We start from the raw sequence: 55,427 nt of genomic DNA, 5'->3' as shown, positions 1-55,427 counted from the left end.
CGAACCGAGGTCCACGGATTTGCAATCCGCTGCATAGCCACTCTGCCAAGGCGCCATTTTTCAACACGTTAGAACCGACTAAACGTTAGCCCCGCTGTGTTCGGGTGCCTACTTTACGGATTGGGTGAAGATAGTCAAACAAAAATGTGAATTTAAATTCTGTTTGCTGACATTTAAATCAAATTGCTGCATGTTCGATCTCTTCAATCAAAAAACACACAGCAAAAACGATTTAAATAAGATGTTCTACCGCTACCACTTCTTCATGAAGCGGCCAACGAGACTTGGATGATACGACCAACAGTGATCAAACATGGTCATAAGTTGAGGGTTACCATACTTAGAAAGACTAACCGCATGGAAACGGTTTTTGTGCTCTTTCAATTTTTCAACCTGAGCAATCATTTCATCAGATTGCTTAGGGGCGATAAAGTCAGAAAGTACGATCAAATCTGCGTTCTTGTATTTATCACCCGTCATCAGGTCAATCGACTTCATGAGTACAGGTTCTAGATCCGTACCGCCGTGGAATGAATAGCTTAAGAAGTCGCTCGCTTCACGCAGGCCATCTTGCCTTGTTAACTCATAGGTAATCTGCTCAGAAGAGAACAGAATCACGTAACAGTCTCTCTCTTCCGCAAGCGCGATTTGCATCAAAGCGTAAGCCATTGCTTTGGCTGACTGCTCTGGGAACCCACTCATAGAACCAGAAGCGTCGACACAGACGATAAACGGGCCCTTTTCAATATCGATATTCTTGCTATCAGGCTTTTGCGCTTTCACTTTACGTAATGTCCGTGATTTACCTTGCGAACGATAGCTCAATAAACGCTTGTCGGCCAAGTGCTTATAAAAGATAACCTCAAGTTCAGGGTAAGCCAAGAACATGGTTTCGTTTGGCAGCATCTTGTTGAGCTCATCACTTTCATGAATCCCAACAATATCATCGACTGCTTCATCGCTTTTCTCTCCAACCATCTGTAGTTCTTCTACAGGGGCTTTGTGTAACGAAGGATCATCTTCCTCACCAGCCATACGGCCTAGTTTTTCTGCGATCTCTTGCAAACCCTTGTGCTTATTCAGAAACTCAGCGTGGCGCTTCATGATGGTTAGGTCTGTTTTGCTTAATTTGGCCGATGCCATGTCCCACAAACGCCCTACACTGCCTTCATCGCCCGACTCTGTCACTTTGTCCATGTTTTTCATGGTTTCCATGCGCTGATAAAGATCAGCTAAGACTTTTTCTTTGCTTGTTTCGAGTTCGATGACTTGAGCTTGTTTGATGGCGTCTGATAGCGATTGGTACCATTGATCACAAAAGTAATGTGGAAACATCGCGTTATAAACACCTTTATTGTTTTCCATCAAACGTCTTGCTTGTAGGTAAAATGCTGAGTGCCACTCCAGCTTCTTGATAACGCTATCAATCTCGTCAAAGAACTGAGATTCATCCCAGTAAATCACTTCTTGGTAAAGTGCGATTTCCTCTTGGAAACGGTCGGTTTCACACACTTTAGTGACGCGTTTTTTTACTTTACCGCGCCATTTAACTAAGTGGTTTTTGACTGATGTTTTCACACCTTTATTCTCAGCAGCCATCATCACTTGAGAACGAGCGATAAGATCATTCATCGCGGTATCAATGATACCTGAGTCAGCCACCATCAAAGCGAGGTTTAAGCCGTCAGCTCCTAACATATGCTCCCCCTCTTACTCAAAGTACTGACTCATGAACTTAATGCGTTGCGCGATCTTGCTACTCTTCACTTTTGTCGTTTCAAGCTCTTGTGTTACCGCCTGTAAGCTTGATTCCATCGCTTTCGGTAAATCAGGGTCAATATAGTTATGCGGTAATGCGTCATGGAATTCAGTGCGTACTCTTTTTAACTTGAATTCAGCTGCAGTTAACTGTTCTAGGGCTTTCTCAGCGCCGTTCAACCACTTGTTATACAGTTCTTGATCTAAACCGTCAGTAGTCACCACACTCACCAATACAGAACGATTAGCAATATCTTTGATCACTAATTGATTCGATGCATCCAAGTCGAGCTTTAAGCGGCATAGATTTTTATTTTCGTTTACGTAACCATAAATGTCGCCATGACCTTCTTTTAGAACACGGTCAAAATCATCTTTGGCTACATACACCCAACGACTATCGCCTTTCTCAGATTCAGACACCGACATATTGCTTTGCAGCATAACCAATTTAATAAGATTGTATGCGCTACCGACGCTGTACATTTTCGCGTTCTTGATATCATGTTGGTAAACGTCTTTACGTCGTAAGCCACTGGTTGACTCCACAGAGAGCGACACCGACAGAGTCGATTCAACATCATCTTGAATCTCTTCTAGCTCTTCACGAGACATTTCGATTTGAGATTTAGACTCTTGCTGATCAAACGCTCGGTTCAACGCAAAATCTTTTACAACGCTACGAACCACATCGCGAGATTCAGGGCTATGCCACAAACAATCTTGAAGAAGCATAATATCGAGCGGGTTAACGCTATCACGGCCACTGAAAAATGCGCTCGCTTTCAATAGTTTAACCGCTTTCTTCCAGCGTCTGTCCGAAACATACAAATCCGACTCTGACGCTGAGCCTTGCTTCTTAACCGTGTCTTCAAGCATGGTTTTTAGCTCAAATAACTTGTTAAACGAATTATCCGTCAACTCCAGATTATCGAGTTCTTTCTGCCATTGATGATATTCAATGTCTGTAATCGCTAACCCTTTGGGAATGACAGCTTCTTGAGAAGTACCTGTCGTTAGCATCGATTTGAAGTTTTGTTTGTTTTGAATACGGTTGACGAACACGCGAACTAACATTCGGTCATAAAGTGCTTCTAGTCCACTGTCTTCGTCAGGAAGTTCATTAGACGCTGAAACCAACAAGCGCATCGGCACACGCTCAATGTCTGCGCCGTTTTTAAATGTCTTTTCGTTAACCACAGTCAGTAACGTATTGAGAATGGCAGGGCCTGCTTTCCAGATCTCATCAAGGAATACAACTTGCGCGGTTGGTAGGTAGCCTTCGGTCAGCCTTACGTAACGACCGTTGTCTTTTAATTCTTGAATGCTTAGTGGGCCGAACACTTCCTCAGGAGTAGAGAAACGTGTCATCAAATATTCGAAGTAGCTACTGTTGTCAAAAGCCTGGATGAGGCGTTTAGCGATAAGGCTTTTTGCGATACCCGGAGGGCCCAATAGGAACACACTTTCGCCAGCCAGAGCCGCCAGTAAACAAAGCTTAATGGTGTCTTCTCTTTCATAAACGCCATCAGAGAGAGCATGCGCTAATTTATTGATTCTTTCAGAGAGTAGCGCCTTGTCAGCATGTGAGGAAATAGAAGGGTTCATGCGTTACTCCGAAAATCTTTGAACAGTTGAGAGTGTAGATACGTTTTTATACATTTGTTAGCACTTTGTTACAAGTATCTTTTATTATTGAGTTGCCTTTATATCAGATGGTTAAGCTGCAATTTTCGCGCAATCATAGATTCCAATTATGAGAGTAGCATCACGAATGGTGTGAAACTAAATCTATTGTTAACCCTAATTTTTCTTTTATTTTCGACACCATAGACGTTATGGTGGTACACGTCTTCAGTTATAAGAAAAATTGGCAAGGAAAGTGGCCAGATTGCATGAGTAAAGTTATCCATCAATGGAAAAGTATTTCTCTTATAGAAGAGAACGTGACGCTCCCTACGAACGTCGTGGTAAAACATACAACAATAAACCACCCCGGCGCGGCCGTTATTCTTCCTATCACTTCGTCTGGAAAAATCATCCTCATTAACCAGTTTCGTCCTTCTCTTAAAAAATGGCTTTTGGAACTCCCTGCTGGCACGATGGAAATTGATGAGACACCTCTTCAATGTGCACAACGCGAACTCGAAGAAGAAACGGGTTACAGTGCAACTTATTTCCAGAGCTTGGGACAAGTTACCCCTTTAGCTGGCTTCTGTGATGAGATCCAACACTTGTTCATCGCAAAAGACTTAAGCCTTACTACCCGCTTTGAATGTGATGAAGATGAAGTAATAGAGGTTATCGAACTTAGCTTGGAAGAACTGCAACATAAAATTCGCAACGATCAAATTACCGATACCAAAACCATCGCTTGTTTAAGCAAAGCCCAACTATGTGGCCATCTATAGCCAATTATATGACTACCTAATAGTACTCTAGGAGATAAACATGGACTTTCGTTCTGACACCGTAACTAAACCTTCGCAAGCTATGCGTGATGTAATGGCAAATGCAGAAGTAGGCGATGATGTATATGGCGATGACCCAACCGTCAACGAACTGGAACAATGGGCTGCAAATGAAACCGGTTTTGAAGCGGCTATGTTCACTTCTTCCGGCACACAGGCCAACCTACTGGGTTTAATGGCGCACTGTGAGCGTGGTGACGAATACCTTTGTGGCCAACAAGCGCACAACTACAAATACGAAGCTGGCGGCGCTGCAGTATTAGGCTCGATTCAACCTCAGCCAATCGAGAACAACCCTGACGGCACGTTAGATTTTAAAAAGCTTGCTGCAGCGATTAAGCCAGACGACAGCCACTTTGCTCGTACTAAGCTTCTTAGTTTAGAAAACACAATCAATGGTAAAGTGCTGCCAGTCTCTTACCTAGCGGAAGCGCGTGAGTTCGTAAACCAACACGGCCTGCAAATGCACTTAGATGGCGCGCGTGTCTATAACGCGGCGGCTGCACTAGATGTTCACATTAAAGAGATCGCACAACACTTCGATTCGATGACAATTTGTTTATCAAAAGGTTTGGGTGCTCCGATTGGCTCTCTACTTCTTGGTAGCAAAGCGTACATCGCTAAAGCTCGTCGATTGCGTAAAATGGTCGGTGGTGGTATGCGTCAGGCTGGTATTCTTGCTGCAGCAGGTAAAATGGCGCTCACGGAGAACGTGGCTCAACTTAAAGTAGACCATGAAAACGCAAAAAAACTAGCGATTGGTCTAAGCAAGTTAGAAGGTTTCTCAGTTAACCCTGATTTCATTCAGACTAATATTGTGTTTGCGAAGTTAGATCAGTCGGTTGATATTAACCGTATCGTACGGGAGTTAGGAGAGCAAGGCATTACAATGTCACCAGGTAACCCTGTACGTTTTGTTACTCATAGAGATATCAGTTCAAAAGACATCGCGACTTTCCTAACTAAGTTGGAAAGTGCGCTTTAACGCTGAACAAGATTCGCATTAAAGCAATTAAGACTAGAGCTTCCCTTACGAAGCTTTAGTCTTTTAAAAAAAATCATTCACCTCTTCCACCGAAAAATAGCCACCTCACCTATACCTATACCGACTAATCTGCCTAATAGACTCAACTAAATTAACTGCAACAGAACGCAATCTTGTTTTGGCCTATGTGAATACCTTCTATGTATTAAATTATCGTTAAATTTCGATTTTCATTTGTGAGATTAAATTTTTCATGCACGATAAAATCAAATAATTTAATCGTAATAATTTAATTTTTATTTTCCATGCGTACGGTATTTAAGAATAAAACACACCAATTCTAAAAAAACATCGTAAGAGGCTAATTTAAATAGAAATTACCAACTAATAAAGATAGCCACTTTTCACTATTACAATTAAAATTTGTCACATTCAAATTATAAACCAGTGAATAAAACTAAAAATAAAATATTCCTGGAAGAATAATCCATCGAAAAATTCACCAAAAATAACGCCGTAGACCATAGTTCTAATTTTATCAATTAATAAAAATCCACTCGTAAATTTAACTGTGGGTCAAAAACTGCCTATCTAATTGAAAACAAAATTATTATCTAAAAATGTACTATTTATACCTTACCTTAAACTCATACTAAAACTCATACTTCGTCTAAATAATAAACTTTTTTTACTACTTCACCATTTTTTAAAGCACTTATAGTTTTGAAAGTTAAGCAACAGGTTACATTCAATCAATGAGAGGTGAAATGATGATTAGAGCATTCGTATTTATTCACAAATTCATCGTCTCAACGTTAATTTTTAGTCTGTCACTTTCATTCTACACCAGTGCTAACACCTTAACGTTAGGAATTAATGGCCAGATCAAAGATCGATGCGAAATAAATTTCTTTTCTGGCAATGTCATGAAGTTTACGGAACACCGTGATGTGCAACTATTGCCTTTTAATATGTATTGTAACCGTCCGCTGGGTATAACGATTAATTCAAAATACGGAGGCTTAAAATATCAACACCAAGGGGTTGATATTATTGAAACTTATAATCTGTCATTACAAATAGACGAGCTTCGTCTTTATGAAAGTAGGCACAGCAGCCAACTTACTTCACCAGTAATGATAAACAGTTCTGGTGTTATTCCTTTCTCTCAACAGGGGAGCCTTAGGGTAGCACTCGAAAATAGCTTGCGTTTCGCGGGTTATTATCAAGACGTTATTGAGATCGAAGTTTACCCTTCGATTCATAGCGTGACCAAGTAAAAGCTCTGCAATGTATCTGCAGAACAACATACGCTCAGCAGTATTCGAGCCAATCATTTAAGATAAAGGAATTTCTAATGAAAAAGCTAACACTCTACGCAGCAACAGTCACAGCTATTTTTGGTGCTCAAGTTCAAGCCGCTCCTGGTGATGTCCAGCTAGTTGGTTTTGTTTCACCTGTATGTGAAGTTACTGGTCTTTCAACACAACTGATGGACTTTGGTAATGTATCTCAAATTCAAAACCTTTCTGTTAGTGGCCTTAACATGAAGTGTAATGACGTCGATGGTGCAACTGTAACACTGACGAGTGCTGAGGGTGGTCTAGAGTCCGATGATAGCGAAGACTACGCTCTTACATACGAAGCAACATTTAACCCTTCAGGCTTAGCTCCTTTCACGCTTAATGCGCCAGGAGGCCCAGGCCTAAATGACGTTTCAATCAGTAACTCTTATGGTGGTTCAGGAGTATTGGCGACTGGTGTTGCCGCGTCCATTGATATTGTGACAACAGAAACCTCCCCATGGGCAGGTGGTTATTCAGATACGTTAACCGTAAATATCACCTCAAATTAGAGGTTGAATAAGTCGGGGGCTATTATTTGGCCTCCGACTTCATCTAAGCCTTTGTTGTATTAAAACTTAACCTCAGTTGTATTACGACTCTAGTTTAATTTGGAGCTCATCGCGATGTATAAATGGATCATGCATAAATGGACTGTTCTCTTATTATTGTCACTCACTTGTTTGTCAGCTCATGCGTTCAAAGTAGAGCCGATGTCTATGGAGATGACGCCACTTGGTAAAAGAGCTCAAATGACAATGAGGGTTGAGAATTCGTCTACCGAACCACTCACAGTCGAACTGTCTCCAGTATTTATGACTATGAATGAATACGGAAAAGAGACCACGACGCCTGCAGATGACGAGCTATTAGTGATTCCAGTAACTGCAATTATAGAGCCTGGACGTTCGCAATCTATTATGGTCCGATATTTAGGCGATCCGTCCATTACAGAGTCAAAAGCTTTTCGTATTGCTGTTAAGCAAGTGAAAGTTCAAAGAGCAAGTAGCAACCAAGGGCAAGTGAGTCTGTTACTTCAGTTTAATACGCTTATCAACGTGCGACCTCAGAACACTGCCTCTCAACTAGAAATTAAAAGTATCGAACCAAATAACAAGAATAACAAATGGGTCCTTGAAGTACTGAACAGCGGTAATAGTTATGGTCGGTTAACCAATACGACATGGAAAATTTCTGACGGCAAAAAATCAACCTATTTAAAAGGCGTAGAAATCGCCAAACGTATTCCAGGAACTTTAGTTCTTCCCTATTCCACTCGTTTTTTCGAAATGCAGCCACTTGAAAATTACAATGTAGAGACGCTATCGATTGAAATCGAGCAGGATCAGTAGCAATGAGACGTTATATTTTGGGTGGGTTCATTTCTTGTTTTCTGTGTGCACAAGCGCTTGGCATAACACTGTTTCCAACCGTCATTGAACTCAATACCGATCACAGGGCAACATCGCAACTGGTTGTGACTAACAACTCAACGCGGGATCTCCCACTTGAAGCTAACGTTCGTCGTTTGAAATTCTTACCTGATGGTACGTTCCAAACATCAGATCTATCGAGTGAGGTGATGTTTGTGTTTCCACCTGCCGCTATGTTGGCACCCGGTGAACGTCAAGTATTCCGTATACAATGGTTGGGAAACCGCCAACTCGAAACTTCCCAAAGTTACTTTGTTCGTTTCAGTACCGTAAATATTGGTCAAAACAACGAAAAAATGGACAGTCCTACCAGTTTAACAACCGGTATCAATTTGCAAGTTCACTACAATGCGTTGTTGCACATTCACTCATCCTCGCTAGAGCCTGACGTGAACTTACATATAGATGAACAAGGAAAACTAACACTCACTAATTCAGGGTCGCGATTTACCTATACATCGTTACTTCATTTTAAGGGGCTCGAATCTCAGAACCAAAAGGTACATGAGGCTTTAGGTGAACAGTTTATTCCACCACGCTCGACTATTACTTTGCCTTCTTCTTTAAATTACTTACCAGTAGGCACTTATCATGGATATGAAAACTGAAACCTCTCACAAGATGTGGCAAGTTTTCTATGTCTTGGGATTAGTACTGTTTTATTGTGCCGCCTTAAGCCCTGTAGCTTGGGGCCAGGATATGGTATTGAACCCGACAGGACGAGACATTCAACTTACCTCTTTACTAAGGATAAGTGACACCATTCTTGGTGAAGCGGACATTATCATTACCGCAAACAACGAAATTCTTTTGCCAAAGGAAAGTACGCTGTCTCTCCTTTCGTCTGTCGTCACTCAAGAAGGTATTGGTAAGCTCCATGACACGACAGACGATGAGATGCTGTCACAGCACCACTTTATGAGCGTAGGGCTGGGACTTAATTTCGACTTTTCTTCGTTGGAATGTATCGTGACGGTTCCACCAGAATTTAGCTTAACCCAACAACTCTCGATGAACGGCGCAGATGATTTTTATAACTATGCTGAGCCAAGTCTGTTAAGCGGATACGTTAACGTCGCCCTTTCCGCCAATGAGAGCCAATATGTCGATCAAAAATCGTCAAGGCAAGATCTTTATCGCAGTCAATTCGACTCTGCACTTAACATTGGTTTTTTCAATTTTGAATATGAATCCTATTTAGAAAATGGTTCATCGAAAAAGTCACAATATGTGAGAGAAGGAACTCGTCTTAATATTGACTTTGCACAGCAAGGTACACGACTTGTGCTCGGCGATATGTACAACAGTGGCCAATCTTTTCAGGACAGTACCGACATACTTGGTATTGGCTTAACTCGAGATTTCACACTGATTCCAACCAGAAATGCACGACCACGAGCCAATCAATCATTCACACTTCAAAGAGCCTCGAATGTCGATGTCTATATAGATGGGATTGCAGTCCAACGATTAACTTTAGGCGCTGGTAGCTACAACCTGAGTGATATACCTCTTGCGCAAGGTAGTAACGATATTGTACTCGTCATTACCGATCGTTCTGGGAATGAAGAGCGTATCGAGTTTTCTATTGCGACGGGTAACGACTTACTCAATAGCGGTGAGTTTGAATATAGCATTATGTACGGAGCACCCTCTGAACTCCAAAATGGACAACTAGAATACCTAACCGATGAGCGTATTTTCCATGGTTATATTGATGTGGGTATTAACCCTTGGTTAACGTTAGGTACCAACTTTCAAACCCGTGAAGAGTTATACCAATATGGTACTACCGCACTCCTCGCTTCTAGATGGGGAGTCACTGAACTCAATGCTTCACGTAGCGAACATCCTGTATTTGGAACTGGCGATGCTTACAAATTTGCATTCGATGCGGAATTTTCCAGCAAGAATACACTGGCTCCACAACTGAGTGTGAGTTATGAGTATCTGAGCAACAATTTTACTGGTGTTGCTGGGTTTGACGCCTCCGACAAAGACATCAACTTAACCACTCATTATGCTTCTGCATTCGGTTCGATTTATCTAAGTCGATCATTACGTGCCGCCATGACAGTCAATTACCGTTCAGGAATAGATAAAGAGAACGACTATTGGCTAATTAGCCCGAGTTTATCGGACGGACTGTTTGATACTCACGCAACTTGGAGTGCCCGTGTTAGCTATCAAGATCACGCAAGTAAAGACGATGACATCAGCACTACGCTCACCATAAGTTGGCCTCTTAGCCGACAAACTCGTGTCGTCGGTCGTTACAGTACAGAGCTAAGAGAAGCCGCCTTAGATTACAGCTATCAGAATAATATAGGTAACACCGGAGGGATATCGGGGTTTGCGAGTGTCATTACGAATGAAGAAACGGACGCCGATATGGACGCTGGTATTAACTATACAGCAAACCGTTACGAATTGAGTGCCACCCATGCCTCGCGACTTGACGACATTAATGGTGACACAAGAAACCACAGTACCGACGTGACCATCAGCAGTGCACTTGCGTTTGCAGGTTCATCGGTAACGATCGGCAGACCAGTCCGAGAAGCATTCGCTATTGTCAGCAAGCATGAAAGCCTCGCAGAGAATGACGTGGCATTAGACCCAACAAAAGATGGAGAGTACGCACGCGTTTACCTTAACGGAGATGCCAGTGCCATGGTCCCTGATCTTGTTGCTTATAATAGCCAAGTCATCGGTTATGAGGTCGATAACTTACCACCGGGATATGATTTGGGGGATGGTGCTTTTTGGGTTAAGCCTGATTACAAGCGGGGCTTCCAACTACAAATTGGTTCCGATGCAGTCTTAACCGTGATTGGTAAGCTATACGACCGTCAAAGTAACAATCCAATTTCACTTGTCGCTGGTGTAGCACATTACCTTGGTGAAGCTAAACAGTTACCGATTGACTTCTTTACCAATCGGAGTGGCATATTTGCGATATCTGGGTTAAAGCCAGGGAAATATCAACTGATTCTTGACACTAAAGGACAAGAGTCAGCCGTCATTACTCTCAGCGAGCGCAGTGACAACTTGATCAGACTAGGAGATGTGTATGTGGATTAAACAACTTCGGTGGGGAGGATGGTTCCTCATCGCCATAAATTCTGTATCCTCTGTATTAGCTTGTGAAGCTAGTGCATTGACGATTCAACCCGTCTCATCCGAGTCGCAATACGACGTGTTCAACACAGGTACTTACGCAACAATTAATACTTATAGGATCGATGCGAATATAATTGGCGAAGACTGTAAATTGAGTTTGGTTCTACAACTTAATGATACTAGTCGGACGTTAAAAGGGGTAAACCAAGACAAACTCAACTTCGAGTGGAGTGGACAAGTGGGTGTGCCAATCGCGAATCAGTGGCATTTATCATTAACCGACAGTCAACCTTCGACAACCATACAAATGCGTTTCCCAAGCAAACAGTGGCTAGCGTCAGGAACCTACCGGGGGCTTTTAGAAGTGTCGCCCTCTTATACCTCAGACAACCAACAAATAGAGATTAGCCCTAGCTCACTCCCAGTATCTGTTACCGTGCCACCAGCTGCAAAAGTTCACTTTTATGGGTTAACTCAACAGCATTATGACCTTGATCTAGGAACATTATATTCAAACAAGATTATTCGTTCTGCACCGAACCTATGGGTGCAAAGTAATACAGCGTATACCATCGTATTGGAATCATCCCATCAAGGGATGCTACGTCATGAATCTGATGAGACAAAATGGGATATTCCATACGAACTTTCCCTAGATAACGATAGAGTAAACCTCGGTCAACTTGATGCAAAAATTCAGCGTATTTCGGCTACGATCGGTCAACCTATTCCTTTGAGTTTTGTAATTGGGGAAACAGAGAACAAACCGGGAGGAATATATGACGATACATTACAAATTTCTATAGAACCCCTCCTTTCACAGCAGCCTTAAATATGTAATTATATAAATCCTGAGATATGCAACGCAATTATATAAAACCCAGTATCATATAATCACAACACGATTTGTCAGTTTCGGAGTAAAGTATGCATAACAGTAAAAATAATTTAAAGCACATGCTCCTAATTGGCGATAACGGTATAAATAACCAGTTTATTCAACGAGAAATAGAGAAATACAGTGACTTTTGTTTTAGTCGCGAATGTATTTCAGGCATTGAACGTTCGAATCATCGCAAGACGTTTGATGTCATTCTCATTAGTTACTTACTCTTAGCTGACATCAAAGATGTTTACATCACCTTATCAAAAGTAGAGTCCAACAAATGGGTAATCTATGACGTTCCCTCTGATATTACCGGACAGAGTATTACCGTAATGCAACTATTCAACATATTTAATATAAAGGGCATAATCTATCAAGATGCTCCTGTAGAACACCTTACACGTTGCTTGAAAACGGTTTGTGATGACGACCTATGGTTACCGAGGAAGTTAATGTCGCATATTTTATCCAATGCGCGCTCCCAAACATTCAAGTCACAGGTAATATTATCTACCCTTACAAAAAGAGAAGCTCAAATATTTAAACGAGTTATCAGAGGAGATACAAATTTAGAGATATCAAGTGAACTATTTATTTCAGAAAGTACAGTAAAAACGCATGTATATAATATATATAAAAAAATAAACGTAACCAACCGAAAAGAAGCAATAAGAAAAGCAAATTTTATCAATAGTTTAGAGACTATTATACAACCAGGCATGTAGTTAATATTTGAGTCACAAATATAGAGACACTGGATTGCAGTTATTTTTACAACAGATCGTATTATAATTTAGGCCCTTGAACAGGTGAGCTTCTATTATCCCCCCTTCCATCATAGAATCACAGTCAGACTGAACAATGAAGTTTAAATCATATCACCAGTGAGTTAATTACATTCTGTCATCTAAGGTACGAATAGAATTTTTGAACTCACAAAACATCACTTCTTAAGCCCTCTACTCGCCTAACAGAACGAAGTCAGTTGTAACTGTCAACACTATTAGCTTCTAAAATATCTAAAGCATAAAGCATCTAAAGCATCTAAAGCATCTAAAGCAATTCGGACTTGAGCTTCCCCTTAGGGTAAGCTTTATTGTTATGTTTTTACCGGAGCAAAAGCATGACTTACCGTTCCTTCACTTTGCTATTACTCACTCTTTCCCCTAGCCTTCATGCCTCTAATTTTGGCGATCCTGAACTGGGTAAAATGAAGTCACCAAGTTGCATTTTCTGTCATAACCCCACGGGTGAAACAAGTAACACTGCTTACCCAAAACTTTCTGGCCAAGATTCAACTTACCTCTATAACACAATGAAAGCTTACCAAAACGGTGATAGACAAGGCGCTTACGCTGAGATGATGCAAACACAACTGAGTAAACTCAATGATCAAGACTTGAAAGATATTGCGGCTTTTTATACTTCACAACAGTAATGGATTTCACCTTCATTAGGTCAGTCTAAGTTAAATAAACATCACTAAGTCGCCTATACTTCAAGCAAACTCACTGAGCTCATTGAAGGTCGGGAGAGATATACCTTTACACGTATCATCCAACCCTTACAATGTGCAGCAAATATATTTATCAAGGTTTATCTCTATGTCTATTCAATGGTTTCCGGGTCACATGCATAAAGCCCGTAAAGAAATCGAAGAAGTTATCCCACAGGTTGATGTGATCATCGAAGTACTGGACGCTCGTATCCCGTTCAGTAGTGAAAACCCAATGATCTCTTCACTGCGCGGCGATAAGCCTTGTGTAAAAGTACTGAACAAGCGCGACCTTGCAGATCCTGAGCTCACTGAGCGTTGGATTGAGCACTTCGAGAAAGAGCAAGGCGTTAAAGCGATTGCGATTACTACTAGCGCTAAAGAAGAAGTGAACCACGTTATGGAGCTAGTACGTAAGTTAGCACCGCACCGTGAACAGATGGGTAAGAACATTCGTACAATGATCATGGGCATCCCGAATGTGGGTAAATCGACCATCATCAACTGTTTAGCGGGACGTACGATCGCGGTTACTGGTAACCAACCTGCGGTAACTCGTCGTCAACAACGTATCAATCTACAAAATGGCGTGATCCTTTCAGATACTCCTGGAATCCTATGGCCTAAAGTAGAAAACCCACACAGTGGCTTCCGCTTGGCTGCAACAGGCGCTGTAAAAGATACGGCAATGGAATACGATGAAGTGGCATTCTACACAGTCGAGTACCTTGCAAAGCAATACCCTAATCTTTTGCAAGAACGCTACCAAATTGAAGAGCTTCCAGAGTCTGACATCGAATTGATGGAAGCGATTGGTCGTAAGCGTGGCGCACTTCGTGCTGGTGGTCATATAGACATTCACAAATGTTCTGAAATCCTACTTCATGAACTGCGTAATGGTACTTTAGGTAAAGTAACGTTAGAGCTACCAGAAATGATCACACAAGAGTTGATCGAAGTTGAAGAAGCGGCTGCGCTGAAAGCCGAACAACAGATTAAGAAAAAAGAAGAGCGTCGTAAACGTTACTTGAAGAACAAGCGTTAATCTCTCTTCGTTTTATGAAAAAAATTACATGGTGCGACTAAACGCCAAATAATTGAAGCGTCTACTCTAATCAAAAAAGCCCCGAACAATTTAATGCTCGGGGCTTTTTAGTTTGTTCTTCTGCTTTAAAGCAACTTCAGTAAGAGGTCGCTGTTGAGCAAGGAACCATTATTCAACTTGAAGTGACTAAGAATACACAATGCTTGCTGTTTTCTGTTCAAGTTCAACGGGAGAGCTCCAAGAGATCACCTTCTCATTCACTTGACTTCCACATGGTGCATTCCAAACTTGCTCTAGCTCTTCTTTACCACCAATCGCTTGATAAAAAGCAATGGCTTGGTGATTTTCAGACATCACCTCTAGGTACAGACCTGAATCCGAATAGTATTGCTGCAACCACTTCGATAATTCAGACAATAAACGCTTACCAACACCACGACCGCGATAGGCATTATCTACATGTAACGCATCGATGAACGTGCCACGCTCAAAGTTGTGATTACCAAACGCGCAGACGAAACCAACCAGTAAACCGCCCTCTTCAAGCAATAAAACATGTTGATTAAAAGGAGGGTTAATCAAACGAGTCTGCCAAATAACAGATCTGTCCTCCAAAACGTCATTTTCTAAGTAATCATCAGCAAGAATGCCACGATAATATAGCTTCCAGCTATCCGCGTGTAATTGGGCAATCCGCTCATAATCTTTATATTCAGCTACCTTAATTTCCATTTATTAGCCCTTAGTACTTCCATTTATGACTTGCTACTACATTTCACACTACCTTTATACAATATTTAAGCAAAACATACTAATACACGTTTACACTTTCAATATTGACTTACACGTGTACGCTGATATTCTAGCGCACAGATGTAAGCTCAATGGAAATTTGCTAATGAATAGTGCCGACAAACAATCTACAAAAAAGCCGCCATTAATCTGGCTCAATATTTTTGTATTCTCTTTTAGTATGCTGCTTGCTGTTGTTGCGGCTCCCGTTTATGGCTACTTTTTTGGCTATGGTATGGAGCACTGGATATGGCTAGCAATCTGCTTTACGTTCTGTAACCTTTCAATCACAACGGGTTATCACCGCTTATGGTCTCATAAAGCGTTTGAAGCGCATTCGATCCTAAGATTTTTATTTGCATTAGGTGGTGCATTTGCCCTGCAGAACAGCGCGTTACACTGGTCTTCTGATCACCGTGTGCATCATAAGCACGTGGATAACAATGACAAAGACCCGTACTCTGCAAAACGCGGCTTTTGGTACTCGCACATTGGTTGGATGATTCGTAACTACAGTACCTCAATGTACGAAAACTATGAAAACTGTCGTGACCTGAAGAAAGATAAGATCGTAATGTGGCAGCACAAGCACTATGTTCTTCTGGCGTTGATCATGAACTTCGGTGTTCCTATTGCATTGGGCGTGATTTACGGTGACGTGATTGGCATGTTGTTAATCGTAGGTGCGGTTCGTTTGGTACTTAACCACCACACAACATTCTTCATTAACTCTCTTGCCCACATCTGGGGTAACCAACCTTTTACCGACAAAAACACGGCCCGTGATAACGGTGTGTTAGCAGTACTCACTTTTGGCGAAGGCTACCACAACTTCCACCACATCTTTGAGAACGATTACCGCAACGGCATCTACTGGTGGCAATACGATCCTACAAAATGGTTGATCAAGAGTGCCTCTTTGATGGGACTGGCAAGCAAGCTTAAGAAAACCCCTCAAGCTCGTATCGAAAAAGCAGAAGCATCAATGTTACTTAAACGCACGCAGCAAAAGATCATGCATCGTGCCGACAAGCAACAAATCGCAGACAAACTTCAACAAGAATTCGATGCTCTAGTATCAAACATGAACGAGTATTACGAAGTCAAAAAGCAGCTACTTGAAAGCAAACGCGAAGATGTTGTGAAGAAGTACGAACACTCTCTACTTAAAGTTCGTTACCAACAAATCAAAATGAATTTTGAGCAACAGAAAAAAAATTGGGCAATGACAGTGGAACAGTATGCTTAAGATAGAACAATATACTTAAGGCAGGATAGTCCGCTTAATGCACCAGTAACGACACTGCTTAACTCTTATTTGAAGCCCTCATATTACTATGAGGGCTTTTTTATGAGCGTAACCTATTTGCCATTAGCCATTAGCCAAGTACTCTCAAGTCTAAATTATGGGCTTCAAGAACCATAGTTATTGGATTCCAGAACTCTTTCTTCAATCTGAATTTATACTTATATTACTTTAACTTACTGAGTTTAGACCTAAGGAATTGAAAATGAGCAAACTGACTATTATTGCAACAATCGTCTCTAAAGAAGATAAGATTGAGTTAGTTAAATCAGAGATGATTAAATTGATCGATAAAACCCGTGTTGAAGACGGCTGTATTAACTACGATCTGCACCAAGATAACAGTAACCCTGCTCACTTCATTTTTCATGAGAACTGGGAATCTGAAGCTCACCTAGAGAAACACTTAGCGAGCCAACACATCGCTGAGTACATGGCTGCGACTGAAGACTGTATCGAAACCTTTGTGCTTAATAAAATGACGCACATTGCCTAACCAGTCACTCAGTACTGATTCAATAAAAGCCCTGCTCTGATCGCAGGGTTTATCTTTTGTACACACTTATATCTGCTCATTCTACTTATAAAAAAACCCGCAAGAGTAGCGGGTATGGTCAATAATTAATGCTGTCAAAAACAGATAAGTAACAACCATCAATCCAATATTGAGTACCACTTTACAGTGGCACTCTGACATTTCTTTTGCTGATCGCTAGCACGGGGGCACTAGTTAAAAGCACGAGCCAAAATGCCATTCCCTTGATATTGGTAAACACTTGAATTACTACTTACAAAGACCGATTCTCCGGGTTTAAGAGAAACTGACCGTCCTTCTGAAGTGACGGTCGCCTCTCCTTCCACACAGAACAAGATCTCCGCGCTACGTAAATACTGTGACTTGCTCTCATCAGTCGCAGACAAGATATCAAATCCAAAGTCATCCACAGGAATCGGATAGCTCATCTTGCCCTCTTTCAATACAGGCTTAAGACGAATATCTTCTGGCTTAATCGGCTCAAAGATCGTGTTATCGATAAGTTCAGGAACGTCTATGTATTTGGGTGTAAGACCGGCGCGCAGCACATTGTCTGAGTTTGCCATGATCTCTAAACCCGTACCTTGCACATAAGCGTGAGGTGTTTCTGCGAACAGGAACATCGCTTCACCGGGCGCCAGTTCAACCGTGTTGAGCATCAATGGGGCAAACAAACCAATATCACCCGGATAGTGCTGTTTGAATTCAATGCTGTATTGCAGAGCTTCACGCCCCATGACCGTTTTAGCTGGTCGCGCATGTGCAGCATAAAGCTCATTAAGCGCAGACGCTTTGCGGTCACCTTCAAGAGACATAATTGCGCTAAAGAAAGACTTCAGAGAATCACTGTCGGCATTGGCTTTAAGTACATTAAGCTCAATCGCTAACGAACGAATATCTGCTTCTTCGAACAAGGCAATAATATCGTCGATTGGACGAAAGCCATTCATCGCTTTGTAGAAGGTCAACGCATAAACCAACTCAGGCTTGTGGTTTGGATCTTTGTAATTACGATTTGACGCATTCAAAGGGATACCAAGTGCATTCTCTCGCTCAAAACCTAATTCAGATTTACGCTTATTCGGATGAACCTGAATCGACAACGGTGTTTCAGCTGCTAATACCTTAAATAAGAAAGGTAGTTCACCGAAACGTGCCGCCGTGTACCCACCTAAGACATCGATTCTATTTTCATCAATCATGTGAGAAAGCGGCTCACCGGTATCGCCTACTTTTGAGCAACCATTAGGATGAGCACCCATCCAAATTTCTGCTTGAGGTTCTTGGTTTGGGTTCACAATACCAAACAGTTGGTTAATGGAGTCTTTGCTTCCCCATGCGTAGTTTTGAATAACGTTGTCGAGTTTAAATAGAGACATAATTACTTCTCATTAAAAATCTGGCTGCCAAGCTTGAGCGTGGCGGCGATATTACGGGCAGTACGAGTCAGGTTTTGATTCGCTTCTAATAAAACTTGGTCTAAAGAGTGAGGTGAACGTACAGTTCCAAATAAGCTAGACATTGAACCGTAAAGCTTTTCAACGTCTTGCCCCAAAGAGCCCGCAATTCCTATCGTTGGAATATTCAGCTTTTGAGCTCGCTGAGCGATACCGAAAGGTGTTTTACCTTGCAGGGTTTGGTTGTCCATCTGCCCCTCTCCAGTCACGACCAGTGAAGCACCGTCAAGAACCTTATCTGCACCCAAGGCATCTAGTACCATCTCAATACCCGCTTTAATTTGGATATTGAATGCAAGACTTAACCCCAGTGGTGTACCACCAGCCGCACCAAAACCAGCTGTGTCTCGATGATTAATACCCGTACGCGCTTGAGCGATATCGGCAAAGTGTCCGATCGCAGTATCAAGTTGTTCAACTTGAGCTTTTGATACTCCCTTCTGCGGACCAAACACAGCACTTGCTCCGCTTTCGCCACACAGTGGATTATTTATATCACACGCGACCACGAACGTGACTTCTTTACATCTCGGGTGCAGCCCATCAAGATCGATGCTTGCTAGCTGGCTTAATTCGGCACCGCCACCAGATAGCTCGTTTCCTTGCTTGTCTAATAACTTGCCTCCCAACGCTTGTAAAATGCCTGCACCTGCATCGTTGGTTGCGCTACCGCCCAAGCCGATAATGATTTGTTCAACGCCTTGATCTAAAGCATCTTTAATCAATAGCCCTGTGCCAAACGAAGATGCAGTTAAAGGTGATCTTTCTTCTACGGTTAATCGGTCTAAACCCGAAGCTTGGGCAAACTCTACCAAGGCAGCGTTTACGCTTTTTCCATCAACCTGTTGTACAAGTGAAGCCCAGTAAGCCGTGCATTCACGTCCGATTGGATCCGTCGTTTGCAGCCCTTGCTTCTTACCATTGAGCGCGTCTAACAACACGTCTACCGTGCCTTCTCCGCCATCGGCGAGTGGCATTTTCACAAACTCTGCATGAGGGAAAACGTCAGCAAATCCACGCTCAATACAAGACGCAACTTGATGAGCGTCGAGTGATTCTTTAAATGAATCGGGGGCAATTACAATTTTCATTGTCGTTCACCATTCCCGCCCATCAAGGTGAGCGGGTGATTGAAATTAGAATTTGATTTGGAATGTTTTTGCTTGGCAAGATGCCAGTTCGCCAAAAGACAAGTCACCAAAGGTTTCTGTCGCTACATCACCTTCACGAACGCGCTCGTCCATGCTTGTCTCTTTCCAACTTGAAACCGCTTGAGTGAACGAGATTGAATCCGATACTGAACCCGTTTCTGCTGGGTTGTAGACACGCATGATCAGCGCATCTTCGTCTTCCGCTTTCTTAAGTACGCTTAGCACCGCACCTGCTTGTTGCTTAGACAGAAGGCTAAAGCTCATTGGAAGGTTCTGCTCACCTACGTTTAGCTTCATCGCGTTGTAAGGGATCTTGTTGTAGCACTCGATTTGAGTGACATTGTCACGTGCTTGCGCCATGATGTTCGCGTCTATGTGATTACCAGAGAAACCGCATAGAGTGAATTCACACACTAACTTGCCGCGTACTTGTGAGTCCGGTGTCGGGATCTTGATACCTGAAGGACGACCCGGACGAAGCAATAGTTCTTCTTTACCCAACACGCCGATACCACGGAACAATGTCAGTGCGAAGGTATCTCTGTTTTCGTCACCTTGCGAAGCAATCACTTCAAATTCACGCAGGCCATTCGACATAATCGCCATACCCGCTTTGCCGTTTTCTAGCGCTGCGAAGTTCATTAACTGATACACAGGAACTGGCGCTTCTTTCCACTTCTCTTCTTCCCAAACCGCCATAGCAGGGTCATTGGTTGGTCGAGTAATACAACCGAACTGGTTATCTGCAACCACAGTTTCAGAAACGAATGGCGTTGGTACTAGCACACGTACACGGTGGTCGTCGGCTTGGTTGTCTAGCTCCATACGAACTTCAATGCGGCGAGAACCTTGCTTCAATACCACTTGGCATTGCGCGTCAACGAATCCGTTTTGACCCGTACGTTCTTCACGCTCTGCAAGGTTTGCAGGCACGTTCATGCGGAAAGCGATGTTCGCTACCGATTGAAAGCCTTGGTGATCAATCGATGTTTCTACCGGGAACTCATCTGAGTACAGCAACCATTCTTGACGAGATGGAGAGTAATCGTACTCATCGCCGTCATCAGAACCGTCTTCTAAACGAAGTACTTGGTCGAATACTTGCTCTGTCTCTTTATCGAAAATAGTCAGAGTACCGTTGTCGTTTACATTGATTCGGTAGTACTCGTTCTCTAGCAAGTAGTCTTTTTGTTCTGCAACTTTTACTGCGCCCTTCTCGTTACCTTGGATGTGTAACGTGGTGAAGCCCATCGCTGGCACAGTACGTTTGATCTGAATATCAAACTCCATGAACGGGTCGTAGTTACCGTAGTGAACGATTTGACGGTCTACTTTACCTGGGTCAATTTGGCGTTTATCTTGGATGAAGTATTCAACAGGGTTTTCGTTTTCATCAAAAATAGAGAACTCTTGAGCACGGATAGTGATAGTCGTGTTAACCACTTCTTCACGCTCGTATGGCGAAAGGTTGAACATCGCCAGTTTGTCGCAACCTTCGCGATCTGGCATATGGTCGACAATCTTACGCTTGTAGAAGTGAATCAGGTTGGTCGCCATGTCGTCCGCAAGGATGTAGCGGTTTAGGATCTCAGCGTGAACCTTGTCAGAACAACAGCAACCAATCGAGTCGTGAGCGTGGTTCTTCATGCTCTCTTTCCACATTTTCTCAATCAAACCGTGGTGGTACTCAAAGCCTAATGTCCAAGCGATAGACGCTAGCGGTTCTAAGATATTTACAATCTTGTTTTCGATTTCTGCGTGGATCAGTTTGATGTCCATACGCGTAGAAGAGATCGTGCGGTGAACACGCATGTATTTACCGTCGTTGAACTCGCCTTTGATTGTGTCGAGTTGGTCGCGCGCCGCTTCTACTTTCTCAAACACTTCTTCGTAACGGCTCATTGAGAATTCACGATCTGGGTAGATTTCGCGAAGCTTGTCCATTACTTCAAAGATGTCTTTTTGAATCGGCATTTGGTCATGACCGTTCGGCAGCAGGATGTCTTTGGTTACCGATGGTTTCTCTAGCACTGGGAAGTACTTATCTAAACGAGCACGCAGGCCTTCTTCATCTTGAGGAAGGTATTTACCAATCGCGTACCCCAGCGGAAGCACTTGTGCCGTTACTTCACTGCCGTCGTTTGACTGCCATAAGAATTCTGTTTTGTTGGTGCCGTGACGCTCTGAACAACCACGCCAGAACATTGCACGCGTGATATCGAAGCCGTTGTAGATCATCGGCAGCTGAGAGCTCATGCTGAATGAATCTGGTAGGTAACCGATCTTCATTGCATCGCCAAATTTCATACAGTCGCGAATGCCATACATCATGTTACGTACAATCGACTCACCAGAAACTTGCATTGTGTCGGTTTGAGAGTACCAAGGGCCAATAATTAGCTTGCCCGCTTCAACCAATGCTTTTACGCGTTCTGTGTTCTCTGGTTTGATCGCGAAGTAATCTTCTAGAACGGCTGTTTGACCATCTAGAACGTAGTATTTGTATTCTGGATCGCTCTCCAGACGGTTCATGATTTCTTCCATGTTGTTCACTAGAAGAATACGAGACTCTTCTGTTGTGAAATACCATTCACGATCCCAGTGCATGTGTGGAGTAATATGTACGCGTGATGTAGTCATAATCATTTACCTAAATGTGTCGCTTCGAGTAAATCTTAAATTCGAGCTCAAATACGACTAAATTAAAGTTTTTCAAGGGGTTAAAATTGGCTGCCACTAAATTTAGGGTGCAGAAAACCACGCCCAGAATCTGTGAGAATAAAACCGTTAGGAGCACAGGTATTTAGGACAGCCAGTTGTTTGTTATTTTTTATATATTGATTTCGCAGTGAGTTAGCAGCTAACTCAAAATTCAGTTAGTTCTGTGTTGCAGTACTTGCTTCAAACTTACCCTTTTTTACAGCGTGACCACGCCACATCAGAAGAGTAATGGTTGAAATCACTGTGCCGACAATGGCAGCACCGAACCAGATTGCAGCAGCAGAGAATGCGCCCAAACCTGAATCGTGTAACAAGAAGATAGAGAAGATACCTGCACCCGGAGTCGATAGACCAATACCTGCCGCACCAACCATCGCACCTGTAACCACTGATCCTAGTAAGAATGAGCCGATTACACGGATTGGATCTTCAATCGCCATTGGGATCGCACCTTCGGTAATACCCGCTAGGCCAAGTAGCCATGTAGATTTACCGGTTTCAATCTCAAAGTCTTTGAATAGGCGTGGAGCGATCATGGTTGAAGCCGTTACGGTGAACGCTGATACCATTTTTACTGAACCAAAGATTGCGTATGGGCCATAAACACCGTTCGCCATTGCACCTAAACAGAATGCGTAAGCGGCTTTGTTTACCGGACCACCTAAGTCGAATGATACAAACAGACCAAGAATCGCACCCAATAACAGCGCATTGGTGCCTGACATACCGTTCAACCAGTCCGTTAGACCTTGGTTTAGGAACGCAACAGGTTTACCGATAACAAATAGCATCAAGCTACCTGCCACTAAAGTACCGATCACCGGATAAAGGTAGAAAGTAAGGAAGCCGTTAAACGCAGGGCCTAAGCGAACATGCTCTTTTACCCAACGCATCACGTAACCAGCAATCAAACCACCAACAACACCGCCTAGGAAACCAGAGCCAATGATGTTTGCTGCAATACCTGCGGCAAAACCAGGACCAAGTGCCGGTTTATCTGCTAATGAGTAAGCTGTGTAAGCTGCCAGTACTGGCACCATCAATGTACCCAGTAGGCCGCCACCTAGTTTGCGATACATCCATAGCCAAGAATCTTTTGTTGCGTAGAGCTCTTGCAGGTCAAAAATTTGCGCGATAAGAACAGCAACCGCAAGAACAGTACCACCAGCAACGATAAGAGGAACCGCGTAAGAAATACCAGAAAGCAGTGCTTGTTTAAGCTCAGTTTTCAACGGAAGTTTCTTTGGTTTGTCATCAGTAGCAACTTTACGTTCTGCTCCGTTACCTTTTTTCGACTCTTCAATCGCTTCATTAAGAATGCGTTCACCGTGTTTAATCGGTTCTGCAACTGGCGTTTCTACACGAGGAATGCCGTTAAAGCGCTCAGATTCTTTAATCGCCACTTCAGCAGCAAAAACACAAGCCACAGCATTGTTTAATTGCTCAGCCGTTAAGCGATCTTCTATACCGTTTGCGCCCTGTTTTTCAACATGCACGTTATAGCCAAGCTTTTTGCCCGCCTTTTCAAGATACTCTGCCGCCATATAGGTATGAGCAATGCCTGCTGGGCAAGCCGTCACACATACAATTGTCGGGGCATTTGTATCTAAGTTGTCTTGTTTCTCATCTTGTTGATTGTCGCCATCAAGAAGCGCGAAGATTTCTTCAGCGGTTGTTGCTTTTAATACTGCTTCGCGAACATCGTCGTCAACCAATGTAGTTGTCAGTGCAGTAAGCAGATGCATGTGGGTAGAACCCGCTTCTGCATTTGGAATCGCAATTAGGAAGATTAGATTTACATCTTCGTCTTCATCCAAGCCTTTCCATTTCATGTCTTCTTTAAGCGTTGCTACAGCGAAACCAGCTTCTTTAACCGCGTCAGTCTTGCCATGCGGTACTGCTAGGCCTTCGCCAAGCGCTGTCGGGCCTTGCTCTTCACGAGCAAATACTGCATCAAGGTACTCTTGCTTGTTATGCAGTTTGCCTTGCTGATCCAGTTGGTCAGCAAGTGCGTAAATCGCTTCTTCTCGACTGCTAAACGTAGTTTGCAGATTTACGAGCGACTTATTCGTTAGAGTAGTAAGTTTCATAACCTTTGTCCCATAGTCACGGATTAGTACGACAGTCGTCCCTGCCGACGAGAAGAATAATACAACTTCAAGACATTTAATCCGTGATCACGATCTCATCAATACATATTTGTATTTAATTTGTATTTGAATCGTATTGGTAAATCCTTTAAGAAAGCTTGTTATGTATCGTTTAATTTGTATTATATGTACTACAAAACGCCGATACGATGCTCACACTAACCTTTAAAGCAAGGCTTATATAGAGCAAATTTACGTATTTAAGGTACAGGTTCTTAATCAAAGTCTAGTTGTCCTAGCGCACAAATGAGGCAAAAATGGCAAGACTCCCTATGTATCGCCAAATCGCCGATGCAATAAGAGAAAAGATCAGTTCTGGAGAATATAAAGTTGGCGAAGCACTCCCAACAGAAGCGCAATTGCGTGAAGTATTCTCGGTAAGCCGTGTAACGGTTAGGCAGGCGCTGAAACTACTGATCGAAAACGATGAGCTTGAAAGTGTTCAAGGCAGCGGTACTTACGTCAAAGAGAACAAGATCAATTACGACATCTACAAACAGTCGAGCTTTCAAGAAAAGTGGGCGCATTTGGATGTGGTTACACACAGTGAAGTCCTGGCCTTTGAAATGAAGCCGTGTTCTTTGGCGATGTCTGAGCATTTAGATATCAAAGAAGGCGAATTGGTTTTCTACGTAAAACGTGTTCGTTTCATAGACAACAATCCAATCACGGTTGAAGAAACTTGGTTACCTGTTGCCCTATTCCCAGATCTCACCTATCAAGTGATGCAGACATCAAAGTACGACTTTATTGAGAACACCAAAGGCATGGTGATTGATAGAAGTGAGCAAGAATTGGTGCCGATTCTTCCGCCTGAAGATGTTGCGAAACAGCTAGGTATTGACCCAGCTCAGCCTATCATTGAAAAACGTACTCGCGGTTACCTTGCCAATAACACGGTGTTTGAATACAGCCGTAACTACTTCACGTCTAACGATTACCGATTCACTTTGGTCGCAAGACGCCAAAGGTAAGCAATACTATAGGCTTTGGTTTACCTAAACGAATGCACCAAAGAAGCTCTTCCACACTTAGAGCTTCTTTTACCTTTAATACCAAATCACACACCAGATACGCGTTGTGTGATTTGATCACCGAGAATTAAATCTCCCTCCAGGCTTCAACGCGAAGTGCTCGATAGCATTAAAACCACTCTAAAACATCATAAGGCTGTAACACTTTGATTGTGCTTCCCACATCAAATCGCCCGTTCGTCTCTTGCCCCACATAACTCTCTTTTTCTCGCTATTATCACCATTTGCAAATCAACGGCTAAAGTTATCCAACCCTTCCTGTCATATGAAACTAAAACAAGCAAAGGTGATCCAAGTTATATTCTAGGGAGTCACAAAATTTGTTTATTAACATCCAAACAACAGTGGTTAATCAATATTTACAACCACAATTAACATCAAAAAAAATGTTTGTCTTAGATCATACCAAACTCAAGTTTGCCTCGTGCCACAGTGTAGTTTTCTGTACATTCATTGTCATATTCTGAAACACTTTCTTATATTTTTTAAACTTTGTGGAGATTTCTATGTTAGAGCTCTTGATCGGATTAGTGATTACCATTGCTGTTGGTTACTTTATTGTAAAAGGCTATAAAGCAGCGGGCGTGTTACTAACTGCTGGCCTTGCCCTACTTCTTATTACCGGCCTTATTGGTCACACAGTCTTACCAGCTAAAGTCGCATCAACAGGTAACATGGTTACCGACTCACTAGAATTTGTTAAGTACATGCTTCAGTACCGTGGGGGCGGCCTGGGCATGCAAATCATGCTTCTTTGTGGTTTTGCTTCTTACATGACGCACATTGGTGCTAACAACGTAGTAGTGAAACAGTTCTCTAAACCGCTTGCTGCTATTAAATCTCCCTATGTACTTCTTGTTGCGGCTTACATCGTAGCGTGTCTAATGTCTCTAGCAGTAAGTTCTGCAACAGGCCTTGGTGTGTTACTGATGGCGACCCTATTCCCAATGATGACGGCGATGGGTATTTCACGCCCAGCAGCGGTTGCCATTTGTGCATCACCTGCAGCAATCATTCTTTCACCAACCTCTGGTGATGTGGTTATCGCAGCTGAAAAATCAGGCATGTCTCTTGATGTGTTTGCTGTTCAAACAGTATTGCCTGTTTCTATCTGTGCAATCATCGTGATGGCTGGCGCGGCTTTCTTCTGGAACAAATACCTAGATAAAAAAGAAAACACGCCAATGGAAAAAGTAGACGTTTCTGAAATCGAAACAACAGCACCGGCTTTCTACGCTGCACTGCCATTCCTACCTATCATCGGCGTTTTCCTATTCAACGGCCGCACGATTCCAGGGCTTTCACTTGATATCTACACCATTGTTGTAGGTTCTATCTTCGTGGGCGCAGTTATCGATTACGTTGTTAAGAAGTTTGACGGCGAGAAAACATTAGAAGACTTAGATTCTTGCTACCAAGGCATGGCTGACGCGTTCAAAGGCGTGGTAATGTTGTTGGTTGCGGCGGGCGTATTTGCTCAAGGTCTAATGTCTATCGGTGCGATTGATAACCTAATCGGTCTTGCTGAATCTGCAGGCGCAGGCGGTATCGCATTGATGCTTATCCTAACAGGTTTAACGGTTGCTGCAGCTATCGCGACAGGTTCTGGTAACGCGCCTTTCTATGCATTCGTAGAACTGGCTCCATCACTAGCGGCGAAAATGGGCTTGAACCCAGCGTTCCTAATCATCCCTATGCTTCAAGCATCTAACCTAGGCCGTACCATTTCTCCAGTATCTGGCGTAATTGTTGCGACATCGGGTATGGGTAAAATCAGCCCGTTTGAAGTTGTAAAACGTACTTCTGTTCCAGTAATCTGTGGTCTTATCACGGTTATCTTTGGTACGCTGGTATTGGTTCCAATGGCAGCTTAACTTAAAGAAACACTCTATCTAGACTGATACAAGCTAAGATAGAGATGCCGATATAAAATGCCCTAACAAAAAGGCGCTGAACTTAATAAGTTCAGCGCCTTTTTTGCGTCATATTAATTAGAGAATTCAAAACTCTATCTATTGGATCTTGATACTAAAAATGTCACAAGGGATTGAAACAGCACGGCTTTAAATAGTATTACTTAAAAAGAACAAGCCCTACTTCATGTCACCATAACGTTCTAAATAAAGAACGGTTGCTGCGGTACGAGAAGGCACTTGCAACTTTTTCAACAAACTCTTCATATGTACCTTAACTGTCGATTCAGAAATAAACAGGTGATCGGCGATCTGCTTGTTACGGTAACCTTTCGCGACTTCTTGAAGAATTTGCATTTCACGTTCAGTCAATTGGTCGAAGATATCATTTCGACTGTCAGCATCATTCAAATAGCGAGCTACCACAGTGCTGTATGCCTTATCGCCGCTATGTGCTTGCTTAAGCAGTTCAATCAGCTCATCGGGTTCAGTATCTTTCAGTAAGTAACCATCAGCGCCCGCTTTAACAATCGCTTCGATATCCGCAGGGCTATCAGAAACCGTTAAAATAACGATGTTAGCGCTTGAACCATCAGTTCGAAGTGCTTTCAAGGTATCTAGCCCAGACATTCCTTTCATATTCAGATCCAATAGGATCAAATCAGGTTCTTCTTCATGGGCAAGTGCGACCGCTTCAGTACCGTTACTTGCTTCTGCAATCACTTCAAATTCATCTTCAAAGCTCAGTAATTGGCTTATACCTCTGCGCATCAATGGATGATCATCAACCAACATTACTTTACAAATCGTCAACTTTAACTTCCTTTAAACTTTTATATTTCAATATGACTGTACAGCCCTCACCTTGAGCCGCTTCAATCGTTAAGTCACCATTCAGTCTTGCCGCACGCTCCTGCATAATACTCATTCCGTAGTGGTTCATCTTCGAACTACTTGGGTCAAAGCCTTCTCCATTATCTTTAATCACGACTAATACTTGTCCGTCCTCATCGATACAGCATACATCTATCAAGTCGGCATTGGCGTGTTTTATTGCGTTTATTGTTGCTTCACGAATCAATTGAAGCAAGTGAACCTGACTGTGTGCATCAAGCTCGAGCGATGAAAGGTTATTAGTTAATTTAATCTTCGCATCGGTTCTTTCACTGAGTTGCTCTAGCATGGTGCTCAAAGCATCTCCAAAGCTACCCTCTTTGATGGATAACCTAAATGTGGTGAGTAGCTCTCTCAATTGAGTATAAGCACCCGCTAATCCATTCCCTAGCTCAGATGCTATCTGCTCTGACTGCTCTCGATGTTTGTGCTCCGGAAGTTTACCAATAACACGCTTTAACAATGTCACTTGGATTTTTAAATACGACAGCGATTGGGCCAATGAATCATGCAGTTCACGCGCAATCGTCGCTCGCTCTTCCATAATAATAAGCTGCTCAGCTTTCTTTTGAGCGCGATTATAATAGATAGCTCTCGATAGTAGTTGGATAAAACTCTCAATTAGCGTCTTAGTTGAATGACCGTGATGATATGAGCAATACAGATAGCCCAAAACAAGTTCGTTATCATCCAGTTTCATTTCAAACTTTTCATAATCGCAAGTCGGGTCGTAACCTTCATCCATAATCAAAGAACGTCCCGAATTATCGACGATTTCTAACCTTAGCGATTCAATCCCTTCTAGACTGACCAAGTGCTGTAAAATAGCTCGGAAATTTTCCGGTGCAACACGCGTTACCGTGAGTTCTTGAGAAGAATAATAGAGTGCTTGTAATGATTGGTTAGCATTTTGTAACTCAACCGTCTTGGCATCGACAACATCTTCAAGGTTTCGATACAGCACGCCTAAATCTTTCGCCATCGAGTTAAATGTTTTGGTCAAAATGCCCAGTTCATTATTGTTGGTAACCTCTAACTTAACCTCGAAATCACTGTTTTTGATTCTCTGGCTAGCTCTAACGAGAGCGTGTAGAGGCTTAACAACTTGTTTACGTACAAAATGAACAACAAAAAGAGATATGACGAGTATTCCACCTAGACCTATACCACCAGCCCATGCCAATTTAATTAATTTGTTTTCTGAAAATTCTTGTAACTTAAAAACAAAGCGGTCGATTTCAATAACAAAATTTTCAACAAGTACCAGGTAGTGTTTTCTATCTTCGCTATTTAAGACCTGCTTCAATTCATGCCAACGGCCAATTATTAAATAATAATCATTTGTAATATCAGTTGGTACTTCCCAACTCACCAAATTAGTCATTGATGTGGAATAAAGGGAACTTTCAAATTCACGAATATGAGAATCGTAATCCACTGATTCTATTTGAATATCATGCGCTAAACGGTAGCTTTGCATGCGCATCGAGCCAGCCACATTAACCGCCTCGGCATCATTAAGGCTGGACGCCAATGTAAAAATAGCAAAACCGGTGGTGGCAACTGAAAGGAGCAATATAAATAGCAATGATTTAGCTATTGTACTCGTCACAGATGAAACAGGTTTAATAAGCAAAGTTAATATCCTGAAGGTATAAAAATGGCTATCGGGAACCTATTGTCACACATCAAAAAACAGAGCTCCATTCAATATGTGACCAAACGCTTCATAATTTATTGATCTAAGACAATATAGGATCCCATTTAGCCCTTAAGGGGTATTTATACAAATATTTCTAAAACTACACTACTTGTGAGGATAAATGACAAGATATTAACGAAACAATGATCTACAATTACAACATCTTAGCAACATTAGTAGGCATTTAGTGGTAGACCTATCGAGACGACGCCTATTTTCTAGGCGAAAAGTAGATTCAAGCCAAATTCGATTGCCTTGGATTAAAAGTCTAGAAAGCTTCGCAGATGATTGTACACGTTGTGGTAAATGCATCGAAAGTTGCGAGACACACATCATCATTGTCGGCGACGGTGGTTTTCCTACTGTCGACTTCTCAAAAGACGAATGTACATTCTGTTATCAATGTGCAAACGTTTGTCCAGAGCCAATTTTTAAACCCGAGGAAGAAACGCCTTGGCTGGCAAAAGCAACTATCTCTGATAAGTGCTTGGCCCAACAAAATGTTGAATGCCGAAGCTGTGGTGACATGTGTGAACCTATGGCGATTCAATTTCAACTTAGAGCAGGCAGTGTTGCTCTACCAAAAATCGAGTTAGATGAGTGTAGCGGTTGTGGAGCCTGCGTAGCAGTTTGCCCTACTTCGGCTATTCTTGTGAGTAATGCATAAAACAAAAATAACGAGAGCAATTTATGGCACTAAATGAAGTGCATATATCAAGTTTAGTCGTGCATGTGAGCCCAGAGCATCTAGACGAGATCAAAGCACAAATCGAGCAATACGATAATGCGGAAATCTACGGCAGTAGCCCTGAAGGCAAAATCATCGTGGTCCTAGAAACCGAGAACCAAGGCTTTGTTACGGACACCATCGAAGAAATTAATAATATTACGAACGTTTTAGGCACAGCTTTGGTTTATCACCAAATCGAAACTGAGCTCGACGAAACGGATTTAGAAACTGGAAGCAACAATTCTCAACTTGAGGGTGAAGTATGAAAATGACAAGACGCGCGTTTGTGAAAGCAAACGCAGCTGCATCAGCGGCAGCCGTTGCAGGTGTAACTCTGCCAGCAACAGCAACCAACCTGATTGCTAGCTCAGATCAAACAAAAATCACGTGGGATAAAGCGCCTTGTCGTTTTTGTGGTACGGGCTGTTCAGTACTAGTTGGTACTCAAAACGGTAAAGTGGTCGCGACTCAAGGCGACCCAGAAGCACCGGTAAACAAAGGCCTTAACTGTATTAAAGGCTACTTCCTTTCAAAAATCATGTACGGTAAAGACCGTCTTGAACAGCCTCTTCTTCGTATGAAAGATGGTGAGTTCCACAAAGATGGTGATTTTGCACCAGTATCTTGGGACAAAGCTTTCGACGTAATGGCTGAGAAATGGAAAGCCGCTCTGAAGAAGAACGGTCCAACAGGCGTTGGTATGTTCGGTTCAGGTCAGTGGACAGTAATGGAAGGCTACGCAGCGGTTAAGCTGATGAAAGCGGGCTTCCGTTCAAACAACATCGATCCAAATGCTCGTCACTGTATGGCATCTGCGGTAGGTGCATTCATGCGTACTTTCGGTATCGATGAGCCAATGGGTTGTTACGATGACTTTGAACACGCAGATGCATTCGTACTGTGGGGTTCAAACATGGCAGAAATGCACCCAGTACTATGGACTCGTATTACAGACCGTCGTCTAAGCCACCCACACGTTAAAGTAAACGTACTGTCTACTTACTACCACCGTTCTTTCGAGCTTGCAGACACAGGTTACATCTTCGAACCTCAATCAGATCTTGCGATTGCTAACTTCATCGCTAACTACATCATTCAAAACGATGCGGTGAACTGGGAATTCGTGAACAAACACACGAACTTCAAGCAAGCAACAACAGACATCGGTTACGGCCTTCGTGACAATGACCCACTACAGAAAGCCGCTGCGAACCCTAACTCAGGTAAAATGACTGATATCAGCTTCGAAGACTACAAAGCTTCTGTTGCTGAATACACCGTTGAAAAAGCATCTGAAATGTCAGGTGTATCTCAAGATGACCTTATCAAGCTGGCTAAGCAATACGCAGATCCAAACATCAAAGTAATGTCACTTTGGACTATGGGTATGAACCAACATACTCGTGGTGTATGGATGAACAGCCTTGTGTACAACATCCACCTTCTTACAGGTAAGATTTCTACTCCAGGTAACAGCCCATTCTCACTTACTGGCCAACCATCTGCATGTGGTACAGCTCGTGAAGTAGGTACGTTCTCTCACCGTCTACCGGCAGATATGGTGGTTGCTAACCCTAAACACCGTAAGATTGCAGAAGACATCTGGAAGCTTCCAGAAGGCACTATCCCACCTAAACCGGGTAAACACGCTGTTGCGCAAGACCGTGCGTTAAAAGATGGTACGATCAACGCGTACTGGGTAATGTGTAACAACAACATGCAAGCTGGTCCAAACATCAACACTGAACGTCTACCAGGTTACCGTAACCCAGACAACTTCATTGTATGTTCTGACCCGTACCCAACAGCAACAGCTCAAGCTTCTGACCTTATCCTTCCAACAGCAATGTGGATTGAAAAAGAAGGTGCTTACGGTAACGCTGAGCGTCGTACACAAGCATGGTACCAACAAGTTAAAACCGTAGGTGAAGCAAAGTCTGACCTATGGCAAATCATGGAGTTCTCTAAACGCTTCACTGTTGAAGAAGTTTGGGGCGAAGAGCTTCTAGCTAAAGCACCTGAGTATCGTGGTAAAACGATGTACGACGTGCTGTACAAAAACGGCAACGTTGATGCATTCCCACTGTCTGAAGCACAAGAGCTTAACGACGATGCTCAAGCTCAAGGTTTCTACGTTCAAAAAGGTCTATTCGAAGAATACGCAGCCTTTGGTCGCGATCACGGTCACGATTTAGCACCTTACGACACTTACCACAAAGTCCGTGGCCTACGTTGGCCTGTTGTTGACGGTAAAGAAACACTGTGGCGCTTTAAAGAAGGTTCAGATCCATACGCTAAGAAAGGTTCTGGTTGGGATTTCTACGGTAAACCAGATGGTAAAGCTCTTATCATCAATGCTCCTTACGAAGCACCACCAGAAGTGCCAAGCGACGAATACGACATGTGGCTATGTACAGGTCGTGTTCTTGAGCACTGGCACACAGGTACTATGACTCGTCGTGTACCAGAACTTTACAAAGCAGTACCGGATGCACTTTGTTACATCCACCCTGCTGACGCTAAAGCTCGTGGCCTTCGCCGTGGTGATGAAGTTCTTATCGAAAACAAACGTGGTGAAGTACGCGTTCGTGTTGAAACTCGTGGTCGTAACCGTCCACCACAAGGCTTGGTATTCGTACCATTCTTTGATGCAAGAATTCTGATCAACAAGTTGATCTTGGATGCAACGGATCCTCTGTCTAAGCAGACGGATTACAAGAAGTGTCCAGTTAAGATCACTAAGGTTTCTTAAGAGCCAAGCGCTTTTCGAACCTAGATACAAGATCTAACGTATTTAATATTGCGACTACTTTTTTCATCACTTTTTGAAGGAAGTAGTCCACTCAAAGAATTAGCCTTTAGGCGGAGAAATTAACCATGAAAAAACTGATTACTGCCCTACTATCAGCTGGTCTTTTGCTAGCTGGTGCAGTTCAAGCTCAAGCTGAGCTGGATAACCCAGGCGGCATTGGTGGCGTAGAATCTCTACGTGGTGCAAGTGAACTTGAAGCAACTCGCGCAGCAGATGACTTCAAAAAGTTTCCTCGTGACCAAGTACTTGAGAGTGACTACGTATACCAACCACCTTTAGTACCTCATACTATTCGTAGCTATGAAGTGTCTCTTAACGCTAACAAGTGTCTTGCTTGTCATAGCTGGAAAAACGCAAAAGAAATGGGTGCAACTAAAGTGAGTGTAACTCACTACATGAACCGCGAAGATGCGGTACTTGCTGATGTTTCACCTCGTCGTTACTTCTGTCTACAGTGTCACGTACCTCAAGCTAATGCTAAACCGCTAGTTGAGAACGAGTTCAAACCTGTAGATTCACTGCGTTAATCGTAGCCGGACTGTAAGAGAGGCTATATATGATAAAATTACTTAAAGCGTTTTGGAAAAGACTCGCGACACCAAGTAAAGCAGCGGTAGGCGTTGTTTTGTTCTTGGGTTTCTCGGGTGGTCTTTTGTTCTGGGGTGCATTCAACACGGGTATGGAAGCAACCAATACGGAAGAGTTCTGTTCTGGTTGTCACGCACCTATCGTTGCTGAAATCCAAGAAACAATTCACTACTCTAACCGTTCTGGTGTTCGTGCTATCTGTTCAGACTGTCACGTACCTCATGAGTGGACAGATAAAATTGTTCGTAAGGTTCAGGCTTCTAAAGAGCTATACGCACACTTTATTGCGAAAACCATCAATACTGAAGAAAAGTTCAAAGCACGTCGTGCTCACTTAGCAGAACGCGAATGGGCTCGATTGAAAAAGAACGATTCACTTGAGTGTCGTAACTGTCACCAGTTCGATTACATGGACTTCTCAGAGCAGAGCCCTCGTAGTGCGAAACAACACTCGACAGCGCTAGCTTCTGGTGAAAAAACGTGTGTAGACTGTCACAAAGGTATCGCACACAAACTACCAGACATGCACGGCGTTGAAGGCTGGCAATAAGGAGCGATTGAATGAGTACTTTAGAGAACGTAATTTGGCACATCCTAGGTTACAGCGCTATGCCAGTTATCATTCTTGGTGGCTTTGCAGGTGTTGCAGCCGTATCTCTTTGGCTTTTATCTATGACTAAAGACAAAGAAATCGATTAGAAATCGAAGAGTACGTCAACTTTTATCAGCTAATTTTAATCCATTCTGATATGGGTTGACTCTAAAAAGCCACTGATTTCAGTGGCTTTTTTAATATCTAACGTTTTATCTTTTTATTAATAGGTGGCAAGCTCCCTACCTCACCTCTTAAGTCACATCCACAATACAAAGTACCTTTCTACAGAGCCCTTTAGATAGACACTTCGATAGAAAAGAACGGTTATTACTACACCACTGCCACTTAACCGTTGTAAACAATATCGCTAAGATCGAAGCATAACTCTGTGACATTTCGGCCTTTTGTTTTTAATTTCATGTGTTTTGCTATTGATTTCACGTGTTTCACGATTAATTTCAGGTGTTTTGAGTAAATAAATCAACAATTTGACTAGATTCGTCGCGAAATTGGATTAGAATCACACTGTTTTTGACAACACTTAATTGAATTTAATGCAGTTCGACCTTAAAGACTCAGTAAAAATTTCCATAAACACATTGGTTGTGGGAATGTTTGTTACATCAATTCAGAAAAGTGAGCGTGTTTATTTATCTAACGCTGGACGCGTTTCTTCAAAAAAAGGAATTGATACATTAGTTAATAAAGGCATTAAGTATGTCTGGGTTGACAAGAAGCTCTCTGCTAAAGGTTGTAAATTTCACCCCGTTCCTGATGACGAAACGAGTGAGGAACAACAAAAGAGCAGTAAAAATTCTCCAAGTAAATTGGTCTCTCGAGAAGTAAGACAAAAAAATGCAGAGCGAATCATCCAAGAAGCGCGCGGTCTTGCTCAGAAAATTATTACGGCAACATTTGATTCGCATACGTTTGTTTCGGATGAACTGGATGGTTGGGCGGATGAGCTGATTGAATCAGCACTGATCAATTCAGATGCCTTGCAATGTGTTTCTGCATTACGTAAGAAAGATGCCTATTTGCTTGAACATTCCGTTAATGTCGCCACACTTTTGGTCACATTTGGCAAGCATTTGGGTTTTGGCAAAGACCGATTAAAGCCATTGGCTATTGGTGGGATTATTCATGATGTCGGTAAAGTGCATATCGATGATAATGTTTTGCACAAGCCTTCTCGTTTAACCGAGGAGGAATTCGCTCACATCAAGCAACACCAAGTATTTGCTAAACCTATCATCAAAAAAATCGAAGGCTTAAGTCAAATTAGCCGTGATGTATGTTTAATGCACCATGAAAAGTTAGATGGTACAGGTTACCCTAATGGATTGAGTGGCGAGCAAATTCCGCAGCACGGCCGAATGGCTTGTATCGTCGATATCTATGACGCATTGACGGCTGACCGTTGCTACAAACGTGGAATGAGCCCAGCGGAAGCGTTTAAAATAATGTTAGGTATGACACCTAATCACTTAGACCGGCAATTGGTGTACAAATTTATTAATTGCATTGGTATTTTCCCTATTGGGGCCATCGTTGAGCTGAGCAATGGCCATCTTGGAATCGTATGGTCATCGAATGATGATGCTCCTGTTGAGCCTGTCGTTAAGTGCTTCTATTCACGAAAGAATAAACGTTTCATTGACGTCAAGTATGTGGATTTAAAACACAGCTGGCATACGATTGTAAAAGCAATTTCTCCTACGAAGGCTGAAATTGATGTCACCCCTTTCTTTTAATAGAGCCTGCTATTCGAGGGGTATGAGGTCAGCACATTCCATGTATGGCCTGATTAGATAAAACGGACAAGTCTAGAAAGCCACTGATTTCAGTGGCTTTTATTTTTTCAGAAGTTCTTTCATAAACCCTTTACTAGCCCATATCCATATCCATATCCATATCCATATCCATATCCATATCCAATTTTAATCAATAACCAAACACTCATTTCACCTCCAATTTACTCGCTGTTAGGTATATCTATAGATAAATACCTTAGAGTAAGACAGCATGAACACACACCACCCCCTATCCGCGTTATTACTACTGGGTAGTCTGACCTATCTCACGGGTTGCGCTTCTCTATCACCAACGCCGCAAGCCAGTTTGAACAATACAACCCAGATTCCCGAGCAATGGGAAAGCTCTCAACGATACGTAAACACTACGATGTCGACACAATTGCTCTCGCTGTTCAACAATCAAGCTCTCGCCGATCTGGTTCAAGAAGCCCTCACCAATAACCACGACCTACATAAAACTGCACTTCGCTTGAAGCAAGCTGAACTATTAGCGGCTCAAAGTGATCAATACCTTCAACCTTCTTTAAATACAGACTTTCAAGCCTCTAGACAAAAAACAAGTCAAATTCAGAACAGTCACAAACTGTCTTTGAATTTAAGTTGGGAGTTTGATGTTTGGGGACGCTTAGCTGACTCAGCAAGCGCAGCTAACGCGAAACAACAGGCAACACAACTCGACTATGCTTACGCACAAAACTCTCTCGCGGCTCGCGTAATAGAGGCGTGGCTTGATGTTGCTTACAGAGCAAGAGTGATCGGGGTTGAACAACGCTGGCTACAAAGCCTTTCAAACACTGAGAATATTGTACTAGAGCAAGTGCTCGATGGGTTTAAAGAACAAGCAGACCTCGACACCGCTCGTGCTGCAACATCCAGAGTAAGAGCGAGTTTAGCGGCTAAAGAACAAGATCAGCTTATCGCAATCAGAGGCCTTAATACCTTACGAGGTAAGAGCGACACCCAGCTTAACCGAATGATTTTCACGATCCCAGAAGTTGAAGCTCCGCCATTACGTCTTCCCGGAGAAATGATTGGATCACGTCCTGACCTCCTTGCCGCTTATCAGCAAGTGCTCGCCGCCGACAAAAGCGCGGCAGTTGCTTACAAAGATCTACTGCCTAAATTCACGCTGTCTGCCTCTGTTTATCGTAGCGGTTCAACACCAAACCAGCTTATCGACAATCCTTCCCTGTGGAATCTCGTTGGGGGGATCAGCGCACCTCTTCTTGACCAATCATCACTACAAACCCAAGCAAAAATAGCTCAGCTTCAAGCAGAAGAGAGCTTTGTTGATTACCAAAAGAAACTATTGGTTGCCATCAATGAAGTAGGAAATGCACTAGACAAAGAGTTCTACCTCAAACAACAAGAACAGCATTATCGAGATGCTTTTACATTCTCCAAGGCTAGTATGAAAAACTATCAAAACCTTTATCAGGAAGGAGCCAGTGACGTTTTGGCACTGCTTATCGCCCAACAATCTATTTACCAATCTAAAATCCAGTTGCTTAATACTCAGCGTACTCGGCTCTCAAACAGAATTACCTTAGGGTTAGCATTAGGAATGGGGGTTTAAAATGAAACAGATACTTGTTACGGCTTTGGGCTTGCTCAGTATCATTGCCACCGCGATGTACATCATGAAGTCAATCCCCGAAGAAACAACGTTAGCGCTGGAAGCTCAGTCTCGACAATATATCAAAGTCACCACAGTCGACATTGCTGCCGGGCAACACCGCTCTACCATTGAAGGTTACGGGCAGGTAATTCCAGAAGAAACTTTAACGCTCACGAGCCAGGTTTCAGGAGTGATTCTTTCAAAAGCAAAAAAATTTCAACTAGGTGAACAAATCTCTAAAGGTGATCTGCTATTTCACATTGACGATTCCAGTTACCAAGTACTACTGGCTAACGCAGAAAAAGAGCTAGCTAACGCACAACTTTCATTTTTCCAAGAACAACGCAAACATCAACGTGCTCAAAAAGAGTGGAAAACTTCAGGTATAGAAGAGGCACCGAGCCCCCTCGCTTTGCGAGAGCCTCAGTTTAAAGCAGAAAAGGCACGATTAAACGCCGCACAACAAGCAGTTGAAGATGCTAAGCAACAACTAAATAACACGAATATCCATGCTCCTTTTGATGCCATTGTCAGCCAAAGCAACGTCACCACAGGCAGTGTTGTTGCATCCGGAACCTCGTTGGGACAGATCAAATCCATAGAAACTGCTGAAGTACATCTTCAGCTCACAGAACGCGACTGGCAACAGCTCCCCTCCGATTTGAGTGCACTGTCGGTGACAATTCAGTCAGCATCAAATTCAGATTCAGGGCAACAATGGGCAGCACGGGCGAGTCACCTTTCACTGCTCGTGGAACAATCAACACGTATGCGTAACCTCATATTAAAAATAGACTCCCCTCTTCAACAGCCAGAGCCTTTACTGATCGGGAGCTTTGTTAAAGTTGTCATTCAAGGTAAGAGCTACTCAGATAGTTTTGTAGTTTCATCCTCTTCCATTACTGCAGACGGCAATATTTGGTACGTCAAAGAAGGTCAACTTCATCGTCACAAGACTCAATCACTGTTTCAAGATATCGATGCGATTGGTTTTAAACAGGGCAACCTAAATCAACACATCACTTTGGTTGTAAAGCCGTTGTCCAGCTACGTGGAGGGAATGCAAGTATTAGCACTTTCGGATAGCTCTCACGCAGACGACACGGACAAACTCGCATTAAATCGGAGCCTCCCGACTCCTGCCTCTGGGGACAAATCACTTAAAGAGGTGAATGATGGACAATAACCTAAAAACTCATGGCGTTATCGCATGGTTTGTTCATAACCCAGTTGCCGCAAATCTTTTAATGGTTTTGATCATAGTCGCGGGCGGTTTTTCGGTTATCCAATCACGGGTAGAAAGCTTCCCCTCACTCCCCCCAACCAATATTACGGTAAGCGTCGAATATCAAAGTGGCTCAGCTCGCTCTGCTGAAGAAAGCATTGCGATAAAAATAGAAGATTCATTGTTAGGTGTAGAAGGCATCAAACAGATACACAGCAGTTCAAATAGTGACGGTGCCACGGTAACCATCACTAAGTCGAGTGGCTATTCACTCGACAAACTGCAACAAGATGTAAAAAGTGCGGTTGATGCTATTGGCGATTTACCTAGTGAAGCAAAAAAACCAGTGATCACGCGTCAAGCCGACCTTGAAGAGGTAGTTTCAATTAACCTGTTTGGTGACGTGCCTATCGGTGCATTACAACGTTATTTAGACGAGTTACGACACAAGCTCCTAGACTCTCCTTTGATACAAAAGGTTGATTACATTGGCCGAAAATCTCAGCAGGTCTCGATTGAAATTGACGAGGCCAAATTGCAAGCTTTCAGTCTCACGATGGAGCAAATTGTCAGCCAAATTAGAGCAGAATCATTAACCCAAACGGCCGGCCAGCTCAAAGGTTCTCAAGGGACGTTAGTTCTTAAAGCGGACCAGCAACACCGAAGCGCGAAAGAGTTCGCTTCGCTGCCCATTAAACGCACAGCAACAGGGCAAACCATACTCTTGTCCGACATTGCACATATTGAATTAGGATTTGACGACGACGGCAGCATTACTCGTTATAACGGCCATCCATCAGTAGGATTAAAGGTGAAAATGTATGGTCAATCAAACATCAACCAGCTAGCCCAAGAGACCAAATCCATCGTTGATGCTTACCAATTGACTCTGCCGAACGGTATCCACCTGACCCAATGGAATGATCAAAGTGAGCCGATTAAAAACCGTTTATCTTTGCTACTGAAGAACAGTGCTCAAGGTATCGCTCTCGTTGTTATTTTACTGGCTCTGCTCTTAAACATACGTGTGGCTTTCTGGGTTGCCGTTGGCCTACCTGTTACGTTTGCCGGTGCAATGGTCCTTATGGGAGATTCTTTCTTTGGACTCACCCTTAATGAACTAACCACCTTTGGCTTCATCATGGCCCTCGGAATTGTCGTTGATGATGCCGTCGTCATTGGTGAAAGCATTTACGAACAAAGAGAGAAACACGGAGCTTCCGTTGAGTCGACCATCGCTGGTGCGCAAAAAGTGGCAACACCAACCACATTTGGTGTGTTGACGACCATCGTCGCTTTTATGTCTCTCAGCTTAATCGAAGGGGAACTCGGTAAGATCTTTGCGCAATTTGCCATAGCTGCAACTTTCTGCCTGATTTTCTCACTCATTGAGTCCAAATTAATTCTCCCAGCTCACCTTGCCCGAGTCAAAATGGAACCGACTTCAGCATGGGGTATTCCTGCCGTATGGCACTATATTCAACAGCGTGTTCTACGTGCTTTCAAATACATCACTTGGCATCTCTACAAACCCTGTTTACAACTGGCTATACGCTACCGTTATGCTGTAATTTGTGGCTTTTTTTCCCTGTGTATTCTAGTTGGCGGCTCGCTAATAACCGGCAAACTTAAGTCGGTATTTTTCCCAGAGATTTCTACTAACTTCATCACGATCGAGCTCGCATTCGAAGATGATACTGGCTACGGATTAGTACAACGTGAAACACTTAAAGTTGAACAAATGGCGGCATCATTGAATGATTCGTTGGTGAAGAAATATGCGCTGTCTGTACCACCAATCCAAAGTGTATTGGTAGAAACCACCAATAACAGTTCGCAAATCATTGTTGGCCTTTCGAGCAACACTCAACGCCCAATCAGCGCGGGTGCTATCGCTAAAGAATGGCAATCCATGGTCCCAACACTTGAAGGCATAGACAGCGCCAATTTCTTAGCCGATATGATCAGCGATAAAGCCATAAGCATAGAATTAAGAAGTCAAAATGAAGCAACGATCAGCAACGCAACTCGTGAATTGACTGATCATCTCAATAATGTACAAGGTGTGCATGGAATAAAAAGTAGCCTCGCGAATACACAAGCCCAAATTGATATTAAAGTTAACGAAATGGGGTTAACGATGGGGCTTACTACATCGAATCTCTTACAACAACTCAACATGGCCTATCAAGGTTATGAAGTGCAGCAATTTCAAGAAGGTTCGCATGAAATAAAGGTCAAAATTCAGTATCCACGGGCAAAAAGACAAACACTGGATAACCTCAAATACGCACAAATTCGCTTGAGCAATGGTAAGTTAGTACCACTCAATGCGGTAGCCAATATATCGACTCGATATGTGTCCAAAAATATTGAACGAATGAATCGTAACAGAGTCAACGTGATAACAGCTGATGTTGATAAAACGATCGCTTCTCCAGAAGAGATCATTGATAAGCTAGATAGCGACCTGTTTAAAAGATTACAGAATAAGTATCGTGACCTAAACATTGTCCTTTCTGGACAGCAACAAGAGCAGGAACAAATATCAAATTCACTGTATAGCGTGTTTGCTATCGCTCTTATCGGCATCTACGCATTGCTTGCAATACCACTCAATTCATATTTCCAGCCACTGCTGATCATGTGCACAATTCCATTTGGTATTGTGGGCGCCTTGATGGGACACTTAATCCAAGGGATACCCATCAGTATACTTTCTCTGTTTGGAATGCTTGCATTAACCGGGGTCGTCGTGAATGATAGCCTCTTACTGATCTCACGCTTTAATACCAAGATAATGAGCGGTGATACCGTATACGAGGCGTTAATTGAATCAGGAACAGGACGCTTAAGGGCTATTGTGCTGACTTCTGCAACCACGTATTTTGGCTTAGTGCCCTTACTGTCAGAAACCTCTCCTCAAGCTCAGTTTTTAATACCAGCAGCTACGTCAATGGGGTATGGAATCTTATTCGCAACGGTAATAACACTTCTTTTGGTACCCGTATTGCTAATGGTTCAACAAGATATCAAGCGGCTGTATCACAACATAATTACCCAAAGATCCGCTTCTTTAACTGGGGTTAAGAAAAATGAAATCTAACTTATCTATCAACGTGTTATTAGTTGAAGATGACAAGGAGCTCGCCGCTTCTGTTGCAGAGTTTCTCGAATTTGAAAACATCAAATGCGATCATGCTTACAACGGGTTAAGCGGTTTTACACTCGCAAAACAAAACTACTATGACGTTATTCTTCTTGACCTAATGTTACCTAAAATAGATGGTTTTACTGTCTGTGAAAGACTTCGAGACGACGGTGACGATACGCCTATTTTGATGCTGACAGCAAAAGATACGCTGCAAGACAAAGAAGCTGGCTTCAATGCTGGCACTGATGACTACTTAATCAAGCCATTTGCAATGAAAGAGCTCGCCTTACGTATCAAGGCGCTCTCTAAGCGAAGAAGTAGCCAACAAAAAAGGTTAGTACAAGGTGACTTAGTCTATGACCTAGAAAGCCAGCAAGTATCAAGATCAGGACAAGTCTTGGACTTAAATCGACTCAATCTAATGCTTTTAGAACTCCTCATGCGCCGAACTCCACAAGTCGTTACTCGTAGAGAAATAGAGGAGTGTTTGTGGCCAAATGACGCACCAGAAAGTAACAACATAAAAGTACAGGTTTATCAACTGAGACAAAAAATCGATAAGCCTTTTGAATCTAAGTTGATTGAAACCGTCGTTGGCCAAGGTCTGAGGATAAAAGAGTAACCATGAGCATGAAAAAGAGCTTCCCAATACGGGGTCACCTTACTACCTTTTTCTTGGGCTTGTCACTTCTGACAGCCTTACTATTCGGAGAACTTTTAATCCGTCACTTTGAATATGGAATAGAAGATTCAGTAAAAATGCGACTCGCCAGTGAATGGTTGAGCTTTAACGAAGTGCGCCTTATAAATCCAGAGGCCAAACTACCTAAATCTTACGTAGTGTCATTTTATTATGACCAATTGCCTAACATAAAGGTCGACGGTAAAGACGTACTTCGGGATGTGACATTTATTAATGATGAGTTCACTGTCGTCTTCGTTGATGAAACGGTTACCAACGACATCAAGAAAGAGGCTGTCTTTGGTGTCTACCGTTTTGCTCTCGAAGACGGACGATTGGTATTCGGAGTCGCTAGGTACGACTACCGCCTAATTGGCGACACAATAGATGTGTGGTTCGATCATCGCTTCAACCTTATTATCTACATTGCTCTTGGCTATATATTTTTATTGTATTAGCGCTTTGGCTCTACAGTTACCGAGTAGGAAAAAAAACCGAACAACTCGTCGAATGGTCAGAAAGCGCGTCCAACGACCTATTGGCGAACCCCGCTCCCAACTTTAAATTCAGTGAATACAATCGAGTTGCGCTTTATCTAGAAAAGGCACTAAGTAAGAATGCGCACTTGGTAGAAAGAGAACAACGTTTTCTATCTCATGCTAGTCACGAATTGCGAACGCCTATTGCAATCATACGAGCAAATATGGAGATCTTAGAGCGCATCTCCCTGCCCTCAGATTTACAGCGCCCGATCAATCGTATCGACCGCGCGAGCAGCAACATGCAGCAAATTACCGAAACCATGCTCTGGCTAGTCCGAAAGAGTGAAACTCCACCGAATCAGAGCTTAGTTTCGGTCGTCGCTTTATTAGATAATTTGGTAGAAGAGTTAGAATATTTAATTCAAGGTGAAGAGATCGACATCATCCGCAATTACCTTCATGCCCCAACAGTGGAACTTCCAGAGACTCCAATCAAAATTGTCGTTGGTAACCTCATTCGTAACGCTTTCCAATACACGCACAGCGGTACGATCCATATCTATTTCGAAAAAAACAGCATAGTGATCAAGAACATCAATACACAGGAACTTGATCTGCCATTTCAAGATAGCTTTGGCCTTGGGCAGGATTTAACCGAGAAAATATGTAAGAAGCTAGGATGGCACCTTGAAGCAGAGGAAATAGAGGGAGGCTTGTTGGCTCGGCTTCATTTGCCGGGCGAAGAAAAATCAAATACCAATGCTTAACTTCGTTTAAGTCGAATGACCAAGCCTCGGGGCAATCCGACCGGGTGTTTTGGTCGCCATTGACTGAATTTAAGCTTCATCACTCATATTCAGTCGCAGCCTCTAGCCGAAAAAGTAAACAATAAAAAGGGCTAACAAATATGCTAGCCCCAACTCATCGTGATTAAGTAGTCAATTACTTAAAAGTGATAGCTAACACCAACACTCATCAAATATCCGCTGGTATCGTAGAATGCGATATTGGAATTGTTACTAGAATAACCCGCTAATGCGTTGAATCCCCAGTCTTCCCAACCCATAACGTCCATATATTCATAGCCAAGCGTTGCGCTATATCCATTGTCTTCACGTGTTTTCTTGAATACTGGATTGGATGCATCATATGAGCGGTGGCTGTAATCTGCATTGACCGAGAATGCATGATCATCCACCATCATTATGTAGGTCAACGAGCCAGAGTAATAAGAGAAAGAAACTGCTTCACCGTCTGCAAGATGTTTTTGATAAGACAACGATGGTTCGATAAAAGAGCTCCCACTAACAGGCATCTCCATAGATAGGCTTGCATAATAGCCTTTAGCGTCACGTTGGAGTACACCTGTTGGCACTCCTAGGTGAACGCCCGATTTGTCATTTTTAATGTCTTGCTTGTAGACAGCGAAATCACCCGATAAACCAATATCTAATAAGTTGTCGAGTTGTACACGAAAGGTATCACCAGAGATATCGGTTTTAGTCCTCGCAGTATTGGCTATGAACGGGTCTTCCCATACTTCACCATTTGCGATTGTTGGAAGGTAAGAGAACGATACAACCGATTCATTGCCATATTCCAGTGCGTAGCCAAATTCAAAAGCAAAAACACCTTCAATGATATCGCCACGCGAGGTCCCCATAAAGACCTGCTGGTCGCTATCTGAACCAAACGTGTAGCGCAACTGTCCCAGTGGTACAACAAGCGCACTCGAATCCGATTCTCCCTTGCTGTTCAAGCTGCCTTTTTTTACAGCCTCTGAGTCATCGGTTTCACTACCAAAGCCGACCAATACTCCAACTTCGCCTCCCCAGCCTGGTTCATCAAGTTCAGCCAATACATTTGCACTAAACAAAACCCCTAGAGTCATTAACATGCGGTAATTCATCGCTACTTCTCCTTATGAAAGTAGCGAATAGTTTGCCAACTCGAAGGTAAATTTAGGGTGAATAGAGATATTTCATAGTGGGAGCATACTGACGGCATATGCAACAACTCTAGACGGCCGTTTTTTTTACGACGATTTGTATTGTTACACCTCAAGTGGTATTCGGCGTTTGGGTATTGAGGCGCTTGATAAGTGCACCTCTGATATAAGTGGCTAATACCCTAGTAGAAATAGGTATCAACCACTCACGTTAAACAAGCTAAGCGTCGCTTTTCGGAGCCTGTACATCAACGACTTCTTTATCGACGATAGGAAGTACCTGTTTTACATAGTTACCCGGAGCCTTGCCAATCACAGGGTGTAGCTCGGAACCTTGATTGAAAGGTTCGACTTTCTCGTCAGCTTCAAAGCCTTGTAACCATTGATCCCAGTGTGTCCACCATGAGCCTTCGTTGTGACTTGCGTTGTTTAGCCATTCGTCAGCAGAGTCATCTAAGTTGTCGTTCAACCAGTAGCCGTATTTCTTTTTCTCTGGATGGTTAACAATGCCTGCGATATGACCAGACTCGCCCAGAACAAACGTCTTGTTGCCACCAGTGTTCAATGCACCACGGTAAGTCCCCTGCCACAACGCGATATGGTCTTCTTTGGTCGAGATGAAGTAGCTTGGTATCTTAATTTTATTCAAATCAATCCATACGCCGCCCACTTTCACGCCTTTGTCTTGAACCAGTTTGTTTTCAAGATAAAGCTCTCGCAGCAAGAAGTTATGGCATTTAGACGCCACGTTAGTGCTATCACTGTTCCAGTACAGAAGATCAAACTCCATCGGGCTACTGCCTTTGAGGTAGTTATCAATATAGTAGTTCCAGTATAAGCTGTTCTCTCGAAGCAAACTGAACGTCACGCTCAACGAACGACCATCCATATAGCCCTTGCCATCGTTCTGCTTCTCAATAGCATTGATGATTGTCTCATTGATGTACGCGCCCACCTCACCCGGCTGCGAGAAATCCAACAAGGTGGTAAAAAAGGTCGCTGTTTTGATGCGCTTTTTCATGCGCTTCGCAGCGTAGTAAGCCACCGTCGAAGCCAACACCGTACCGCCAATACAGTAACCCGCCGCGTTGATTTGCTCTTTACCTGTGATGTCTTCAATCGCAGAAACGGCTTTAACCACGCCTTCCGTGACATAGTCACCAAACTCAGTGTCCTTCTGCGCTTCACCTGGGTTGCGCCAAGACATCATGAATACGCTATGCCCTTGCTCAAGCAACCAACGCACCATCGATTTCTTCTCACGAAGGTCAAGAATGTAGTACTTGTTGATGAATGGCGGGACGATCAGCAAAGGCGTCGCATTGACCTGCGGTGTCTTGGGATAATATTGAATCAGTTCAAACAACTCGTTTTGAAAGACAACATCACCTTCCGTGTTAGCAACATCAACACCTAATCGAAAAGCGTTGTTGTTGGTCATACGGATTTTGAGTATATCAGCACTCGCTTCAACGTCTGCTTGTAACTGCTCTAGCCCATCAAGCAGGTTTTCACCATTTCGCTCAAGCGTCAGTTTCATCAACTCTGGGTTAGTCGCAATGAAATTGCTTGGAGAGAGAGCATTGATTGCCTGACGTGAAAAGAACGCCACACGCTCTTTGGTTTTCTCGTCGATGCCTTCGATAGAATTGATGGTGTCGATGTAGCTTTTACTGAATAACAAATAGGATTGCTTGATGAAACTATAGAAAGGGTCGTTCTTCCATGCATCATCGATAAAGCGCTTATCACTGCGATCTTCTGAGATGACACTTTCAGTGTTGCCCATCAGTGCTGCGTTTTGCCAGATTTGCAGTTGCTGTTCCCACCATTGAGATTGCAGCTGAAGCAGGACGGCGGGTTGGTTGGCGGCTTGCTCGAAGATTTTTGATGCATCATCAAAATTCAATTCTTGCATCGCTTGATTTAGGGAAGATTGCGCGGCTTCCTTGTTTTGTTCAAAGTTATCCCACCATTGCTGGTTTGTTTGTTGAAGTTTAACAAGGTAGTCCGAAAAGAAGTGTTGAAACATAACATGACTCCAATAATCGGAAAATCGCCACCGAATGTCACAGTAAAACTGCCTCATTCGATGGCGATTAAATTTATGCAGGTGTGACTGTTTTCAAGTTTTCAGTTGTTAGTGTTTCAACATCGTCTTTGAACTCTTTGGCAGCCGCTTGCAATTTTGTACTGTCACTCATCATTTGCTGAGACAGTTGAGTTAATGCCGTGAGTTGTTGACTATTGAAAGCGGTCAGGCTGTTTACGTCTTTGATTTCGCTTACTGCCTTCATTTGAGAAAGACCCATATCCGTATAAGTCTGCATCGCATTCATTTGCAGTTCTGTCATCGTTTGAATGTTCTTAGCAACCAACTTGTTGAACTTTAAGTACGGTTCAAATTGCTTTTCTGTTTGGTCAGTAATTGTTTTGAAAATATCCGTGTACATAAGTAACTCCTGATGAATACATAGTTTAATAAATTTGTATAATCATCGTTTCAGCCAACATTCATCTATGAGCTCGCGATGCTTTGAAAAGCTGATCCGATGTTTTTAAGCTTGCTACCGATACCTTAGGCTCTAACCTTCAATACCTTTTAGCAAAACAGCGGTTCCCATCCCTCCACCCACACAGAGCGAAGCAACGCCATAAGTCGTTTTCTGTTCAAGCATTTCATGGATGAGTGAAACAATAATTCGATTGCCAGACGCACCTAGAGGGTGACCAAGCGCGATTGCACCACCATTCACATTGACCTTTGGCTTGAACGCATCAAGCGGTAAATCATGCTGCTCTGACAATTGGTACATTACGCCAAGAGCTTGTGCTGCAAACGCTTCATTCAATTCAAACAAATCTATTTCTTCGAGGGTGAGATTCGCTTTATCAAGCGCTTTAGATACCGCTTCTACTGGGCCTAACCCCATAATTTTGGGATCTAAACCAGATTGCGCGTAGCTGCTCAGCTCTACCAGTGGTGTCAGGCCGTATTTCACGACCGCCGATTCAGACGCTAAGATGATTGCACTTGCGCCATCATTGATGCCCGAAGCGTTACCTGCCGTAACAGACCCTTCACGGTCAAAGGCTGGGCGAAGCTTTTGCAGAGCTTCGAATGTCGCGTCTGACTTCGGATACTCATCGGTATCAAAAATGACGGTTTGTCTGCGCTGCTTAACTTCTACAGGCACGATTTGCTCGTTAAACTTACCCGCTTCAATCGCTGCGACGGCTTTCTGTTGGCTTTCTAGGGCATAGTTATCTTGAGCTAGGCGCGAAATATTTAACGTGTTGGCGATATTTTCAGCCGTCATGCCCATGTGGTAGTGATTAAACGCATCGGTTAAGCCATCACCCACCAATAAGTCTTTCATTGAGACATCACCCATTTTGTGACCATTACGAACGCTCGCTGGTACCACAAACGGAATTTGGGACATCACTTCAACGCCAGCAGCAATAACCACTTCAGCATCTTGTGCTTTGATGTGCGCCGCTGCGTCCATCACTGATTTCATACCGCTGCCGCAAATCATGTTCACGCCGTATGCTGGCGTTTCCTCAAGAAGCCCCGCATAAATGGAAGCCTGACGAGCAACCCCCATGCCTTGACCTGCCGAAATCACATTGCCGACGATCACTTCATCAATCGCATCTAACGAAAGATCGACAGACTCAAGTGCGCCTTTGATCGCAACGCCAGCTAACTCACCCGCAGATACGTTTTTTAGCGACCCAGTAAATGCACCAATAGGAGTGCGCTTGGCCGCAACAATAAATACTTTTTCCATCATTCCAATCCCTTCAGTTTCGCCAATTAGTGCATGTACAAGCCGCCATTCACTGACAATGTTTCGCCTGTAATGTACGCCCCAGACTCACTCGCTAAAAAGCCCACTGCGTCTGCAATTTCAACAGGCGTCGCTAAACGTTTCATTGGGATTTGATTCTTTATAGAATCAAGGACTTCAGGTTTCATTTGTTCAACCATAGGCGTGCCTGTGTAACCAGGGGCAACAACATTTACCGTCACACCGCTTCTAGCCCCCTCTGCTGCCAAGGCTTTTGAAAAACCAATCATTCCAGCTTTAGCCGCCGAGTAGTTAGTTTGCCCGAATTGACCTTTAAGACCATTGACGGAAGAGATGTTGATGACTCGGCAGTTACCCTTTTCACACATAGGAGCGAACAGAGGTTGAGTCACGTTGAAAAGGCTGTTTAAGTTCGTTTCAATCACGTCTTTCCATGCTTCGGCATCCATCTTCTTAAAAACACTGTCACGCGTTATACCCGCATTGTTGACCAACACATCCACCGTTCCTTCTTCTTCCAACAACTTGCTTAAACTCAGCGCACACTCTCCCGTATTGGTGACATCTAATTCAAACAATCTCACTTGATCTTCAGTAAATTGTTTTTCATTAAACCATTCCAATGCGCATTGGTAATTCCCAGTAAAATAAGTCGCGATAACACGATAGCCGTCTGCAACTAATTTAGAGGAAATTGCTGAGCCGATACCGCCTTTTGATCCTGTAATTAAAGCAAGCTTTTTCATTAATGGTTCCATCCCTTACAAGCAATTAAATAACAATGATGTTAATAAGATAATGTCTTAGTTGATAATTAAAATTTACGTTTTGCTTTAATTAAACCCTACAACTCAAAATCAAAAAGTATTATTACAAACCGAAAATAATTTGGGATTATGATTAAAAACGTGACTTGCCTTACAGTTCTAGTGAAATGTTACACATATGTAAATTACCGTAAGGCACTGAAATAAATAAGCTTTACTTAATTTCGACTTTATCAGCAAGCAGGTAAGCCTTTGTTAATTAGAGATAAACCAACACTTCCTAGCTTGTTTCAAGAAGAATGCAATGTGGGAATTCGAAATGATTGATCATGAGAATAATAGTAAAGATCTTATTACCCATTAATAAATATTTAATGATGGTTGTATATAAGATTCAATATTAATTACAGGGTAAATAGAAAAAGCCAGCATTATAGATAGCATAAAAAAGCCCACTCAATCTATGAGTAGGCTTTAGTTAATATCTTGGAAAAATAGAGTTAATTAAAAGTCAGTGACGAATACCCACATTAAATAGGAATCGGCTCCTACTTCGTGAATGTTTCATTAGTATTTACATCTAGATAAATTTTGTTTTCAAGAGACAACCCACCACAATAAATAAAATAAACGTCTCGGTTGCTGTATTTAACTGATTTAACCCAACCGCCTAACTCTTCAAAATCACTTGGGTCGCACTCCCCTTCAGAGATAAGTTTAGCTACCGTGTTGCGGAACTTCTCTTGATGGAGCTTCAGATCATCGGATTTAGATAAGTATGAATCTAGTATCTCTCTGTTTTCTTGCTCAGAGATAATCACTTCATCACTAGATAGCCCAGACATTGAAATCCATTCCGCCGTCTGTGGTCCGCCTTCCTTTAAAACAATATAGTCAGAGATACGAGCCCATTCGCCTTGCTTCTCTAGTAGTTCGACCTTTTCACCCTTATAAAGATAGTCGGTTATCAAAGCATCAATTTCGGGCTGCTCGACTACTTTTAGTTTTCTATCTAAAACGTAGAACTCAGTCTGTTCTGGCTCAGGCTGAGTAGTAGTGAGGGATGCAGGGTCAGATTCAGATTGCGCCGCGACTTCAACAGCCGGCGCTTCCTCTTTCTCTGGCGGAGTGGGGTCTTTTTTCATGACGAAGAAATAGTATGCAGCCCCTCCTCCGCCCAATATTAATAACACAAGTAAAGCGATCAGCGCTTTTTTCATCAAATCCACCAGCTCTTCCGTTTTAGGTATGTTTCAAGTGTACATCAACTCATGTTGCTGCTCATCTATACTCTTAATAGAGAGCGAGTTAAGTAGAGGTAAATCATGAATTTTTTGGTGAAGGTTGTCATTATAAGTGTACCTCTGAGTGCCGATATCGCGTTAGCAGACCATTGTGACCGTGAAAACTGGCAAACACTGTTAGATCGCCAGTTATCATTTGAAGAACGCTATAATCAATACACCAAAGAATTTAACCAAGTTCTCTCGACCTATGAATCACAAACGTTGCTATCTAAACATTTCAACGAAAAGCAGATCATTGGGCTTTGGGCAAAGTACGAACAAAGATTTAATGTGCAGCTCAATAGTCATATGCATACCGCTTATGATGTCTCTGAGGTTCTATTAAAACAAGCGTATATTGTGTCTACAGAACTAGATGGAGCGGAGTCTCTAACGCATTCGTGGCAAACCATAGCTAAACACTGCGCTAAAGCAAGACTACCGCGTCAAACAGAAAGTGCACAGGTACATGTACAAAGCTCACAATCACTCTCGCAAGATCTTCATACACTCAGTAAAAAATTTCGTCAGCTCTCTTCAAAATACCGTAAAGAAGCGACGATGATTGACGAAGCTCGCCACACAAACCAACCGATAAACGATGTACAAAACTAAAATGATTACTCACTTGCTTAACTTGATTATCCCAATAATCATAGTTCGAACAAACCAACACATTCAGAAATACAATCAATCAAAGCTTTATCAATAAGTTGTAAAACTAATGTGGTAACTATCAACAATGACGTTCAATTTCCGACCAATGAAAGCGACTATGTGAGATATTCATCACAAAATAGATTTACAAACGCCAGAAAATTGTTATCATGATTATTCATATAACTTAATAACAAGAAATATTTTGGCTAGGTAATATGCAAAAAACTATGGCTTTCAACTGCTTGAGTAACACGGAAGGGACTGCAGAGATAAGAGGTAAACTTTTATCTGTCGCTAAACACATGGAAGAGTTCGGTTCAGTAAGTGAGCTAGAGCTATGTAAGATATTTGGAGAGACGATTTGGAATGACGGTGTGGATTATCATTCACATGCTTTTTCATTCAGAATCAACGCTCAAACCGGGGATTGTTCAATCTCTAACTTTAAGTATCACTAAGTTTTGCACCTATCATATACGGAGTACCTTTCACGAGGTGCTCCGTTTTTTATTGTTGCGTATCCGCATTCGTCAGATAGCCGTTAATGCGACCGTACTTCCTATTAGTCATAAAATCATTTCGTTTTCAGCTCATGTCATCGGGCAGCGTGTCACCTACCTACGGCTTAGTCGGTATAAACTGTTAGTTCGTATAGCCCGTTTGTTCGTATAAACCGTTAGCTCGCATAAACAGTCAGTCCGTATAAACCGGAAGTGGCGCATTGCCTTTCACTTGCCTAATCGCAAGATGGGTATGTATGTCTTTTACGTTGGAGAGTCGCTGTAGCTTTCTGGTAAATGCTTCGTAAGCCATCAAGTTAGGGCTGACAACTTCTAACAAGTAATCATAAGCCCCAGATACAACGTGGCAGCTGATAACCTCTTCCATCTCGACAACCGCACTTTCAAATTTATCAATCGACACTTCTTGGTGGTTGTTCAAGCTCACCTCAACAAACACGCTCATTGCGATGCCGACCTGTTCCCGTGACAGGCTCACACGGTAACCATCAATAATCCCTTTTTCTTCCAGTCTTTTGATGCGCCTCGCGCACGGTGAAGCCGATAAGCCAACTTCATCAGCTAACTCAGCGGTGGTTAGCCTGCCGTCTTTCTGAAGCAACTCAAGAAGATGTCTATCAATCCTATCCATAGCAAATACCAATTATTAGTTAAATTCGTTAACAATTAGCAAAATATTAGCAGAAATCATCAACTACAACTCAAGTTAGAACAAAACTTGCCAACCTATGGCACAGCAAGTACCCCATAATTAATCATCATTCACTTTCCTTGTTTATTATGAAGCTTGGCTATTTATCTATTACTGTCACTCTGCTCATCTGGGCGAGCTTTTTCCTTTCTCTTAAAGGCGGCGCAAATTCAGATTTAACACCTGCAGACATCGCACTGACTCGATTCCTCATACCAGCATTGGCGTTATTACCTTTGGTGTGGAAAGCACGTAGCACGATCGCTGCTGTCCCGAATCGATACTTGGCCGGTATGTTTGTGGGGTGCGGGTTACCTTATTTACTCGTTGCAGGAACAGCCATGCAGTTCGTTCCGGTATCACACGGGAGTGCTTTAGTTCCGGGAACGCTTCCTCTATTCGTAACAGGGATCGCGGTACTCTTTTTTAAGCAGCCGCTTAGCCGACACCGTGTCGTTGGTTTAGGTCTGGTTTCGCTTGGGATATTGTTGTTTCTGGGAAGTAGCTTAAGCAGCTTCAACTTTGAATATACCAAAGGTCACGTGTTGTTTTTGTGTGGCAGCTTGATGTGGGCGACGTTTACCATCTCAGCACGTGTTGCCAATCTTAATGCGCTTGTCAGTGCAGGTTTTATTTCATTCTGTTCCACCTTGCTGTTGCTGATCCTTATCTTTACAGGAACCCTCCCTAGCCATTTAGTGGATACACCAATTGCTCAATGGCCAGTTACAGAGCTTGCCGTGCATTCTGCGGTGCAAGGCGTAGGTGCAGGCTTAATAGCAGCATTCACTTATCTATATGCAGTCAATACACTAGGAGCAGAACGCTCAGCCGCTTTTGGTAGTGCAACACCTGCTGTTGCAACCTTGTTGGCGATCCCACTGTTCAACGAAATTCCGGATACGATGACTTGGTTAGCGCTTGGTTCGATTTGCATCGGCAGCCTGGTTGCGAGCAACATTTTCATGAGGCATGACAGGTCTATGCAGTATCAACCCCCAAGCCATAGCAAAGCCTGATACTACGTTCAAACCTGCCAGTCTAAGCCGTGATTTTAAGGCTTGTAGTACACAGATAAGTCTACAAATGTAGGCTTATCCAAAATCTACTTTTTCTAAGTCCGCTTCTCCATTAAACTGTCCGACCTTTTTGCTCATCTAAGAGAACACCATGCAACGCGATTACACTTTAACTTGCTTAAACAACATGCCTCGTGAAGAACTAGAAGAATTTAGTTTAAGAATGATTCATCGCCTTGTCCCTGAAGATGCAATGACGGAACTGTTTACGTTCGAACAGGAAGAAGTGACCAATGACGAGCGTATGCAATCAGCAAAATTTGATGCGATGTTGCGAATGACAGCAATCGCGCTGAGTGAAGTGAATCTTGCGTTTAGTGAGTCGGATAACTCACAACAAAACATCGAGCGCATGACTCGACTATTGCTTTGGCACTTCTATGCAATGTCGTTCAACCTTGAGCAAGCGATCAGCCTTGAAACTCACTGTGACAAAGTCGAGAAGATTTTGTCGAAAGCACCGACAGAAGCATTTGGTTGGGTTAAAGAGCTCACAGAGTTGCTGCACTTCTATGCAAAAGTGAACGAAGAAAACGACGCTAAGTAAAGAGCACTAAGTCACGGGACGAATTGAAAAAGCGCATATTTCCAATTCTGCTTCAAACACTCCAACTAGTTGCTCGCTCCCCCTTGGACAAGTCGTACAGGTTCTAAATCGAAGAAACCTACAACACTCGAAACCCGAGGTCTGGTGTTGAGCTGACCTGTCTCGTCCTAAAATACGTTGACAGTTTTTCTACTAAGCCAACAGCGTCAGCTG

Annotated in this window: 48 protein-coding genes; 32 read left to right on the top strand and 16 right to left on the bottom strand. The window is 42.8% G+C overall.

Annotation, left to right across the window (positions count from 1 at the left end; genetic code table 11):
• Positions 1–252 precede the first annotated feature (252 nt).
• Together viaA and AB6E08_RS11550 are read right to left on the bottom strand one after the other, a co-directional pair.
• On the bottom strand, positions 253–1,698 hold the full coding sequence (viaA, locus tag AB6E08_RS11555; RefSeq protein WP_372066315.1) for an ATPase RavA stimulator ViaA: 1,446 nt from the start codon (positions 1,696–1,698) through the stop codon (positions 253–255).
• Between the two features lie 12 nt (positions 1,699–1,710).
• Positions 1,711–3,366 (bottom strand): ATPase RavA domain-containing protein, encoded by a 1,656-nt coding sequence (locus tag AB6E08_RS11550; protein WP_012600558.1) that lies wholly within the window; start codon positions 3,364–3,366, stop codon positions 1,711–1,713.
• A gap of 287 nt (positions 3,367–3,653) precedes the next feature.
• Here AB6E08_RS11550 and AB6E08_RS11545 point away from each other — a divergent pair, with 287 nt between their 5' ends.
• The 11 genes from AB6E08_RS11545 to ylqF all read left to right on the top strand — a co-directional run bounded on the left by AB6E08_RS11545 (position 3,654) and on the right by ylqF (position 14,539).
• Positions 3,654–4,169, top strand: coding sequence for an NUDIX hydrolase (locus AB6E08_RS11545; protein ID WP_009845430.1), 516 nt, complete (start codon positions 3,654–3,656; stop codon positions 4,167–4,169).
• 40 nt (positions 4,170–4,209) lie between these two features.
• Complete coding sequence (ltaE, locus tag AB6E08_RS11540; RefSeq protein WP_372066310.1) at positions 4,210–5,214, top strand: low-specificity L-threonine aldolase; 1,005 nt, start codon at positions 4,210–4,212, stop codon at positions 5,212–5,214.
• Between the two features lie 755 nt (positions 5,215–5,969).
• Positions 5,970–6,494 carry a hypothetical protein gene (locus AB6E08_RS11535; RefSeq protein WP_017097466.1) on the top strand — a complete coding sequence of 175 codons (525 nt, stop codon included), beginning with the start codon at positions 5,970–5,972 and terminating at the stop codon, positions 6,492–6,494.
• 77 nt (positions 6,495–6,571) lie between these two features.
• Entirely contained in the window at positions 6,572–7,069 is a 498-nt protein-coding gene (locus AB6E08_RS11530) for a hypothetical protein (RefSeq protein WP_009845433.1), read from the top strand.
• 114 nt (positions 7,070–7,183) lie between these two features.
• On the top strand, positions 7,184–7,909 hold the full coding sequence (locus AB6E08_RS11525; protein WP_009845434.1) for a molecular chaperone: 726 nt from the start codon (positions 7,184–7,186) through the stop codon (positions 7,907–7,909).
• A 2-nt stretch (positions 7,910–7,911) separates the two neighbouring features.
• The gene (locus AB6E08_RS11520; protein WP_371707459.1) at positions 7,912–8,598 is read left to right on the top strand and encodes a molecular chaperone; all 687 of its coding nucleotides are present in this window, start codon (positions 7,912–7,914) and stop codon (positions 8,596–8,598) included.
• Complete coding sequence (locus AB6E08_RS11515) at positions 8,582–11,074, top strand: fimbria/pilus outer membrane usher protein (RefSeq protein WP_372066306.1); 2,493 nt, start codon at positions 8,582–8,584, stop codon at positions 11,072–11,074. The genes AB6E08_RS11520 and AB6E08_RS11515 overlap by 17 nt, the downstream gene beginning before the upstream one ends.
• Entirely contained in the window at positions 11,064–11,945 is an 882-nt protein-coding gene (locus tag AB6E08_RS11510) for a hypothetical protein (protein ID WP_371696163.1), read from the top strand. The genes AB6E08_RS11515 and AB6E08_RS11510 overlap by 11 nt, the downstream gene beginning before the upstream one ends.
• A gap of 95 nt (positions 11,946–12,040) precedes the next feature.
• Positions 12,041–12,724, top strand: a complete 684-nt coding sequence (locus AB6E08_RS11505; protein WP_372066304.1) for a LuxR family transcriptional regulator — start codon at positions 12,041–12,043, stop codon at positions 12,722–12,724.
• Positions 12,725–13,122: 398 nt separating this feature from the next.
• Positions 13,123–13,437, top strand: a complete 315-nt coding sequence (locus tag AB6E08_RS11500) for a cytochrome c (RefSeq protein ID WP_102250356.1) — start codon at positions 13,123–13,125, stop codon at positions 13,435–13,437.
• A gap of 166 nt (positions 13,438–13,603) precedes the next feature.
• Positions 13,604–14,539 carry a ribosome biogenesis GTPase YlqF gene (gene ylqF / locus AB6E08_RS11495; RefSeq protein ID WP_009845440.1) on the top strand — a complete coding sequence of 312 codons (936 nt, stop codon included), beginning with the start codon at positions 13,604–13,606 and terminating at the stop codon, positions 14,537–14,539.
• A gap of 186 nt (positions 14,540–14,725) precedes the next feature.
• On the opposite strand, the gene AB6E08_RS11490 is transcribed toward ylqF, so the two are convergent.
• A complete protein-coding gene (locus AB6E08_RS11490; protein ID WP_009845441.1) occupies positions 14,726–15,271 on the bottom strand; it encodes a GNAT family N-acetyltransferase in 546 nt (181 codons plus the stop codon).
• A 166-nt stretch (positions 15,272–15,437) separates the two neighbouring features.
• Here AB6E08_RS11490 and AB6E08_RS11485 point away from each other — a divergent pair, with 166 nt between their 5' ends.
• Together AB6E08_RS11485 and AB6E08_RS11480 are read left to right on the top strand one after the other, a co-directional pair.
• On the top strand, positions 15,438–16,580 hold the full coding sequence (locus AB6E08_RS11485; RefSeq protein ID WP_372066299.1) for an acyl-CoA desaturase: 1,143 nt from the start codon (positions 15,438–15,440) through the stop codon (positions 16,578–16,580).
• A gap of 262 nt (positions 16,581–16,842) precedes the next feature.
• Positions 16,843–17,133, top strand: coding sequence for a putative quinol monooxygenase (locus tag AB6E08_RS11480; RefSeq protein WP_372066296.1), 291 nt, complete (start codon positions 16,843–16,845; stop codon positions 17,131–17,133).
• Between the two features lie 230 nt (positions 17,134–17,363).
• Here AB6E08_RS11480 and manA read toward each other — a convergent pair whose 3' ends face one another.
• The 4 genes from manA to mngA form a co-directional block, all read right to left on the bottom strand.
• Positions 17,364–18,551, bottom strand: coding sequence for a mannose-6-phosphate isomerase, class I (manA, locus tag AB6E08_RS11475; RefSeq protein ID WP_371709319.1), 1,188 nt, complete (start codon positions 18,549–18,551; stop codon positions 17,364–17,366).
• 2 nt (positions 18,552–18,553) lie between these two features.
• Entirely contained in the window at positions 18,554–19,720 is a 1,167-nt protein-coding gene (locus AB6E08_RS11470) for a glycerate kinase (protein WP_372066293.1), read from the bottom strand.
• Between the two features lie 45 nt (positions 19,721–19,765).
• Entirely contained in the window at positions 19,766–22,420 is a 2,655-nt protein-coding gene (gene mngB, locus AB6E08_RS11465; RefSeq protein WP_372066290.1) for a mannosylglycerate hydrolase, read from the bottom strand.
• Positions 22,421–22,656: 236 nt separating this feature from the next.
• Entirely contained in the window at positions 22,657–24,591 is a 1,935-nt protein-coding gene (gene mngA, locus AB6E08_RS11460; RefSeq protein ID WP_017102861.1) for a PTS 2-O-a-mannosyl-D-glycerate transporter subunit IIABC, read from the bottom strand.
• A gap of 317 nt (positions 24,592–24,908) precedes the next feature.
• Here mngA and AB6E08_RS11455 point away from each other — a divergent pair, with 317 nt between their 5' ends.
• Both AB6E08_RS11455 and dcuC read left to right on the top strand, forming a co-directional pair.
• Entirely contained in the window at positions 24,909–25,625 is a 717-nt protein-coding gene (locus AB6E08_RS11455; protein ID WP_009845448.1) for a GntR family transcriptional regulator, read from the top strand.
• Between the two features lie 566 nt (positions 25,626–26,191).
• Positions 26,192–27,559 (top strand): anaerobic C4-dicarboxylate transporter DcuC, encoded by a 1,368-nt coding sequence (dcuC, locus tag AB6E08_RS11450; protein WP_372066287.1) that lies wholly within the window; start codon positions 26,192–26,194, stop codon positions 27,557–27,559.
• Positions 27,560–27,778: 219 nt separating this feature from the next.
• On the opposite strand, the gene AB6E08_RS11445 is transcribed toward dcuC, so the two are convergent.
• On the bottom strand, positions 27,779–28,411 hold the full coding sequence (locus AB6E08_RS11445; protein WP_017101837.1) for a response regulator: 633 nt from the start codon (positions 28,409–28,411) through the stop codon (positions 27,779–27,781).
• Positions 28,398–30,128, bottom strand: a complete 1,731-nt coding sequence (narQ, locus tag AB6E08_RS11440) for a nitrate/nitrite two-component system sensor histidine kinase NarQ (protein WP_017097478.1) — start codon at positions 30,126–30,128, stop codon at positions 28,398–28,400. The genes AB6E08_RS11445 and narQ overlap by 14 nt, the downstream gene beginning before the upstream one ends.
• A gap of 253 nt (positions 30,129–30,381) precedes the next feature.
• On the opposite strand from narQ, the gene napF reads away from it, so the two are divergent.
• The 13 genes from napF (at position 30,382) to AB6E08_RS11375 (ending at position 44,664) form a co-directional block, all read left to right on the top strand.
• On the top strand, positions 30,382–30,861 hold the full coding sequence (gene napF / locus AB6E08_RS11435) for a ferredoxin-type protein NapF (RefSeq protein ID WP_372066283.1): 480 nt from the start codon (positions 30,382–30,384) through the stop codon (positions 30,859–30,861).
• 23 nt (positions 30,862–30,884) lie between these two features.
• A complete protein-coding gene (locus AB6E08_RS11430; RefSeq protein ID WP_372066280.1) occupies positions 30,885–31,190 on the top strand; it encodes a chaperone NapD in 306 nt (101 codons plus the stop codon).
• Positions 31,187–33,676, top strand: coding sequence for a periplasmic nitrate reductase subunit alpha (gene napA / locus AB6E08_RS11425; protein WP_009845454.1), 2,490 nt, complete (start codon positions 31,187–31,189; stop codon positions 33,674–33,676). The genes AB6E08_RS11430 and napA overlap by 4 nt, the downstream gene beginning before the upstream one ends.
• Positions 33,677–33,801: 125 nt before the next feature.
• A complete protein-coding gene (locus AB6E08_RS11420; RefSeq protein ID WP_009845455.1) occupies positions 33,802–34,263 on the top strand; it encodes a nitrate reductase cytochrome c-type subunit in 462 nt (153 codons plus the stop codon).
• A 29-nt stretch (positions 34,264–34,292) separates the two neighbouring features.
• Positions 34,293–34,874, top strand: coding sequence for a NapC/NirT family cytochrome c (locus AB6E08_RS11415; RefSeq protein WP_009845456.1), 582 nt, complete (start codon positions 34,293–34,295; stop codon positions 34,872–34,874).
• Positions 34,875–34,885: 11 nt separating this feature from the next.
• The gene (locus AB6E08_RS11410; RefSeq protein WP_009845457.1) at positions 34,886–35,023 is read left to right on the top strand and encodes a TIGR02808 family protein; all 138 of its coding nucleotides are present in this window, start codon (positions 34,886–34,888) and stop codon (positions 35,021–35,023) included.
• Positions 35,024–35,473: 450 nt separating this feature from the next.
• Complete coding sequence (locus AB6E08_RS11405; RefSeq protein WP_122047503.1) at positions 35,474–36,673, top strand: HD-GYP domain-containing protein; 1,200 nt, start codon at positions 35,474–35,476, stop codon at positions 36,671–36,673.
• A gap of 430 nt (positions 36,674–37,103) precedes the next feature.
• Complete coding sequence (locus AB6E08_RS11400) at positions 37,104–38,312, top strand: TolC family protein (RefSeq protein WP_009845459.1); 1,209 nt, start codon at positions 37,104–37,106, stop codon at positions 38,310–38,312.
• 1 nt (position 38,313) lies between these two features.
• Positions 38,314–39,540, top strand: a complete 1,227-nt coding sequence (locus AB6E08_RS11395; RefSeq protein WP_372066275.1) for an efflux RND transporter periplasmic adaptor subunit — start codon at positions 38,314–38,316, stop codon at positions 39,538–39,540.
• The gene (locus AB6E08_RS11390) at positions 39,530–42,685 is read left to right on the top strand and encodes an efflux RND transporter permease subunit (RefSeq protein WP_372066321.1); all 3,156 of its coding nucleotides are present in this window, start codon (positions 39,530–39,532) and stop codon (positions 42,683–42,685) included. Before AB6E08_RS11395 ends, AB6E08_RS11390 begins: the two co-directional genes overlap by 11 nt.
• Entirely contained in the window at positions 42,675–43,355 is a 681-nt protein-coding gene (locus tag AB6E08_RS11385; RefSeq protein WP_371702185.1) for a response regulator transcription factor, read from the top strand. Before AB6E08_RS11390 ends, AB6E08_RS11385 begins: the two co-directional genes overlap by 11 nt.
• Positions 43,356–43,357: 2 nt before the next feature.
• Positions 43,358–43,873 (top strand): hypothetical protein, encoded by a 516-nt coding sequence (locus AB6E08_RS11380; protein WP_372066273.1) that lies wholly within the window; start codon positions 43,358–43,360, stop codon positions 43,871–43,873.
• Positions 43,807–44,664 carry a sensor histidine kinase gene (locus tag AB6E08_RS11375; RefSeq protein WP_372066270.1) on the top strand — a complete coding sequence of 286 codons (858 nt, stop codon included), beginning with the start codon at positions 43,807–43,809 and terminating at the stop codon, positions 44,662–44,664. The genes AB6E08_RS11380 and AB6E08_RS11375 overlap by 67 nt, the downstream gene beginning before the upstream one ends.
• Positions 44,665–44,843: 179 nt before the next feature.
• Here the strand turns inward: AB6E08_RS11375 and AB6E08_RS11370 are convergent, their stop codons facing one another.
• The 6 genes from AB6E08_RS11370 to AB6E08_RS11345 form a co-directional block, all read right to left on the bottom strand.
• Positions 44,844–45,806, bottom strand: a complete 963-nt coding sequence (locus AB6E08_RS11370) for a DUF2860 domain-containing protein (protein ID WP_372066267.1) — start codon at positions 45,804–45,806, stop codon at positions 44,844–44,846.
• A gap of 259 nt (positions 45,807–46,065) precedes the next feature.
• Positions 46,066–47,877 carry a class I poly(R)-hydroxyalkanoic acid synthase gene (phaC, locus tag AB6E08_RS11365; protein ID WP_372066264.1) on the bottom strand — a complete coding sequence of 604 codons (1,812 nt, stop codon included), beginning with the start codon at positions 47,875–47,877 and terminating at the stop codon, positions 46,066–46,068.
• A gap of 73 nt (positions 47,878–47,950) precedes the next feature.
• The gene (locus AB6E08_RS11360; RefSeq protein ID WP_012600514.1) at positions 47,951–48,298 is read right to left on the bottom strand and encodes a phasin family protein; all 348 of its coding nucleotides are present in this window, start codon (positions 48,296–48,298) and stop codon (positions 47,951–47,953) included.
• Positions 48,299–48,430: 132 nt separating this feature from the next.
• Entirely contained in the window at positions 48,431–49,642 is a 1,212-nt protein-coding gene (locus AB6E08_RS11355) for an acetyl-CoA C-acetyltransferase (RefSeq protein WP_372066318.1), read from the bottom strand.
• 26 nt (positions 49,643–49,668) lie between these two features.
• Positions 49,669–50,409: an SDR family oxidoreductase gene (locus AB6E08_RS11350; protein WP_135383803.1), complete on the bottom strand. Its 741-nt coding sequence runs from the start codon at positions 50,407–50,409 to the stop codon at positions 49,669–49,671.
• A gap of 569 nt (positions 50,410–50,978) precedes the next feature.
• A complete protein-coding gene (locus AB6E08_RS11345; protein ID WP_372066261.1) occupies positions 50,979–51,659 on the bottom strand; it encodes an SH3 domain-containing protein in 681 nt (226 codons plus the stop codon).
• 96 nt (positions 51,660–51,755) lie between these two features.
• On the opposite strand from AB6E08_RS11345, the gene AB6E08_RS11340 reads away from it, so the two are divergent.
• Positions 51,756–52,331 carry a hypothetical protein gene (locus AB6E08_RS11340; protein ID WP_017097491.1) on the top strand — a complete coding sequence of 192 codons (576 nt, stop codon included), beginning with the start codon at positions 51,756–51,758 and terminating at the stop codon, positions 52,329–52,331.
• Positions 52,332–52,591: 260 nt separating this feature from the next.
• On the top strand, positions 52,592–52,834 hold the full coding sequence (locus AB6E08_RS11335) for a hypothetical protein (RefSeq protein ID WP_009845471.1): 243 nt from the start codon (positions 52,592–52,594) through the stop codon (positions 52,832–52,834).
• A gap of 235 nt (positions 52,835–53,069) precedes the next feature.
• Here AB6E08_RS11335 and AB6E08_RS11330 read toward each other — a convergent pair whose 3' ends face one another.
• Positions 53,070–53,528 carry an Lrp/AsnC family transcriptional regulator gene (locus AB6E08_RS11330; RefSeq protein WP_009845472.1) on the bottom strand — a complete coding sequence of 153 codons (459 nt, stop codon included), beginning with the start codon at positions 53,526–53,528 and terminating at the stop codon, positions 53,070–53,072.
• A 149-nt stretch (positions 53,529–53,677) separates the two neighbouring features.
• On the opposite strand from AB6E08_RS11330, the gene AB6E08_RS11325 reads away from it, so the two are divergent.
• Together AB6E08_RS11325 and AB6E08_RS11320 are read left to right on the top strand one after the other, a co-directional pair.
• Positions 53,678–54,607, top strand: a complete 930-nt coding sequence (locus AB6E08_RS11325; RefSeq protein ID WP_371727707.1) for a DMT family transporter — start codon at positions 53,678–53,680, stop codon at positions 54,605–54,607.
• 151 nt (positions 54,608–54,758) lie between these two features.
• Positions 54,759–55,214 carry a hypothetical protein gene (locus tag AB6E08_RS11320; protein ID WP_017097493.1) on the top strand — a complete coding sequence of 152 codons (456 nt, stop codon included), beginning with the start codon at positions 54,759–54,761 and terminating at the stop codon, positions 55,212–55,214.
• Positions 55,215–55,427 lie beyond the last annotated feature (213 nt).

It is taken from the genome of Vibrio sp. 10N.247.310.24 (assembly GCF_041467175.1).
Taxonomy (GTDB): domain Bacteria; phylum Pseudomonadota; class Gammaproteobacteria; order Enterobacterales; family Vibrionaceae; genus Vibrio; species Vibrio tasmaniensis_A.
Note: the sequence above shows the minus strand (reverse complement) of the source record. Positions and strands in the feature narration are given on the sequence as shown.

Coding starts and splice junctions, on each gene's coding strand:
- napA (WP_009845454.1), top strand. CDS start 31,187: ATGAAAATGACAAGACGCGCGTTTGTGAAAGCAAACGCAGCTGCATCA.
- AB6E08_RS11395 (WP_372066275.1), top strand. CDS start 38,314: ATGAAACAGATACTTGTTACGGCTTTGGGCTTGCTCAGTATCATTGCC.
- AB6E08_RS11550 (WP_012600558.1), bottom strand. CDS start 3,366: ATGAACCCTTCTATTTCCTCACATGCTGACAAGGCGCTACTCTCTGAA.
- AB6E08_RS11355 (WP_372066318.1), bottom strand. CDS start 49,642: ATGGAAAAAGTATTTATTGTTGCGGCCAAGCGCACTCCTATTGGTGCA.
- AB6E08_RS11335 (WP_009845471.1), top strand. CDS start 52,592: ATGCAAAAAACTATGGCTTTCAACTGCTTGAGTAACACGGAAGGGACT.
- AB6E08_RS11370 (WP_372066267.1), bottom strand. CDS start 45,806: ATGAATTACCGCATGTTAATGACTCTAGGGGTTTTGTTTAGTGCAAAT.
- viaA (WP_372066315.1), bottom strand. CDS start 1,698: ATGTTAGGAGCTGACGGCTTAAACCTCGCTTTGATGGTGGCTGACTCA.
- AB6E08_RS11500 (WP_102250356.1), top strand. CDS start 13,123: ATGACTTACCGTTCCTTCACTTTGCTATTACTCACTCTTTCCCCTAGC.
- AB6E08_RS11530 (WP_009845433.1), top strand. CDS start 6,572: ATGAAAAAGCTAACACTCTACGCAGCAACAGTCACAGCTATTTTTGGT.
- AB6E08_RS11330 (WP_009845472.1), bottom strand. CDS start 53,528: ATGGATAGGATTGATAGACATCTTCTTGAGTTGCTTCAGAAAGACGGC.
- manA (WP_371709319.1), bottom strand. CDS start 18,551: ATGTCTCTATTTAAACTCGACAACGTTATTCAAAACTACGCATGGGGA.
- AB6E08_RS11385 (WP_371702185.1), top strand. CDS start 42,675: ATGAAATCTAACTTATCTATCAACGTGTTATTAGTTGAAGATGACAAG.
- mngA (WP_017102861.1), bottom strand. CDS start 24,591: ATGAAACTTACTACTCTAACGAATAAGTCGCTCGTAAATCTGCAAACT.
- AB6E08_RS11380 (WP_372066273.1), top strand. CDS start 43,358: ATGAGCATGAAAAAGAGCTTCCCAATACGGGGTCACCTTACTACCTTT.
- AB6E08_RS11430 (WP_372066280.1), top strand. CDS start 30,885: ATGGCACTAAATGAAGTGCATATATCAAGTTTAGTCGTGCATGTGAGC.
- AB6E08_RS11420 (WP_009845455.1), top strand. CDS start 33,802: ATGAAAAAACTGATTACTGCCCTACTATCAGCTGGTCTTTTGCTAGCT.
- AB6E08_RS11340 (WP_017097491.1), top strand. CDS start 51,756: ATGAATTTTTTGGTGAAGGTTGTCATTATAAGTGTACCTCTGAGTGCC.
- AB6E08_RS11520 (WP_371707459.1), top strand. CDS start 7,912: ATGAGACGTTATATTTTGGGTGGGTTCATTTCTTGTTTTCTGTGTGCA.
- AB6E08_RS11360 (WP_012600514.1), bottom strand. CDS start 48,298: ATGTACACGGATATTTTCAAAACAATTACTGACCAAACAGAAAAGCAA.
- AB6E08_RS11320 (WP_017097493.1), top strand. CDS start 54,759: ATGCAACGCGATTACACTTTAACTTGCTTAAACAACATGCCTCGTGAA.
- mngB (WP_372066290.1), bottom strand. CDS start 22,420: ATGACTACATCACGCGTACATATTACTCCACACATGCACTGGGATCGT.
- AB6E08_RS11535 (WP_017097466.1), top strand. CDS start 5,970: ATGAGAGGTGAAATGATGATTAGAGCATTCGTATTTATTCACAAATTC.
- AB6E08_RS11515 (WP_372066306.1), top strand. CDS start 8,582: ATGGATATGAAAACTGAAACCTCTCACAAGATGTGGCAAGTTTTCTAT.
- dcuC (WP_372066287.1), top strand. CDS start 26,192: ATGTTAGAGCTCTTGATCGGATTAGTGATTACCATTGCTGTTGGTTAC.
- AB6E08_RS11525 (WP_009845434.1), top strand. CDS start 7,184: ATGTATAAATGGATCATGCATAAATGGACTGTTCTCTTATTATTGTCA.
- AB6E08_RS11485 (WP_372066299.1), top strand. CDS start 15,438: ATGAATAGTGCCGACAAACAATCTACAAAAAAGCCGCCATTAATCTGG.
- AB6E08_RS11470 (WP_372066293.1), bottom strand. CDS start 19,720: ATGAAAATTGTAATTGCCCCCGATTCATTTAAAGAATCACTCGACGCT.
- AB6E08_RS11390 (WP_372066321.1), top strand. CDS start 39,530: ATGGACAATAACCTAAAAACTCATGGCGTTATCGCATGGTTTGTTCAT.
- AB6E08_RS11415 (WP_009845456.1), top strand. CDS start 34,293: ATGATAAAATTACTTAAAGCGTTTTGGAAAAGACTCGCGACACCAAGT.
- AB6E08_RS11545 (WP_009845430.1), top strand. CDS start 3,654: ATGAGTAAAGTTATCCATCAATGGAAAAGTATTTCTCTTATAGAAGAG.
- AB6E08_RS11325 (WP_371727707.1), top strand. CDS start 53,678: ATGAAGCTTGGCTATTTATCTATTACTGTCACTCTGCTCATCTGGGCG.
- AB6E08_RS11410 (WP_009845457.1), top strand. CDS start 34,886: ATGAGTACTTTAGAGAACGTAATTTGGCACATCCTAGGTTACAGCGCT.
- ltaE (WP_372066310.1), top strand. CDS start 4,210: ATGGACTTTCGTTCTGACACCGTAACTAAACCTTCGCAAGCTATGCGT.
- AB6E08_RS11510 (WP_371696163.1), top strand. CDS start 11,064: ATGTGGATTAAACAACTTCGGTGGGGAGGATGGTTCCTCATCGCCATA.
- AB6E08_RS11480 (WP_372066296.1), top strand. CDS start 16,843: ATGAGCAAACTGACTATTATTGCAACAATCGTCTCTAAAGAAGATAAG.
- AB6E08_RS11505 (WP_372066304.1), top strand. CDS start 12,041: ATGCATAACAGTAAAAATAATTTAAAGCACATGCTCCTAATTGGCGAT.
- AB6E08_RS11350 (WP_135383803.1), bottom strand. CDS start 50,409: ATGAAAAAGCTTGCTTTAATTACAGGATCAAAAGGCGGTATCGGCTCA.
- AB6E08_RS11400 (WP_009845459.1), top strand. CDS start 37,104: ATGTCGACACAATTGCTCTCGCTGTTCAACAATCAAGCTCTCGCCGAT.
- phaC (WP_372066264.1), bottom strand. CDS start 47,877: ATGTTTCAACACTTCTTTTCGGACTACCTTGTTAAACTTCAACAAACA.
- AB6E08_RS11490 (WP_009845441.1), bottom strand. CDS start 15,271: ATGGAAATTAAGGTAGCTGAATATAAAGATTATGAGCGGATTGCCCAA.
- ylqF (WP_009845440.1), top strand. CDS start 13,604: ATGTCTATTCAATGGTTTCCGGGTCACATGCATAAAGCCCGTAAAGAA.
- AB6E08_RS11405 (WP_122047503.1), top strand. CDS start 35,474: ATGCAGTTCGACCTTAAAGACTCAGTAAAAATTTCCATAAACACATTG.
- AB6E08_RS11455 (WP_009845448.1), top strand. CDS start 24,909: ATGGCAAGACTCCCTATGTATCGCCAAATCGCCGATGCAATAAGAGAA.